The sequence below is a fragment of the Thauera butanivorans genome (assembly GCF_048398245.1).
Lineage (GTDB): Bacteria > Pseudomonadota > Gammaproteobacteria > Burkholderiales > Rhodocyclaceae > Thauera > Thauera butanivorans.
Genome location: NZ_CP183038.1, coordinates 1 through 57,671 on the forward strand (window position 1 = coordinate 1; position 57,671 = coordinate 57,671).

General features: G+C 65.3%; 45 protein-coding genes (1 of these 45 running past the window's edge). 22 read left to right on the forward strand and 23 right to left on the reverse strand.

From position 1 onward, the window contains the following. The first annotated feature begins 36 nt into the window (after window positions 1-36). The 3 genes from dnaA to gyrB all read left to right on the forward strand — a co-directional run bounded on the left by dnaA (window position 37) and on the right by gyrB (window position 5,454). Window positions 37-1,503, forward strand: coding sequence for a chromosomal replication initiator protein DnaA (gene dnaA / locus ACNQFN_RS00005; RefSeq protein WP_418647638.1), 1,467 nt, complete (start codon window positions 37-39; stop codon window positions 1,501-1,503). Between the two features lie 50 nt (window positions 1,504-1,553). Continuing rightward, window positions 1,554-2,663, forward strand: coding sequence for a DNA polymerase III subunit beta (dnaN, locus tag ACNQFN_RS00010; RefSeq protein WP_068635678.1), 1,110 nt, complete (start codon window positions 1,554-1,556; stop codon window positions 2,661-2,663). Window positions 2,664-2,958: 295 nt separating this feature from the next. Beyond that, complete coding sequence (gyrB, locus tag ACNQFN_RS00015) at window positions 2,959-5,454, forward strand: DNA topoisomerase (ATP-hydrolyzing) subunit B (protein WP_068635726.1); 2,496 nt, start codon at window positions 2,959-2,961, stop codon at window positions 5,452-5,454. A gap of 246 nt (window positions 5,455-5,700) precedes the next feature. Here gyrB and ACNQFN_RS00020 read toward each other — a convergent pair whose 3' ends face one another. Further along, window positions 5,701-5,910, reverse strand: a complete 210-nt coding sequence (locus ACNQFN_RS00020) for a hypothetical protein (protein ID WP_157659100.1) — start codon at window positions 5,908-5,910, stop codon at window positions 5,701-5,703. A gap of 32 nt (window positions 5,911-5,942) precedes the next feature. Next, on the reverse strand, window positions 5,943-6,593 hold the full coding sequence (locus ACNQFN_RS00025; protein WP_068635677.1) for an ACP phosphodiesterase: 651 nt from the start codon (window positions 6,591-6,593) through the stop codon (window positions 5,943-5,945). A gap of 169 nt (window positions 6,594-6,762) precedes the next feature. On the opposite strand from ACNQFN_RS00025, the gene ACNQFN_RS00030 reads away from it, so the two are divergent. Then, a complete protein-coding gene (locus ACNQFN_RS00030) occupies window positions 6,763-7,290 on the forward strand; it encodes a DUF3016 domain-containing protein (RefSeq protein WP_068635676.1) in 528 nt (175 codons plus the stop codon). 57 nt (window positions 7,291-7,347) lie between these two features. On the opposite strand, the gene ACNQFN_RS00035 is transcribed toward ACNQFN_RS00030, so the two are convergent. Then, on the reverse strand, window positions 7,348-8,625 hold the full coding sequence (locus ACNQFN_RS00035) for an MFS transporter (protein ID WP_418647639.1): 1,278 nt from the start codon (window positions 8,623-8,625) through the stop codon (window positions 7,348-7,350). A 71-nt stretch (window positions 8,626-8,696) separates the two neighbouring features. Here ACNQFN_RS00035 and ACNQFN_RS00040 point away from each other — a divergent pair, with 71 nt between their 5' ends. Continuing rightward, entirely contained in the window at window positions 8,697-9,698 is a 1,002-nt protein-coding gene (locus ACNQFN_RS00040) for a DUF72 domain-containing protein (RefSeq protein WP_068635674.1), read from the forward strand. A 21-nt stretch (window positions 9,699-9,719) separates the two neighbouring features. Here ACNQFN_RS00040 and ACNQFN_RS00045 read toward each other — a convergent pair whose 3' ends face one another. From ACNQFN_RS00045 to ACNQFN_RS00075, 7 genes are all read right to left on the reverse strand, one after another. Next, complete coding sequence (locus ACNQFN_RS00045) at window positions 9,720-10,937, reverse strand: diguanylate cyclase domain-containing protein (protein ID WP_418647640.1); 1,218 nt, start codon at window positions 10,935-10,937, stop codon at window positions 9,720-9,722. After that, window positions 10,934-11,806 (reverse strand): amino acid ABC transporter substrate-binding protein, encoded by an 873-nt coding sequence (locus ACNQFN_RS00050; protein ID WP_245650856.1) that lies wholly within the window; start codon window positions 11,804-11,806, stop codon window positions 10,934-10,936. Before ACNQFN_RS00050 ends, ACNQFN_RS00045 begins: the two co-directional genes overlap by 4 nt. A 2-nt stretch (window positions 11,807-11,808) precedes the next feature. After that, window positions 11,809-12,192, reverse strand: a complete 384-nt coding sequence (locus ACNQFN_RS00055) for a hypothetical protein (RefSeq protein WP_068635672.1) — start codon at window positions 12,190-12,192, stop codon at window positions 11,809-11,811. 49 nt (window positions 12,193-12,241) lie between these two features. Next, window positions 12,242-13,105: an SPFH domain-containing protein gene (locus ACNQFN_RS00060; protein WP_068635671.1), complete on the reverse strand. Its 864-nt coding sequence runs from the start codon at window positions 13,103-13,105 to the stop codon at window positions 12,242-12,244. A 27-nt stretch (window positions 13,106-13,132) separates the two neighbouring features. Continuing rightward, the gene (locus ACNQFN_RS00065) at window positions 13,133-13,588 is read right to left on the reverse strand and encodes an NfeD family protein (protein ID WP_068635670.1); all 456 of its coding nucleotides are present in this window, start codon (window positions 13,586-13,588) and stop codon (window positions 13,133-13,135) included. 392 nt (window positions 13,589-13,980) lie between these two features. Then, window positions 13,981-14,973 carry a recombination-associated protein RdgC gene (locus ACNQFN_RS00070; RefSeq protein WP_418647641.1) on the reverse strand — a complete coding sequence of 331 codons (993 nt, stop codon included), beginning with the start codon at window positions 14,971-14,973 and terminating at the stop codon, window positions 13,981-13,983. A gap of 69 nt (window positions 14,974-15,042) precedes the next feature. Then, entirely contained in the window at window positions 15,043-15,516 is a 474-nt protein-coding gene (locus ACNQFN_RS00075; protein WP_068635724.1) for an SRPBCC family protein, read from the reverse strand. Window positions 15,517-15,577: 61 nt separating this feature from the next. On the opposite strand from ACNQFN_RS00075, the gene ACNQFN_RS00080 reads away from it, so the two are divergent. Further along, window positions 15,578-16,312: a 16S rRNA pseudouridine(516) synthase gene (locus tag ACNQFN_RS00080; RefSeq protein WP_068635668.1), complete on the forward strand. Its 735-nt coding sequence runs from the start codon at window positions 15,578-15,580 to the stop codon at window positions 16,310-16,312. Between the two features lie 36 nt (window positions 16,313-16,348). Here the strand turns inward: ACNQFN_RS00080 and ACNQFN_RS00085 are convergent, their stop codons facing one another. Then, the gene (locus ACNQFN_RS00085) at window positions 16,349-17,596 is read right to left on the reverse strand and encodes a hypothetical protein (RefSeq protein WP_418647642.1); all 1,248 of its coding nucleotides are present in this window, start codon (window positions 17,594-17,596) and stop codon (window positions 16,349-16,351) included. A 75-nt stretch (window positions 17,597-17,671) separates the two neighbouring features. Between ACNQFN_RS00085 and earP the strand changes: the two genes are divergently transcribed. Then, window positions 17,672-18,847: an elongation factor P maturation arginine rhamnosyltransferase EarP gene (earP, locus tag ACNQFN_RS00090; protein WP_418647643.1), complete on the forward strand. Its 1,176-nt coding sequence runs from the start codon at window positions 17,672-17,674 to the stop codon at window positions 18,845-18,847. 67 nt (window positions 18,848-18,914) lie between these two features. Then, window positions 18,915-19,472 (forward strand): elongation factor P, encoded by a 558-nt coding sequence (gene efp, locus ACNQFN_RS00095; protein ID WP_068635665.1) that lies wholly within the window; start codon window positions 18,915-18,917, stop codon window positions 19,470-19,472. A gap of 387 nt (window positions 19,473-19,859) precedes the next feature. On the opposite strand, the gene ACNQFN_RS00100 is transcribed toward efp, so the two are convergent. After that, the gene (locus tag ACNQFN_RS00100) at window positions 19,860-21,542 is read right to left on the reverse strand and encodes a hypothetical protein (RefSeq protein ID WP_418647644.1); all 1,683 of its coding nucleotides are present in this window, start codon (window positions 21,540-21,542) and stop codon (window positions 19,860-19,862) included. Between the two features lie 157 nt (window positions 21,543-21,699). On the opposite strand from ACNQFN_RS00100, the gene uvrA reads away from it, so the two are divergent. Further along, window positions 21,700-27,393: an excinuclease ABC subunit UvrA gene (gene uvrA / locus ACNQFN_RS00105; protein WP_418647645.1), complete on the forward strand. Its 5,694-nt coding sequence runs from the start codon at window positions 21,700-21,702 to the stop codon at window positions 27,391-27,393. A gap of 71 nt (window positions 27,394-27,464) precedes the next feature. Here uvrA and ACNQFN_RS00110 read toward each other — a convergent pair whose 3' ends face one another. Then, window positions 27,465-28,442, reverse strand: coding sequence for an SdiA-regulated domain-containing protein (locus ACNQFN_RS00110; RefSeq protein ID WP_418647646.1), 978 nt, complete (start codon window positions 28,440-28,442; stop codon window positions 27,465-27,467). Between the two features lie 189 nt (window positions 28,443-28,631). Here ACNQFN_RS00110 and ACNQFN_RS00115 point away from each other — a divergent pair, with 189 nt between their 5' ends. Further along, window positions 28,632-29,330 carry a cytochrome b/b6 domain-containing protein gene (locus ACNQFN_RS00115; RefSeq protein ID WP_418647647.1) on the forward strand — a complete coding sequence of 233 codons (699 nt, stop codon included), beginning with the start codon at window positions 28,632-28,634 and terminating at the stop codon, window positions 29,328-29,330. Window positions 29,331-29,436: 106 nt separating this feature from the next. Here ACNQFN_RS00115 and ACNQFN_RS00120 read toward each other — a convergent pair whose 3' ends face one another. Next, entirely contained in the window at window positions 29,437-29,889 is a 453-nt protein-coding gene (locus tag ACNQFN_RS00120; RefSeq protein WP_068635660.1) for a c-type cytochrome, read from the reverse strand. Window positions 29,890-30,160: 271 nt separating this feature from the next. Here ACNQFN_RS00120 and ACNQFN_RS00125 point away from each other — a divergent pair, with 271 nt between their 5' ends. Beyond that, window positions 30,161-31,783 (forward strand): methyl-accepting chemotaxis protein, encoded by a 1,623-nt coding sequence (locus ACNQFN_RS00125; protein WP_174524509.1) that lies wholly within the window; start codon window positions 30,161-30,163, stop codon window positions 31,781-31,783. Window positions 31,784-31,841: 58 nt separating this feature from the next. Here the strand turns inward: ACNQFN_RS00125 and ACNQFN_RS00130 are convergent, their stop codons facing one another. After that, window positions 31,842-33,308 carry a DegQ family serine endoprotease gene (locus ACNQFN_RS00130; RefSeq protein ID WP_068635658.1) on the reverse strand — a complete coding sequence of 489 codons (1,467 nt, stop codon included), beginning with the start codon at window positions 33,306-33,308 and terminating at the stop codon, window positions 31,842-31,844. A gap of 153 nt (window positions 33,309-33,461) precedes the next feature. Then, window positions 33,462-35,564 (reverse strand): TonB-dependent receptor plug domain-containing protein, encoded by a 2,103-nt coding sequence (locus ACNQFN_RS00135; RefSeq protein WP_068635657.1) that lies wholly within the window; start codon window positions 35,562-35,564, stop codon window positions 33,462-33,464. Between the two features lie 132 nt (window positions 35,565-35,696). Between ACNQFN_RS00135 and ACNQFN_RS00140 the strand changes: the two genes are divergently transcribed. After that, window positions 35,697-36,635, forward strand: coding sequence for a hydrogen peroxide-inducible genes activator (locus ACNQFN_RS00140; RefSeq protein ID WP_068635656.1), 939 nt, complete (start codon window positions 35,697-35,699; stop codon window positions 36,633-36,635). A gap of 104 nt (window positions 36,636-36,739) precedes the next feature. Here ACNQFN_RS00140 and ACNQFN_RS00145 read toward each other — a convergent pair whose 3' ends face one another. The 4 genes from ACNQFN_RS00145 to ACNQFN_RS00160 form a co-directional block, all read right to left on the reverse strand. After that, window positions 36,740-39,337: a DNA topoisomerase III gene (locus ACNQFN_RS00145; protein WP_418647648.1), complete on the reverse strand. Its 2,598-nt coding sequence runs from the start codon at window positions 39,335-39,337 to the stop codon at window positions 36,740-36,742. Window positions 39,338-39,456: 119 nt separating this feature from the next. Next, window positions 39,457-39,927 (reverse strand): DUF494 family protein, encoded by a 471-nt coding sequence (locus ACNQFN_RS00150; RefSeq protein ID WP_068635654.1) that lies wholly within the window; start codon window positions 39,925-39,927, stop codon window positions 39,457-39,459. Between the two features lie 86 nt (window positions 39,928-40,013). Continuing rightward, the gene (dprA, locus tag ACNQFN_RS00155) at window positions 40,014-41,138 is read right to left on the reverse strand and encodes a DNA-processing protein DprA (protein ID WP_068635653.1); all 1,125 of its coding nucleotides are present in this window, start codon (window positions 41,136-41,138) and stop codon (window positions 40,014-40,016) included. A 17-nt stretch (window positions 41,139-41,155) separates the two neighbouring features. Beyond that, window positions 41,156-42,184 (reverse strand): LysM peptidoglycan-binding domain-containing protein, encoded by a 1,029-nt coding sequence (locus ACNQFN_RS00160; protein WP_418647649.1) that lies wholly within the window; start codon window positions 42,182-42,184, stop codon window positions 41,156-41,158. A 191-nt stretch (window positions 42,185-42,375) separates the two neighbouring features. On the opposite strand from ACNQFN_RS00160, the gene def reads away from it, so the two are divergent. From def to ACNQFN_RS00200, 8 genes are all read left to right on the forward strand, one after another. Further along, entirely contained in the window at window positions 42,376-42,879 is a 504-nt protein-coding gene (gene def, locus ACNQFN_RS00165) for a peptide deformylase (RefSeq protein ID WP_068635651.1), read from the forward strand. Further along, window positions 42,879-43,829, forward strand: a complete 951-nt coding sequence (fmt, locus tag ACNQFN_RS00170; RefSeq protein WP_418647650.1) for a methionyl-tRNA formyltransferase — start codon at window positions 42,879-42,881, stop codon at window positions 43,827-43,829. Before def ends, fmt begins: the two co-directional genes overlap by 1 nt. 60 nt (window positions 43,830-43,889) lie before the next feature. Next, entirely contained in the window at window positions 43,890-44,735 is an 846-nt protein-coding gene (gene htpX / locus ACNQFN_RS00175) for a zinc metalloprotease HtpX (RefSeq protein WP_068635649.1), read from the forward strand. 200 nt (window positions 44,736-44,935) lie between these two features. Then, window positions 44,936-45,436, forward strand: a complete 501-nt coding sequence (locus ACNQFN_RS00180) for a sigma-70 family RNA polymerase sigma factor (protein ID WP_068635648.1) — start codon at window positions 44,936-44,938, stop codon at window positions 45,434-45,436. Window positions 45,437-45,443: 7 nt separating this feature from the next. Then, window positions 45,444-46,412 carry a FecR domain-containing protein gene (locus tag ACNQFN_RS00185; RefSeq protein ID WP_068635647.1) on the forward strand — a complete coding sequence of 323 codons (969 nt, stop codon included), beginning with the start codon at window positions 45,444-45,446 and terminating at the stop codon, window positions 46,410-46,412. Window positions 46,413-46,510: 98 nt separating this feature from the next. Then, window positions 46,511-48,994: a TonB-dependent siderophore receptor gene (locus ACNQFN_RS00190; protein WP_418647651.1), complete on the forward strand. Its 2,484-nt coding sequence runs from the start codon at window positions 46,511-46,513 to the stop codon at window positions 48,992-48,994. A gap of 109 nt (window positions 48,995-49,103) precedes the next feature. Further along, complete coding sequence (locus ACNQFN_RS00195; RefSeq protein WP_083953477.1) at window positions 49,104-49,640, forward strand: TerB family tellurite resistance protein; 537 nt, start codon at window positions 49,104-49,106, stop codon at window positions 49,638-49,640. Window positions 49,641-49,977: 337 nt separating this feature from the next. Next, entirely contained in the window at window positions 49,978-52,221 is a 2,244-nt protein-coding gene (locus ACNQFN_RS00200; protein ID WP_068635645.1) for an OsmC domain/YcaO domain-containing protein, read from the forward strand. Between the two features lie 97 nt (window positions 52,222-52,318). Here ACNQFN_RS00200 and ACNQFN_RS00205 read toward each other — a convergent pair whose 3' ends face one another. Next, complete coding sequence (locus tag ACNQFN_RS00205) at window positions 52,319-53,200, reverse strand: LysR family transcriptional regulator (protein ID WP_068635644.1); 882 nt, start codon at window positions 53,198-53,200, stop codon at window positions 52,319-52,321. A 104-nt stretch (window positions 53,201-53,304) separates the two neighbouring features. Between ACNQFN_RS00205 and ACNQFN_RS00210 the strand changes: the two genes are divergently transcribed. Beyond that, window positions 53,305-54,513 carry a YbfB/YjiJ family MFS transporter gene (locus ACNQFN_RS00210; RefSeq protein ID WP_068635643.1) on the forward strand — a complete coding sequence of 403 codons (1,209 nt, stop codon included), beginning with the start codon at window positions 53,305-53,307 and terminating at the stop codon, window positions 54,511-54,513. A 193-nt stretch (window positions 54,514-54,706) separates the two neighbouring features. Then, entirely contained in the window at window positions 54,707-56,944 is a 2,238-nt protein-coding gene (locus ACNQFN_RS00215) for an NADP-dependent isocitrate dehydrogenase (RefSeq protein WP_418647652.1), read from the forward strand. Window positions 56,945-57,051: 107 nt separating this feature from the next. Here ACNQFN_RS00215 and ACNQFN_RS00220 read toward each other — a convergent pair whose 3' ends face one another. Both ACNQFN_RS00220 and gpmI read right to left on the reverse strand, forming a co-directional pair. Further along, complete coding sequence (locus tag ACNQFN_RS00220) at window positions 57,052-57,435, reverse strand: hypothetical protein (protein WP_418647653.1); 384 nt, start codon at window positions 57,433-57,435, stop codon at window positions 57,052-57,054. Then, window positions 57,432-57,671, reverse strand: partial view of a 2,3-bisphosphoglycerate-independent phosphoglycerate mutase gene (gene gpmI, locus ACNQFN_RS00225; protein WP_418647654.1) — the end only. 1,410 nt of this gene lie beyond the right edge of the window; 240 of the gene's 1,650 nt are visible here — the last part of the coding sequence; its start codon lies off the right edge, out of view; it ends in the stop codon at window positions 57,432-57,434. The genes ACNQFN_RS00220 and gpmI overlap by 4 nt, the downstream gene beginning before the upstream one ends.

Sequence of the window (57,671 nt, forward strand, 5' to 3'; positions counted from 1 at the left end):
ATAAACGAACCGTCCGCGAACACCCAAGAACCCGCCGTGACCGAAGAATTCTGGCCTTTCTGCCTGTCGCGCCTTGAACAGGAGTTGCCGCAGCAGCAGTTCAACACCTGGATCAAGACCCTGCGGGCCGAATCCGGCGAGGACGGCGTATTCAAGCTGATCGCACCCAACCGCTTTGTGCTGCAATGGGTGCGCGAGCGCTACCTGCGCCGCATCCACGAACTGGGCGAGGAACTCGGCGGCAGCCCGCTGCAGGTCGAACTCCAGTTGCCGCCGGTCGGTGCCGCGCGTGCCAGCCGCCCGACCGCTGCCGCTGCACCAGCCCGCACCGCCGCGGCTGAACCGGCAGCCGATACCGCCCCGGCACCGGTTGCGGCCGAAGCTGCACCTGCCCGCGCCACGCGCGCACCGGCCGCTGCCAGCCGCGACAAGGACGCCGCCGCTGCGCCGGCTGCATCGTCCGGCCTCGAGCTGGCCTATGAGAAGACCCGCCTCAACCCGGACTTCACTTTCGACACCCTGGTCACCGGCCGCGCCAACGACCTGGCCCGCGCCGCTGCGATGCAGGTGTCGCAGAACCCGGGCACCTCGTACAACCCGCTGTTCGTCTACGGCGGCGTCGGCCTCGGCAAGACCCACCTGGTGCACGCCATCGGCAACGCGGTGTTCAGGCACAACCCGCGCGCGGTGATCCGCTACGTGCACGTCGAGGATTACTACGCCGACGTCGTGCGCGCCTACCAGCAGAAGAGCTTCGACGCCTTCAAGCGCTACTACCGCTCGCTGGACATGCTGATCATCGACGACATCCAGTTCTTCAACAACAAGAACCGGACGCAGGAAGAATTCTTCCACGCCTTCAACGCCCTCACCGAAGCGCGCAAGCAGATCGTCATCACCTGCGACACCTATCCCAAGGACATCCAAGGCCTGGAAGACCGCCTGATCTCCCGCTTCGACTGGGGCCTGACGGTGCAGATCGAGCCGCCCGAGCTGGAAATGCGCGTCGCCATCCTGAAGAAGAAGGCCGAGGCGCTGCGCGTGGCGGTGGACGACGACGTCGCCTTCCTGATCGCCAAGAACCTGCGCTCCAACGTGCGCGAACTGGAAGGCGCGCTCAACAAGGTCGTCGCCTACGCCCGCTTCCACGGCCGCCAGATCGGCCTCGAAGTGGCCAAGGAAGCGCTGAAAGACCTGCTGCACGCACACAACCGCCAGCTTTCCATCGAGCACATCCAGAAGACCGTCGCCGACTACTACAAGATCAAGGTCGCCGACATGCATTCCAAGAAGCGCACCCGCGTCATCGCCCGGCCGCGCCAGGTGGCGATGTGGCTGGCCAAGGAACTGACGCCGATGAGCCTGCCGGCGATCGGCGAAGCCTTCGGCGGCCGCGACCACACGACGGTGCTGCACGCCTGCCGTACCATTGCCGAGCTGCGCCTCGGCGACCACCAGCTCAACCACGACGTCCACGTGCTCACCCAGGTGCTGCGCGGCTGAACCCGAACACTCGATTCCTTCCGATCAACCCAACGACCCGATCTGACGCCATGCTCCTGCTCACCACCACCCGCGATGCGCTCCTGGCCCCGCTGCAGTCGGTTGCCGGCATCGTCGAAAAGCGCCACACGCTCCCGATCCTGTCCAACGTGCTGATCGAGAAGCGCGGCGACCAGCTCACGATGCTGGCCACCGACATCGAAATCCAGATCCGCACCACCACCGCCGGCCACATCGGCGGCGAAGACGCCGCGATCACCGTCGGCGCGCGCAAGCTGCAGGACATCCTGCGCGCGCTGCCCGACGGCGTCGACATCAACCTGACCCTCGACGACAAGCGCCTCACCGTCAAGGCCGGCCGCAGCCGCTTCCAGCTCCAGACCCTGCCCGCCGCCGACTACCCGCGCCTGTCGCCGCCGGACGAAGCCGCCGCGCGCATCACCATCAGCCAGCGCAGCTTCAAGCGCCTGCTCGCCCAGGTGTCGTACTCGATGGCGCAGCAGGACATCCGCTACTACCTCAACGGCCTGCTCATCATTGCCGACGGCGGCGAACTGCGCATGGTCGCCACTGACGGCCATCGCCTGGCCTATGCCGCCGCCGACCTCGACGCGCCGGTGGAGCAGCGCACCGAAGCCATCCTGCCGCGCAAGACCGTGCTCGAACTCGCCCGCCAGCTCGCCGACAGCGACGACCCGCTGGAAATCGTCCTCGCCGGCAACCAGGCGGTGTTCCGCTTCGGCCCGATCGAGCTCGTCACCAAGCTGATCGACGGCAAGTTCCCCGACTACGAGCGCGTGATCCCGCAGGCCCACCCCAAGCTGATCAACTTCGCCCGCCAGCCGCTGCTGGCCGCGCTGCAGCGCGCTGCGATCCTGACCAACGAAAAATTCCGCGGCGTGCGCATGGTGCTCGAGGACGGCCTGCTCAAGATCGTGTCGACCAACGCCGAGCAGGAAGAGGCGATGGAAGAGCTCGAAACCGACTACCAGGGCGACAAGCTCGACATCGGCTTCAACGTCACCTACCTGCTCGACGTACTCAACAACCTGTCGTCCGAGACGGTCGACTGGCGCTTCAACGACGGCAATTCCAGCGCCCTGATCACCCTGCCCGGCAACGACAAGTTCAAATACGTCGTGATGCCGATGCGCATCTAGTGGAGAGCGAAGAAACCATTACTGCGCGGCCCTGCGCCGCTGCGATGCTCGCCATACGGCAGTATGGCTGTGTTTCTCGCACCGGCGCAGGCCCACTCGCCACGGCTTCTTCGCTCTCCACTGTGGCAATTTTGTTTCTTAGGCAGGTAGGATGGGTAGAGCGTAGCGAAACCCATCATTCGCCGTGCGACACCCCACCGATGCTGGTGGGTTTCGCCTACGGCTCTACCCATCCTACGCGTAAGCAGCAGTTTTGTTTTCAAGCAGCAGCGTTCTTTGAATCACCGAGATGACCATGTCCGAACCGCAAAACACGCCGGCCCCGCAAGGGGGCAACGACTACGACGAATCCAGCATCCAGCAGCTCGAAGGGCTGGAAGCCGTGCGCAAGCGCCCCGGCATGTACATCGGCGACACCTCCGACGGCACCGGCCTGCACCACATGGTGTTCGAAGTCGTGGACAACTCCATCGACGAGGCCCTGGCCGGCCACTGTGACGACATCGTCATCACCATCCACGCCGACAACTCGATCTCGGTGACCGACAACGGCCGCGGCATCCCGGTCGGCGTCAAGATGGACGACAAGCACGAGCCCAAGCGCTCGGCGGCCGAAATCGTCATGTGCGTGCTGCACGCCGGCGGCAAGTTCAACCAGAACAGCTACAAGGTCTCCGGCGGCCTGCACGGCGTGGGCGTGTCCTGCGTCAATGCGCTGTCGAAGTGGATGCAGGTCACCGTCTCGCGCGACGGCAAGAAGCACCAGCTCGAATTCGAGCGCGGCAAGCCTCAGAACCGCGTCATCGAAGTCGTCGACGGCGTCGAGATCAGCCCCGCGCGCATCGTCGGCGACACCAGCAAGCGCGGCACCAAGGTGCACTATCTGGCCGACGACGAAATCTTCGGCACCGTCGAATACCACTACGACATCCTCGCCAAGCGCCTGCGCGAACTGTCCTTCCTCAACAACGGCGTCAAGATCCGCCTCGTCGACCAGCGCACCGGCAAGGAAGAGGACTTCGCCTTCGCCGGCGGCGTCAAGGGTTTCGTCGAATACATCAACCGCGCCAAGTCGGTGCTGCACCCCAACGTCTTCTACGCCACCGGCACCACCCGCATCCCCACCGGCCAGGGCCACGATGCCGAACTGGCGGTCGAAGTCGCCATGCAATGGAACGACAGCTACCAGGAACAGGTGCTGTGCTACACCAACAACATCCCGCAGGCCGACGGCGGCACCCACCTCACCGGCCTGCGCGCGGCAATGACCCGCGTCATCAACAAGTACATCGAAGAAAACGAGATCGCCAAGAAGGCCAAGGTCGACATCACCGGTGACGACATGCGCGAAGGCCTCGCCTGCGTGCTGTCGGTCAAGATGCCCGACCCCAAGTTCGCCAGCCAGACCAAGATGAAGCTGGTGTCCAGCGAGGCCCGTCCGGCGGTGGAAGAAGTCGTCGCCAGCAAGCTCGCCGACTTCCTGCTCGAAAACCCGATCGACGCCAAGACCATCTGCAACAAGATCGTCGAAGCCGCGCGCGCCCGCGACGCCGCCCGCAAGGCGCGCGAAATGACCCGCCGCAAGGGCGTGCTCGACGGCGTCGGCCTGCCCGGCAAGCTCGCCGACTGCCAGGAAAAAGACCCCGCGCTGTGCGAACTCTACCTGGTCGAGGGCGACTCCGCCGGCGGCTCGGCCAAGCAGGGCCGCGATCGCAAGTTCCAGGCCATCCTGCCGCTCAAGGGCAAGATCCTCAACGTCGAGAAGGCCCGCTTCGACAAGCTGCTGCAAAGCCAGGAAATCGCCACGCTGATCACCGCGCTCGGCACCAGCATCGGCAAGGACGACTACAAGCCCGAAAAGCTGCGCTACCACCGCATCATCCTGATGACCGACGCCGACGTCGACGGCGCCCACATCCGTACCCTGCTGCTCACCTTCTTCTACCGCCAGATGCCTGAACTGGTCGAGCGCGGCCACATCTACATCGCCCAGCCGCCGCTGTACAAGATCAAGCACGGCAAGACCGAGATCTACATCAAGGACGATCACGAACTCAACGGCCACCTGCTCAAGCTCGCCCTCGACGGCGCCAGCCTGACCCCACGCGAAGGCGCCACCCCCATCGTCGACGAAGCCCTCGGCGGCCTCGCCCGCAGCTACCTGCTGGCCGAAGCCGTCATCAAGCGCCTGGCCAACTACATCGACCCCGAAGTCCTGCAAGTCATGCTCGCGCACGACCTGCAGGTCAACCTCGACGACGAAGCCGCCGCCCGCAGCTCGGCCGAACGCATCCAGGCCCACCTCCCCGAAGGCCTCAGCATCTACCCCGAGTACCACGACGAAACCGAAGCCTGGCGCCTCGTCATCGAGCGCCTGCACCACGGCAACCTCAAGTACGGCTGGGTCGAGCAGGACTTCCTCGTCTCCGGCGACTACCGCAGCATCCGCAACGCCGCCGAAGCCATCGCCGGCCTGATCGGCCCCGGCGCCGAAATCCGCCGCGGCGAAAAGCGCCAGCCCGTCACCCGCTTCGCCGAATCCATCGGCTGGCTGCTGCGCGAAGTCGAGCGCGGCCTCACCAAGCAGCGCTACAAGGGCTTGGGCGAGATGAACCCCGAGCAACTGTGGGAAACCACCATGGACCCCGCCGTCCGCCGCCTGTTGCGCGTACAGATCGACGACGCCATCGCCGCGGACGAGATCTTCACCACGCTGATGGGCGACAACGTGGAGCCGAGAAGGGCGTTCATCGAGGGGAATGCGCTGTATGCGCAGAATATTGATGTGTGAGTTTTGCGCTACCGAAGCTTTTCCGCTCTGTCTGTAACCAGCTTCAAGCATTCCCATGGCGAGAGGCTTCTTTCAAAGCCTTTCGCTCATGTCACTCAAGGCACAAGAGATCCCTGCCTCTCTTCGCCATGCTCATCCAATATCTTTCTGATGTCTTTCGCCTCGCACCAGCCGAGAAAATAGCGAAAGCAAGCAATCAGGAACAATAACGACACTGCAATGAGAATGCCGTACAGCCAGCGCTGTTCACGTACGGACTTCTTCGCCAAAGCCGGAAGCTGGGCCTCTCGCGTCGGCTTCGCAGAGAAGCGCGAGATCCGCCTGCGATATGCGCTCGAAAATGGTGTTCATCGAACCTGCCCACCACAGATAGAACACGCAAAGAAAAACGAGTGCAGCCACAGACGCCAGTTTCAGCACGAGAGGACTCCCGGCCAGGGCAGCAATATCGTTCACATGCCTCTCCAATCGAACGTCACACTGATGAGTTATGCATCTGTAGCCCGATTTCCGACACCGGCGTTTTCTTCACGCCCCCGCTGCACCGACCCCGCAAACGCCAGCGCATCCGGCAGGAACGCCATGAAATCCTCTTCGAAACCCGCGTAATTCTCCAGCAGCTCCTCCCCCGCGCCTTTCAACTGGTTGGGCTGGCGCAGGCGGTATTCGCCGATGCGGTCGAGCGCCAGGGCCACTGAAGCCGGATCGCGGTAGCTGACCAGCCAGTCCTGTGCGGCCATGCGGGTGAACACCTCACGGAACGCCGGCGGCAAGGGCTCTGAATGCGTGGCGATGAGCCGATAGGTGTTGGCCGTGAAGCATTCCAGCTCGCTTTCCCCAGACAAATCCTTCGCCAGCTCCGTCCAATGCACGGCGAGGAAATGGTCGTAGAACAGGTCGACCATGATGCCGCCGACGCGGCGGCGTCGGGCGCTGACCCGGGCGCGGCTACGCTGGAAAGCGGGGTGGGTGTCGGCGTAGGCGTCGATGCGGCGGTGCAGGACGAGGCCGGCGCCAAGCAGGGGGCCGATGCCGGGCGGCAGCGGGTCGAGCGGGCCTCTGACGAAATCGCCGGCAATGCCGCCGACGCGGTCCGAGGACAAGGGGCCGGCCAGGAAGGCGTGGGCTAGGTAGTTCATGGCGCTGGAGCCGGGAAGTGGAAAGATGTGCAAGCGTCGCGCATACCGTCCTTGCACGCATCGGATTCTTCATTGCGGGCGGAAGCTGAAACACCCATCGGCACCGCCGCGCCTGCACTTTTCCCGCCGCAGCCTTGTCGAAGGATTATATGGGCAACGGAGAACAGCCATGCTCCGCAAACACCTTCTCGCCACGGCAGCCATCCTGCTGGCCTTCCCGGTCGCAGCCATGGCAGAGCTTCCGCCCCAGGTCACGGTGGAATTCGTCGAGCCGGAAGGCTACATCGACATCGGCCGCTACGGCTACGACCGGGAACGCAACTTGAAGGCGCTGGAACGTCATTTTGCTACCGAAGCCAGACGTTGCCTGAAATCGGACGAACGCCTCGAAGTACGGATTCTCGACGTCGACCTTGCCGGGCGCCAGGAATGGTGGCACCACGGCAACGACAACCTGCGGGTGATGACCGACATCACATGGCCACGGCTGGAGTTCGAATTCACCAGGCACGCGGCCGATGGCACCGTGCTGGAGAGCGGCCACGAACGGCTGAGGGACATGGACTATCTGCGTCGCAGCGCCTGGGTGCGCCACGACAGCAAGCCACTGCCCTACGAACACGCCATTCTGCGCGACTGGTTCGACAAGCGCTTCTGCCGTCCCCAAAGCGACAACCTGGCGTCACACCGTTCGTAATAATCTGGGAGACGCCAACTGATCGGCCACAAAGAGTGTGATCCGACAGTTCCCCGCCTACGGTGCTCCGTTCTTGCGCTCCCCGGCCTCCGCCGCCAGCAGATGCGGGAACACGTCCATCCTCGCCAGCACCGGAAACAGCTTCATCCATCCGCCGGCCACCGCGAGCGTCGCCGCACCGCCGAACACGACCGCCGGCACCAGCCCGAGCAGGCGTGCGGCGACACCGGATTCGAAGTCACCGAGCTGGTTCGAGGCACCGATGAACACCGAATTGACCGCACTGACACGGCCGCGGATTTCGTCCGGCGTCTCGTGCTGCACCAGGATCTGGCGCACATAGACGCTGACCATGTCACCCGCGCCGCTCAGCGCCAGCGCGATGACGGACAGCAGCAGGCTGGTGGACAGGCCGAACACCACCATCGAGGCGCCGAACAGGGCTACGCCGCCGAACATCCAGGGTCCGACATTACGGCGGATGGGCCGCCATACCAGCATCGCCGCGGCCAGCGCGGCACCGACCGCCGTTGCTGCGCGCAGCAAACCGAGCCCGGCGGCATCGGTGTGCAGCACGTCGGTCGCCATGGCCGGCAGCAGCGCCACGGCACCGCCGAACAGCACCGCGAACAGGTCGAGCGATACCGCACCCAGCACCACCGGGCGCGAGAAGACGAAGCGCAAGCCCTCGAACACCGCACCGGCACCACGATCACCTTCCTGCGCGGCGACGTGGCGCAGGCCGCTGCGTACCCGGCTCATCAGCAGCACTGCGCAGAAGAACAGCGTGGTCGAAGCGATATAAACCGCATGCGGCCCGCCGAGATAGACCACGCCACCCAGCACCGGGCCGACGATCACCGCAACGTGGAAGGACGAGGAATGCAGCGCCACCGCCTGCGCGAAGCGCGGCGCCGACACCAGGTTGATCAGCACCGCCTGGCTGGCCGGCATCATGAACGCCCGCGCGCAGCCGAGCAGCACCAGCACCGCGTAGATCAAGCCGACCTCGCGCCAGCCCGACAGCGTAATCGCCAGCAGCGCCGCCGATGCCAGCCCTTGCAGCGCGAAGCACACGGCGATGATGCGGCTGCGCTCCTTGCGATCCGCCACCTGGCCAGCAGGCAGGATCAGCACCACGAACGGCAGGAACTGCGCCAGCCCGACCAGGCCGAGCGCGAGCAGGTCGCCGGTCAGTTCATAGACCTGCATGCCGACCGCGACACTGACCATTTCGGCGGCCAGCGTGACCAGGATCTTTGCGCTCAGGAAGAAGACGAAATCCCGCTCCTGCAGTACTTCCAGCCGCTCGCGCATGCTCAATTTCGTCTCCACGGGTGTTTCGAGCGGGCGATTATGGCGCATCGGCTTAGAATTCCGCTCATTGCGCCTGCCTCTCACCAGCCATGCAGAACTCGCTTTTCGCCGATGACGGCGCCGGCCTGCCGCCGGTGGTCGAAGCCGCAGCGCCCGATCCGGCGCTGGTCGAGCTGGCCGCCGCGCTGCCGTCCCGGCTGCGCTTCGGCACCTCGTCGTGGAACTATCCCGGTTGGGTCGGGATGGTGTGGAAGCGCGATTACCCGGATGCGGTGCTGTCCAGCCACGGCCTGCCGGCCTATGCGCAGCATCCGCTGTTTCGCACGGTCGGGCTCGATCGCAGCTTCTACCGGCCATTGAGTGCAGCTCAGTACGCCGACTATGCGGCACAGGTGCCGGAGGATTTCCGCTTCGTGGTCAAGGCGCCGGGTGCGGTGACCGACGCCTGGCTGCGCGACTCGTCCGGCCGCGGGCGGCAGCCGAATCCCGATTTCCTCGCCGCCGGGCCGGCGCTGCGCGATTTCATCGAGCCCGTGCTGACCGGCCTGGGAGCGAAGGCCGGCGCGCTGGTGTTCCAGATCAGCCCGCTGCCGACCGACTGGCTGACTCGGATACCGGAATTGATCGCACGCCTGCATGCGATGCTGGCTGCCATCCCCGATCTACGCGCCACCGCAGCCGACGCCGTGGTGGCGGTGGAAGTGCGCGATCCGCAGTGGCTGGTGCCGGCTTTCACCCAGGCGCTGCGCGACACCGGCGCGACCTATTGCATGGGCCTGCATGCCAAGATGCCGCGCATCGCCGAGCAGATTCCGATCCTGCGTGCATTGTGGCCGGGGCCGCTGGTATGCCGCTGGAACCTCAACCCGCTGCACGGCGCCTTCGGCTACGAGGAGGCGCGCCGCGTGTATGCGCACTACGACAAGCTGGTCGATCCGGACCTGGACACCCGCGCCATGTTGGCACGGGTCATCGCCGGCACGGTCGGCGCTGGCCAGAACGCTTATGTCACGCTCAGCAACAAGGCCGAAGGCAGTTCGCCGCTGTCGGTGAGGGCCCTGGCCGAAACCGTCCACGCACTGCAGCGCTGAACGCGCAGGCCAAGCCGCCTTTCATTGCTCGCGCTTCTTGTTGGCGTACATGGCGTGGTCTGCGTGGGCGAGCAGGGTCACGCTGTTCGTGCCGTCAGCGGGGAAACAGGCCGCACCGATGCTGGCGCCGACCCTGAAAACATGCCCGTCGTACTCCAGCGGCGCAGAAATGGCCCTGTACAGCTTATCGATCAGGACCTGGGGTTCGTAGGGCCGCTGCAGGTTCTCGGCAATGACGACGAATTCGTCGCCGCCGAGGCGGACAACGGTGTCGGAGCGGCGCACGCTGCTCGACAGGCGGCGTGCCGTTTCCTTCAGTACGGCGTCCCCCGCCGCGTGTCCATAGGTGTCGTTGATCGGCTTGAAACGATTCAGGTCGATCAGCATCACGCAGCCGATCGTCTGCTGCCGCTCGGCGCGCGCCACCGCGCCCGACAGCTCTTCTTCCAGCACCAACCGGTTGCCGAGCTTGGTCAGCGGGTCGAGGCGGGCGATCTCCATCAGCGCCCGTTCGTTGTCGCGCAGCCTGTCGATCACGCTGGCAAGCTCGACCATCAATTCATCATAGGCGCGCATGACGTCGCCAAGCTCGTCGTTGTGCTTGCGGATCTCGTCGTCGAGTCGGGGCAGATCGTCGCCGCCAAAGCCCACGCCGGTGCGGATCGCTGCCTGGAAGCGCGCCAGCGGCTGGCTGATGGTGCGTCTGAAGACCAGGATCGCGCCCACCATCATCACGCCGAGCATGACGAAGAACAGCACCAGATAGCGCCACATCATGTCGAGTGCGGCATTGGCGATGGAAGCCGGATGGAAGTCCACCGTCAGCTCGCCGACGGTGTACTGCCGCCCCTGCTGGTCGACGTAGATCACATGCTGGCTGTATTGCTGCTGCTCCGTCTGTACGGAGGCGCCCTCACCCGCCTTCAGCGACAGGTTGTTGCACAAATCCTGCACCTGGGCGCCCGATACCGTCGGCAGCGAGGCCAGCGCATCGACCACGCCCTGCGAAGTCATGCTGTCGCAATCCCACAGCGGCTTCACCAGGGCATGCGAGAAGACGCGGACGAGCTCCTGCCGATGCGAGACCTGTGCCGCGAGTTCGACCCGATAGCCGATGAACACCGTGCCGGCGGCGGCCAGCAGGAAGGCGATGACCAGCGGCACGAACAACTGGCCGATGAACTGGCGATACAGCGGCCGGCGGGGCCGGGTGTCGCTCCACGGGGGTTCAGCCGTCACCTTGCCCCGTCCTCGAAAAGAAGATGGCGGTATTTCGGCGGCACCAGGTCGTAGCCGTAGAACGGATTGGGAATGTCGATCACGACGCGGCCGGCGAACACCCCGCGCGGCGGCGGCTTGCGGTACTGCCGCCAGATCCGCAGGAAGCGGCCGTTGGCGACCATCTTGTCGAAGCCGCGCTGCAGCGCATCGAAGACCTCGTCGGCCTCCGGCTTCGGTGACACCCACACGAAACGGAACCAGGGATAGCGTACGATCACGTGCGGATCGATGGTCAATTGCGGATACTTTCCGCGGAAATGCGGCAGGAAATGGGTGAGCGTCTCTTCCAGCCCGAGCGGAAAGAGGTCAAGGAAGCCGGCCTCCATCTGCAACGCAAACTCGCCGTCGGCCCAATCCTTGATTTCCTTGGTCGGAATGCCGGCCGCACGGTAGATCTCGACGTCCATCCAGCCGACGTTCTGCCCCAGGCTGAAGGCCCGCAGGTCTTCCGCGGTCCGGACGCCGGCAAGCATGTCGCGCCGGCTCTCCAGCAGCAGATTGACCCGGTATCCCAGCAGGCCGCGATCGAGCGGAATCGGGATCATCCTCAGCTTGCCGTTGCGTACCAGCTCGAGACGGGTGGGCGTGGCCGGCATCATGTCGATGTGGGTCAGCCCCTCGCTGATCAAGGCCACATTGCGCCGCTCGTTGGCCTTCGGCGAATCGACCATGTCGACCGCCAGCCCGCCGACGCGCAGAGCCTCCTGCACCAAGGCGCGGGCCTGCGCGAGATGGGGTTCGTTCTGCACCGTCAGCGTCATCGCACCGGCGCCGGCGGCCACGAACAGGCCGCAGACAAGCAGGCAGAAACGGATCGGCAGGGCCATGCTCACCTGCTGGTCAGGATGCCTTCCGAAACCTTCTTGCCCTTGGAATACAACGCGATCTGGCCGTCCTCGAATTCGACTTCCATGCAGCCGGAGTTGCCCTTGAGCTTGCCGTCCAGCCATTCACGGCAGTAGCGCCCTTGGTCATCCACCCACCAGCGGCCGTTGGCGCCGGTGGCGTCGGTCAGTTTGCCGTCGGTGCCGAAACTGAGCGTATAGGCGGACTCGGTGCGCAGATAGACGCCGATGAAGGTCGCGCCGCTCAGCATCTTCTCGACTTCGGTCTTGTCGGTGATGAAATTCTGCGCCATCGCGCCGCCTGCAGCGGCAGACAGGGCCGTGGCGGCCAGCAATACGCGTCCTGCATTGTGGATTTCGAGTTTCATGGTTCCCTTCCTGTTGCCTGGTTTGGTCGGATTCATGCAGCCGCGGCTTTCAGCCGCGCACCCCCAGCCTGCCGACGAGACCGCGCAGGGTTTCCTGCAGATCGGCCGGCATCACCACCACCTTGGAGCCGCTGCCTTCACCCAGCTTCTCCAGCGCGGCGATGTACTTCTCGCCCAGCAGATAGAGCATCGGCGTGGTCTGGTCGCCGATGCTCGCCGTCACGCGACGGATGGATTCGGCCGAAGCCTCGGCCAGCATCACCTGGGCATTGGCGTCGCGCTTGGCCGCTTCCAGCCGCGCCTCGGCTTCGAGGATCGCGGCCTGCTTGGCGCCTTCGGCCTTGGTCACCGCGGCCTTGCGCTCGCGTTCGGCGGCAGCCTGCAATTCCATCGCCTTCTGCATCGACGGCGACGGCTTGATGTCCTGGATCTCGACCGACTTCACCGTCAGGCCCCAATCCACCGCTTCGTCGGCAATGCTCTCGCGCAGCCTGGCCTTGATCTTGTCGCGCGACGAAAGTGCCTCATCCAGCTCCATTTCGCCGACGATCGAGCGCAATGTCGTCATGATCAGGTTGCGGATCGCTTCGGAGAAATCGGTCACGCCATACACGGCCTTGACCGGATCGGTCACTTTCACGAAGGCGATGGCGTTGGTCAGGATCACCGCGTTGTCGCGGGTGATCACTTCCTGCTCCTGCACGTCGAGGATGATGTCCTTGGTCACCAGCTTGTAGGCGACCCTGTCGAGATAGGGAATCAGGATGTTGAGGCCGGGGCGCAGCGTGGCATGGTACTTGCCGAGCCGTTCCACCACCCATTCCTCGCCCTGGGAAACGAGCCGCACGCCCTTGGCGATGGTGACGACGATGAAGATCAGGACGGCGAGCGCAATGGCGAGGCCTTCGGTCATGAACGTATTTTCCGTGTATTGAAGCGATCAGGCTTTCGCCACCTTGACGAAGCTGCCTTCGACGCTGACGACGCGCACCCGCTCGCCGGCCGCGATCGGACTTTCGGCCATGCAGGCCCATTCCTCCGCACCCAGCACCGGGCGCTGGAAGCGCACCTTGCCGCGCTCGAATGGCGCCACCGCGCTGACCAGCAGCCCCACTTCACCGATGACTTCACCCGCCGCGGTGCCAATCAGGGTCTTGTGCTGCGAGCGCTTGAACACCCGGAACCACAGCACCGCCATCGCCACCGACGCCACCGTCCAGGCGGCGATCTGCGTGGGCAGGGACAGCTCCGGCATCGCCAGCAGCAGCAAGCCGACCAGCAGCGCGCCGAGGCCGAACCAGATGACGAAAAAGGCCGGAATCACCAACTCGAGCAGCACCAGCCCGACGCCGACGATTTCCCAATGCCACCATTCGATGAGCGATGTGTAGTCCATGGCGCGACTTTAGCGCAGCTCGACGGCAGCGGGTTCGATCTTGCAGCATTCCCGAGTATACGGCGCAGTGGAAAAATTGTGACCAGGAAGGGGAAGAAACTGTGGACAAGACAGGCTGCGCGACGCACGGCGTTTTTCATCAACAAAGCATCCAGTGCTTCTAGGGGAATCATGCACGCCTTTATACAGGCCGCAAGTTGCTGTTTTAAAAATTCTAAAACGGCTTATCCACAGAAATGGGCGATACATGATGTTTACAGTCTTTTAAATATATAAAACCTGTGTACACCCAAAAGAAACAGCCTTCGGCTGCATGAGCACCTGTTTTTCCCCTCCCCCTCACGGGGGAAGGGAGAAGCCCGGTCAGAGGTTTCCAGGAAAAGACATCTGCATCAGAACGGCGGATCGTCCGCCACCACGCTGGCCGCTGCTTCGGAAGGCGCTGTTTTCACTGCAGGTCCGGTTTCCGCTTTTGCCTCGGCCGGTGCCGCCACGACTTCGCCGCCCAGCGCCTGCACCACCGCCGGCAGCAACTGCGCCAATTCGCCGGTCATCAACGCAAACTCGGCATTGAACAGCGCCTCGGCATCGTCTTTCTCGCCGTCGATCTGGTCGCGCACCACATCGAGGAAGTCCAGGCGCTTGATCTCCAGCTTCTCGGTCAGCACGAAGCTGATGCGATCGTCGAAGGTCAGCGCCAGCCGCGTCGGCAGCTTGCCGGCTTCCAGATGGCCTTTCACCTCGTCACCTTCCAGCGTATGGCGCACGTAGCGCACCGCCGCCTTGTCCTCGCCGATCGAGCGCAGTTCGCAGTCCTGGTCGATCGTGAAGCCGTCCGGCGCCTCGCCGCCAGCCAGCCAGTCGGCCATCGCCGACACCGGCGAGCGCTCGGTGCGCAGCAGCGTCAGCGGGAAGCTGTCGAGCGTGTGGCGCAGGTGTTCGAGCACGTCCTCGGCCTTGCTCTGGCTGGCCGCATCGATCACCAGCCAGCCGTTGACCGGATCGATCCAGGCGAACATGCGCCGGCGGCGGGTGAAGGCGCGCGGCAGCAGTTCCTGCGTGACCTGCTCGCGCAGCTCCTTCATCTGCTTGCGGCCCAGCTTGTAACCCTGCTGCTCGGCCATTTCCTCGGCACGCTCGTCGGCCTCCTGCTTGACCACGGCCGAAGGCAGCAGGCGGTGCTCGAAGCCCAGCGACACCAGCCACTGGCCGCCGACCGCATGCACCAGCACCTCGTTGTTCAGCGGCGACAGCCAGCCGCGGCTTTCCATGTCCTGGCTGCCGCAGGGGTGGAAGGGCTTCTTCGCCAGTTGCTCTTCGAGGCGCTCGGCACTCATGTCCCAGTTGGCGGGCAGGCGGTAGATCTGCAGATTCTTGAACCACATAAGTGTGTTTTCCTTGTCGTGAACGAAAGCACGCCCGCCGCGATCGCGACGGGCGCGATGTTGGATGGCTTACTGCTGCAAGCCGCCGGATGCGGCAATCATGCGGATGACGCGGACGGTATCGACATCGGACTGGTGATAGGCCGAGCGCACGAACTCGGCATAGCGGCCGTCTTCGCTGCCGGCGCCTTCCGGCAGCGTGGTGCGATAGCGGAAGCGCAGGAACAGCGAGCCGGCCTCCGGCTCCTCGATGCTGATCGTCAGACTGCCGCCGGCGTGTTCGTCGTTGGCTTCGGATTCGAAGCAGACCCACTCCATCGCCTTGAAGCTCACGCGGTCGCGGACGATCGCATGACCGAAGTGCAGGTCGCGCACCAGCTCGCCATCCCTGCGCTCGACGATGTTGCAGGCTTCCAGCCCCGGCAGGAAGGCACGTGCGTCTTCCGCCCTGCACAGCAGGCCGAACCACAGTTCCTCGCGTGTCAGCACGTCCTGCTGCGGATCGGCGAAGTCATTGACTTCGACCAGGTGTTCGAAATTCACGGGCATCTCCTGAACGGCGAGCGCCACAGTTTACCCCGAGGCCTGCCATGGCCGGGATAACATGCGCCCCATGCAGATCGAACGACTCCTCCATTCCCAGGGATTCGGCAGCCGCAAGGAATGCCGCGCCCTGATCCGTGCCGGCCATGTCAGCGTCGCCGGCGTTCCGTGTGACGACCCTTTCGCCGATTTCGACCCCGGCAGCAGCGACGGCTCGGCCGGCCTCGAATTCAGCGTCGGCGACGAACGCTGGCGCTACCGGGCCAAGGCCTACCTGATGCTGCACAAGCCTGCCGGCTACGAGTGCTCGCACAAACCGACCTTCCACCCCTCCGTATTCACCCTGCTGCCGCAGCAGATGCTGCTGCGCGGCGTGCAGTGCGTCGGCCGGCTGGACCAGGACACCACCGGATTGCTGCTGCTGTCGGACGACGGCCAGTTCATCCACCAATGGAGTTCCGGCAAGAAGCGCACACCGAAAGTGTATGAGGTGGCGCTGAAGCATCCGGTGGATGAAAGCTTCACCGCCCGCCTGCTTGCCGGGGTCGAATTGCACGACGAACCGGCACCGATCGCTGCAGCCGCCTGTGCGCTGACATCGCCGACGCAATTGCAACTGACCATCTGTGAAGGCAAGTACCACCAGGTCAAGCGCATGATCGGTGCCGCCGGCAACCGGGTGGAAACCCTGCAGCGCAGCCGGATCGGCGGTTTGACGCTCGATCCCGCGCTCGCGCCGGGACAATGGCGCTGGCTGGAAGTTGCCGATCTGGCGGCGCTGGCCGATCATTCCTGAACCGGAATTTCGCTTCCTGCGGCCGCGCGCCGCATCTCAGAAGCGCATTTCCAGCCCCGCGCCGACCGCCCAGCTCCGTCCGCGGTCGGCACTGTCCTCGTCCCGGGGCCAGAAATGGCCCACGATCAATTCGGCCAGCAGCCATTCGCGGTAGACCGGCTGTTCCCACTTCATGCGAATGCCGTATTCGCCGACTTCGGCGTCCGCCCCTGTCTCGCCACTGGCCAGGGCTTCGAGTGACAGCAGCCTGCTGTCGCCAAAGGCCTTGAATGCACCCACACTGCTCGACCAGGCGAAGCCGTCGGTTTCCTTGGTGACGGTCGCGGCGTTCTGCCATCTGAACGACAACGAGGGCGAACGGACATGCTCCAGGTTGAGCACCGTGGTCGAGCCGAAGCCGTCGCTGATGCGCCAGAACACCGTCTCCCTGAATTCGAGCCGGTTCGCCGCCGACAGCGCCCATTCACGTTGGTAGCGAGCCTGCACATAGGGCTTGAGACCACCCCTCACGCCGGCACGCAGGTCGATGTGGTCGCGCAGGTTGAAGCCCAGGCCGAGAAAGCCGGTCTGGTCGCTCTTGCGGCTTTCTGCCAGAAGCTGCTCACGCGAAAAGGTTTCGGGCTGGTCGGACACCAGCTCCCTTTCGTTTTCCTGACCGAAGAAGATGTAGGCCTTGTCTTCGAGGTTGGGCAACTTGAAACGCGCCCGAAAGCGCACGCTGGTGCTGCTGCTTTCGTCTTCCTGCCAGCGCGTGCGTACGCTCAGGCGACCGCGCGACACTTTGCCGCCTTCCGAGAAAGGCTTGTCGCCGAACCAGTCGTTGACCTCTTCCCCCAGCCAGTGGGCGAAGCCGCGCACCTTGCGCCGTGCCGTATCCATGAATCCGTCGTGGGCGGCCTCCTTGACGAGGGGAGTGCCGCTGGCCTGCGGCTCCGGCGCCCCGTTTTCAGGATCGGATACGGAAGTGCCCGAAGTGCTCGCACATCCCGCAAGCACCAGAACCACGGCACATTGGACTGAAAGCAATCGGTGCATGGCCGCTTCTCCCTGTGAGTGTCCGACGCAAACCATTCTACGTACTTGGTCTGGATCTCTGCTTGGCCAAGTGTGAGTGAAAAAGACCGAGGTTTGTTTGTTCTGTTTTTCTTTTAATTTAAAAGATAAAGATGTAAACAGCAGGGCGAAAACTGTGGATAAGCCTCCAAAGCTCTTTGCAGCTAATGCTTCCAGCACTGGAAAACTGAGGGGACAAGGACAGGCGATAGCTGTGTGCAGATTGTCCATGGTTTTTGCGTGTGGCCGTTTTTTCGCCTTTGTTCACAAGCTTTCCGCCCTTTTTACGCAGAGATATCCACATCGATGACTTCCACCAGCTCAACGTCTACGCCCACATGGGAGATCTTCTGCCTGATTGTGGATAATTTTGGGGATATCGGCGTGTGCTGGCGGCTGGCGCGCGATCTGGCCGCGCGCACGGGTGCGGGCGTCCGCCTGTGGGTGGATGACTGGGCGGTGCTGCTGCGCATCTGTCCGGCAGCCGGAGGCATCGATCCGGTCGCGGGTGGCGTCATTGCAGGCGTGGAACTGCGGCAGTGGGCCGAGCCCTTTCCTGCAGTCGAACCGGCCGCTGTCGTCATCGAGGCCTTCGCCTGCGAGATTCCGGAAACGCATCTGCAGGCCATGGCGCGGCGGCAGCCGGCGCCGGTGTGGATCAACCTCGAATATCTGTCGGCCGAGGATTGGGTGGCGGGCTGCCACGGCATGGCTTCTCCGCATCCGCGTCTGCCGCTGACCAAGCATTTCTTCTTTCCGGGGCTCGGCGGTGGAACGGGGGGCCTGCTGCGCGAGCCGGGGCTGCTGGCGCGCCGCGACGCCTTCCTGGGCGACCGGCGCGGACGTGGGGAATGGCTTGCGCGCAGAGGTGTGCGGCTCGGGACGGACGAAACATGCGTGTCCTTGTTCGCCTACGAACAGCCTTCCCTGCCTGCTCTGCTGCAGGCCTGGATGCAGGGCCCGCGGCGGATGCATCTGTTCGTTCCCGAAGGGCGGGTGCTGGCGGACGTGGCGCGCGCCTTCGGACGCGGCGGGCTCGGCGTGGGCGATGCCGTGCGCAACGGGGCGCTGGAGCTGCATGTGCTGCCCTTCACCGACCAGGATGGCTACGACGAACTGCTGTGGGCCTGCGATCTGAACTTCGTCCGCGGCGAGGACTCCTTCGTCCGCGCCCAGTGGGCCGGCCGGCCTTTCGCCTGGCACATCTATCCGCAGCAGGACGAGGCCCACTTCGACAAGCTCGAAGCCTTCATCGCGCGCTACACCGCCGGCCTGCCGGTGCCGGAGAAGACTGCACTGAGCGCTTTCTGGCGGGCCTGGAACGGCCGTGGAGATCCGGCTGCGGCCTGGCCGGCATTCGCCGCCGTACTGCCGGCGCTGGGCCGCCATGCGGCCGAATGGAGCGTTTCGCACGCCGCACAACCGGACCTGGCGACGCGCCTGGTGGAATTCTGCTCGCACAGCAGGGCGTCGGCGGGTTAGAATCCCGCGGCTAGATTTTTCAAGGACATGCGGCAGCTGCGCCGCATCGACTCAATCAGGATACAGCATGAAAACCGCTCAGGAACTCCGCTCGGGCAACGTCATCATGGTCGGCAGCGACCCGCTGGTGGTGCAGAAGACCGAATACAACAAGTCCGGCCGCAATGCCGCGGTCGTGAAGATGAAGCTCAAGAACCTGCTCACCGGCGCGCCGTCCGAGTCGGTTTACAAGGCCGACGACAAGTTCGAAGTCGTGGTGCTCGACCGCAAGGAAGTCACCTACTCCTACTTCGCCGATCCGATGTACGTGTTCATGGACGCCGACTACGAGCAGTACGAAGTCGAAGCCGAGAACATGACCGACGCGCTGAAGTACCTCGAAGACGGCCTGCAGTGCGAAGTCGTGTTCTACAACGGCAAGGCGATCTCGGTCGAACTGCCCAACAGCGTCGTGCGCGAAGTGGTCTATACCGAGCCGGCCGTCAAGGGCGACACCTCGGGCAAGGTCATGAAGCCGGCCCGTATCGGCACCGGTTTCGAGCTGCCGGTTCCGGCCTTCGTCGAGATCGGCGACAAGATCGAAATCGACACCCGTACCGACGAGTACAAGAACCGCGTCAAGTAATTCCGCGCTTCAAGGTACGACGAAAGGCCCTGCGGGGCTTTTTGTCGTTTACGCGCTCTGCCAGGGCGCGTTACGTCATGTGCCCGCAGGCGATGGCGGAGCCAGCCCCGGGCAGTTGATCAATCGCGCCATAATCGCGCCACCTGCCCGCGTGTCATCCGTCGACGAACTCATCGGACTCATCCGCGCCGCCCCTGACGGCATCTCGATCACCGCCCTCCTGGAACGGCGTCCCAAGCTTGCCCGTCGCACCGTTCAGCGCTGGATCAACGAACTGGTGGCGCAAGGAAGGGGATGGATTGCGACCTTCCGAGTTTGTCGAATGGCAGTCGAGACAATGGGCCAGATGATGATCGGTGCGTTCGAAGTCGTGAAGATTTTTCCGCTTCACTCGCGCCCAGGCCGCCATACCGCGGTGAAGGCCTTGAACTTGTTCCAGGCCGACAAGCGTTCGTCCGACACTGCATCGAGGAAATCCGACAGGCGCTTCGATTTCACCATCGTGTAGATCGTCAGCCCACCGAAGACGGCGACAGTCACTACGAAAAAGAGCAGCCGCCGGGACAGCGGCGAATTCGCTTCCGCCAGCAGGTTCATGCCGAGAAAGCCGGTGGTCATCGAGCCGATCAGGCCGAAGATCGTCACCACCGTCAATCGCACCACCGTGTTGGCCTGGCGGCGCAGGCCGTCGGCGTCGAGGTAGCTGTTCATGTCGGCGGTGCGCTCCTTGACTTCGGCGTACAGCGAATCGGTCTGCAGGTGCTCGGTGGTCATGCGGAACAGCGCGCGCGTCTGCGCCTGCTCGGCGATGTCGTGGAACCAGTAGCGGTGCGTGAAACGCAGGAAGCGCTCGAAGCTGGCGCGGATCGCGCGCTTGAAGCGGCGCACGCTCGCCGGGTCGCTGACCCGCAGCGGCTTCAGGGCTTCCACCAGGCATTCGGAGAAGGTCAGCAAGGCCGCTTTCTGGAAGTGGGCGATCAGGAACAGCAGGAAATGCTGGTGGCGGAACTGTGCCAGCACGCCGCGCTGGCGGTCGGTGAAGAAGGCCGAGCGGGCATCGCCCACCACGATCAGCGCATGGCCGCTGCACAGGTAGCGGGTATGGGGCGCGGCGCCGCCGGCGCTCCAGAAGCGGTCGTAGCAGTAGCGGCGCTCGAAGTCCGCGAGATGGAGTTCGGCATAGGGCGGCGCGGCAGCGTCACCATCGGTGGCGGATGCGGTTGAAGGCTTGCGCGGCCCGGCGCCGGTCACCAGACCGAGGCGGATGAAGTCGTTGCGTGTCAGCGCACTCGGATCGTCGAGTGCCAGATAGGCGGCCAGCGGCATGCGGTGGTATTCGATCTGGCGGTAGCGTAGCGCGCCTTCCTCGTCGGCATGGGCGCTGACCAGCGGACGCATCAGGAAAGCCCAGTTCGCCGCGATGCGCGGCGAGCGGTGGCGGCTGACGTGGGTCAGGAAAGCCTGCTTGTCGTGGGCGTCGGAGCGTGCCAGCACCGTGCCGTCGGCGGCCAGCCATTCGGATTGCGCCAGGCCGTGCAGCGCCTTGCCGTGCTCGTCCCAGCCCGACGGATAAGCGCGGCCGATGCGGTACATCAGGTCCTGCACCTGCGGCAGCGGCATGTCCTCGCCCTTGACCTCGACGTTGAGGATCACCACATCGACGTCGAAGAAGAAATACAGATGCACATGCACGACGTCCAGCGTCACCGGTTCGTCGTGTTCGTGCGCGGCGAGGCGCATCCTGGTCACGTCGCGGCGCTTGAAGACCCGCATCGGCGCGCCTGCGCCGGGTTCGCCGCCAGCCGCCGAGCGGCCTTCGCCGTACAGGAACTGCTGCACGTAGGGCAGGAAGGTGACGAACTCGCTGTAGTGGCGTTCCTCGAAAAAGCCGCCTTCGCGCTCGATGTCGTGCTCCACTTCGCGCCACGGCGAGGCTTCGCCCATGTCGCGCAGCACCTCCCAGGGTCGCAGCTGCGCTTCCGCCATGCCGGGCGCCGGCAACAGGCGCAGCGGCCACAGCAGGGCCAGGCGGAATTGGGACACCCTCGGTGCGGCGGCGGATTCGTCCATCGCCCGTCTCCTGTCGATCGTTTTTTTTATGCAGCGGGGCCTTCGCAGTGCAGTTTAGCGGTCTCGCAGCTTCACTGCTGGCCCGCGGCTGGTAAGGGATTCGGTCCGGCGCGGGCCAAGCCTTAGAATGTCGCCTTGTGCGACTTTCCCGCGAGCCATGTCCGCCGCCGACCACGATCCCGCCGCCATCCGCATCCGCGGCGCGCGCCAGAACAACCTGCGCAACCTCTCGCTCGACCTGCCGCTGAACCGCCTGACCGTCGTTACCGGCGTGTCCGGCTCGGGCAAATCCTCGCTGGTGTTCGACACCTTGTACGCCGAGGGCCAGCGCCGCTACGTCGAGACCTTCTCGCCCTACGCGCGCCAGTTCCTCGACCGCATGGACAAGCCGCAGGTCGACCGCATCGAAGGCGTGCCGCCGGCGATCGCGATCGACCAGACCAACCCGGTGCGCACCTCGCGCTCGACGGTCGGCACCATGACCGAGCTGGCCGACCACTTCAAGCTGCTGTACGCGCGCGCGGCGCATCTGCACTGCCGCTGCTGCGGCAAGCCGGTGCGGCGCGATTCGGCCGCCAGCATCGCCGCCGACCTCAGGGCGCGCGCCGAGGCAGAGGGTGATCCGCGCCTGGTGGTGTGCTTCCCGGTGCCGGTGCCGGCCAACTTCAGCGAGGAAGAAGTCGCCGGCCTGCTCAATGCGCAGGGCTACACCCGCATCCAGCAACGCATCGCCGGCAAGGGCGGCGAGGGCGACATGCTGATGGTGGTGCAGGATCGCTTCCGTGCCTCGAACGCCGATGAAGCCCGTCTGGCCGAAGCGCTGGAAACCGCGCTGCTGCGCGGCAATGGCCGCATGTCGGTTCATGCCTCGGGCGAGGGCGTGAAGCCGGATTCCGCTTCGGCGGACGGCGAGGCCGTATGGCGCTACTCCTCCGGCCTGCACTGCGCCGAATGCGACATCCACTATGCCGAGGCCACCCCCGGCCTGTTCTCGTTCAACTCGCCGATCGGCGCCTGCGAGACCTGCCGCGGCTTCGGCCGCGTGATCGGTGTCGATTACAGCCTGGTGGTGCCGGATGAGTCGAAGACGCTTGCCGAGGGCGCGGTCAAGCCCTGGCAGACCGAAAGCTTCCGCGAATGCCAGGACGACCTGGCGAAGATGGCGAAGAAGTACGGCGTGGCGATGAACATCCCGGTGCGCGACCTGCCGCCCGAGCATCGCCAGTGGCTGTTCGAAGGCGATCCGAAGTGGAAGAGCTGGGACAGCTCCTGGCCGCGCCTGTGGTACGGCGTGCGCCACTTCTTCGACTGGCTGGAGAGCAAGGCCTACAAGATGCACATCCGCGTGCTGCTGTCGCGTTACCGCAGCTACACGGAATGCCCGGCCTGCCACGGCGCGCGGCTGAAGCCGGATGCCTTGCTGTGGCGCCTGCCGGTCAAGGTCGAAGGCGCCGGCGATGCGCGCGGGTTGGCGATCCACGAGTTGATGGCGCTGCCGGTCGATCGCGTGCGCGACGCGGTGGCGGCGCTCGGCCTGCCCGGCGCCGCCGACGAGGCCACCGAACTGGTGCTGGGCGAGATCCGCAGCCGGATGGACTATCTTGCCGACGTCGGTCTGGGCTACCTGACGCTGGACCGCCAGTCGCGCACGCTGTCGGGCGGCGAGGTGCAGCGCATCAACCTGACGACCGCGCTCGGCACCTCGCTGGTCAATACCCTGTTCGTGCTCGACGAGCCGTCGATCGGCCTGCACCCGCGCGACATCGGCCGCATCCTCGGCGTGATGACGCGCCTGCGCGATGCCGGCAACACGCTGGTGGTGGTGGAGCACGACCCGCAGGTGATGGTCGCTGCCGACGAACTGCTCGAGATCGGTCCCGGCCCCGGCGAACGCGGCGGCAACATCGTCGCGCGCGGCACGCCGGCCGAGATCGCCGCCGATCCCGGTTCGGTGACCGGCCCCTGGCTGGCCGGCCGCAAGCGCATCGACATCGACCGCCCGCCGCGTCCTGTCGATGCCGCCACGCCGCGGCTGAAGCTGATGGGCGCCCGGCAGCACAACCTGCGCAACATCGACGTCGCCTTCCCGCTAGGCCGGCTGAGCTGCCTGACCGGCGTGTCCGGCTCGGGCAAATCCACGCTGATCCAGGATGTGCTGTACCCGGCGCTGGCCAAGCATTTCGGCGAGTCGATCAGCGAAGCGCCGGGCGATTTCGATCGCCTGGAAAATGTGGATAACTTGCGCGGCGTGGTCATGGTCGACCAGTCGCCGATCGGCAAGAGCTCGCGCTCCAACCCGGTCAGCTACATCGGCGCCTGGGACCCCATCCGGGCCTTGTTCGCCACCCTGCCGGAGGCCAGGCAGCGCGGCTACACCCCGGGAACCTTCAGCTTCAATGCTGGCCACGGCCGCTGCCCGACCTGTACCGGTTCGGGTTTCGAGCACGTCGAAATGCAGTTCCTGTCCGACGTCTGGCTGCGCTGCCCGGACTGCGATGGCAAGCGATACCGGCCGGAAGTGCTTGAATTGAAATGGAATGGCCTGTCGGTCGCGGACGTGCTCGAACTCACCGTGCATGAGGCGTTGGACGTCTTCCGCGAGCATCCCAAGGCGCTCGCCGCGCTGGCGCCGCTGGCCGACGTCGGCCTCGACTACCTGCGCCTCGGCCAGCCGGTGCCGACGCTGTCCGGCGGCGAAGCCCAGCGCCTGAAGCTCGCCGGCCATCTTGCCGGGGCGGCGCAGAAGAAGACTGTACGCAAAGCCAGGCCTGTGGATAACTTTGGGGAAAAAACAGGGGACAGCGCCAGACCCGGAACCGAACCCGGCCTGCTCTTCCTGTTCGACGAACCCACCACCGGCCTGCATTTCGAGGATGTCGCCAAGCTGCTAGGCGCCTTCGACAAGCTGCTGCAGGCCGGCCATTCGCTGATCGTCATCGAGCACAACCTGGACGTGATCGCTGCTGCCGACTGGATCATCGACCTCGGCCCCGAAGGTGGCGAGGGCGGCGGCATGATCGTGGCCGAAGGCCCGCCGAACGTGGTGCGTGGCCACGAAACCTCCCATACCGGCGCTGCGTTGCGCGAATACGCTGAAGCGCTCGAGCGCACGCGCAGCGAAGCGGCCGGCCAGGCTTCCGGTAAGGCGCTGCTGGCTGCCGAACCGGCGGTGCGCTACCGCGCGATCGCGGCGCCGGCGATCGAGATCCGCCATGCGCGCGAACACAACCTGAAGAACGTCAGCCTGAGCATTCCGCGCGACCGCTTCAGCGTCATCACCGGCTTGTCGGGCTCGGGCAAATCGACGCTGGCCTTCGACATCGTCTTCGGCGAAGGCCAGCGCCGCTACCTGGAATCGCTCAACGCCTATGCGCGCCAGTTCGTGCAGCCGGCGAGCCGGCCCGATGTCGATGGCCTGTTCGGCATTCCGCCGACGGTGGCGATCGAGCAGCGCACCAGCCGCGGCGGGCGCAAGAGCACGGTGGCGACGCTGACCGAGATCCACCCCTTCCTGCGCCTGATGTACGTGAAGCTGGGCACCCAGTTCTGCCCGGACTGCAATGTGCCGGTGACGCCGCAGAGCTTCGAGGCCATCGTCGCGCAGATCCAGCGCGAGTTGCGCGGCGCTTCGGTCGAAGTGCTGGCGCCGCTGGTGGTCAATCGCAAGGGCTTGTACACCGACCTCGCCAAATGGGCGCGCAGCAAGGGCCACACGCAGCTGCGCGTCGATGGCGAATACCTGCCGACGGCGAAGTGGCCGCGGCTCGACCGCTACAAGGAACACAACATCGAGCTGCCCACCGGCATGGTGGTGGTCGAACCGGAGCACGAAGCCACGCTGCGCGAGTTCGTCCGGCAGGCCCTGGAGATCGGCAAGGGCGTGATCAAGGTGCTCGCGCTCGGCAAGCTGGGCGCGGAACCGATCACCTTCTCCACGCTGCGCGCCTGCCCGAGCTGCGGCACCGGCTTCCCCGAGCCCGATCCGCGCCTGTTCTCGTACAACGCCAAGCACGGCTGGTGTCCGAAGTGCTTCGGCACCGGGCTGAAGACCGCGCCGCGCATCGAAGACCCGGATGCGCTCGATCTCGGCGATGCCGAAGGCGTCATCGTCAGCGACGAGCCCTGCCCGGCCTGCCACGGCGCGCGGCTGAATCCGGTGGCGCGGGCGGTGCGCTTCCGTGAGCTCGGCCTGCACCAGCTCGCGGCCTGGCCGGTGGATAAAGCTGCCGTCTTCTTCGGCGATCTGACGCTGAACGAGCGCGAAACCGACATCGCGCGCGACCTCGTCGCCGAAATCCGCGGCCGCCTGGCCTTCCTGCAGCACGTCGGCCTGGGCTACCTCGCGCTCGACCGCGCCGCGCCCACGCTGTCGGGCGGCGAGGCGCAGCGCATCCGGCTGGCGGCGCAGCTCGGTTCCAACCTGCGCGGCGTCTGCTACATCCTCGACGAACCGACGATCGGCCTGCATCCGCGCGACAACCGCCTGCTGCTCGATACCCTGGAAGCCCTGCGCGACCGCGGCAACACGCTGCTGGTGGTCGAGCACGACGAGGACACCATCCGCCGCGCCGACCACGTCATCGACCTCGGCCCCGGCGCCGGTGTGCGCGGCGGCCAGGTGGTGGCCGAAGGCGGCATCGCCGATCTGCTCGCCGCACCCGCGTCGGCGACCGGCGAGTGCTTTCGCCATCCGCTGCAGCACCCGCTGCGGCCGCGCCGGCCGGTGCTCAAGGATCATCCTTCGATCCGCGTCGAAGGTGCAAGGCTGCACAACCTGCAGGACGTCTCGGTGCGCATTCCGCTCGCCCGCCTGAGCGTGGTCACCGGCGTGTCCGGCTCGGGCAAGTCCAGCCTGGCGCGCGACGTCATCCACGCCAACCTGCGCGCCCGCCTCGGCGATCCCGAAGCCACCCGCGCCCGCCGCCGCGGCCAGGCCCAGCCGGCCGAAGTGAATCAGCCGCTGGTCGGCTGCAAGGCCATGCACGGCTGGCAGCAGGTCGGCCGCGTGCTGGAAGTCGACCAGACCCCGATCGGCAAGACACCGCGTTCCTGCCCGGCGACCTACGTCGGCTTCTGGGACGCGATCCGCAAGCTGTTCGCCGACACCTTCGAGGCCCGCACGCGCGGCTGGAGCGCATCGCGCTTCTCCTTCAACACCGGCGCCGGCCGCTGCCCGGTATGCGACGGCGCCGGCCAGACCACGGTCGAGATGAACTTCCTGCCCGACGTGAAGACGCCGTGCGAGGGCTGCGGCGGCGCCCGCTTCAACCCCGAGACGCTAGCGGTGCGCTGGAAGGAGCGGACGGTGGCCGAAGTGCTGGCGATGCCGGTGGACGAAGCGGTCGATTTCTTCGCCGCCCATCCGACCATCGCCCATCCGCTGCAACTGTTGCAGGACGTCGGCCTCGGCTACCTGACCCTGGGCCAGCCCAGCCCGACGCTGTCCGGCGGCGAATCCCAGCGCATCAAGCTGGTCACCGAGCTGGCCAAGGTGCGCCGCCGCCCCGGCGATGCCGAGGACACCGGCGGCGTGCCGCTGCCGGCCGACAAGCACAGCCTGTACGTACTCGACGAGCCGACCGTGGGCCTGCACATGGCCGACGTCGACAAGCTGATCCGCGTGTTGCACCGCCTCGCCGATGCCGGCCATACCGTGCTGGTGATCGAACACGATCTGGACGTGATGGCCGAAGCCGACTGGCTGATCGATCTCGGCCCGGAAGGCGGCGACGGCGGCGGCCGGGTGGTGGCTGAAGGCCCGCCGGAAACGGCGATGGCGACGGAGGGCTCGCACACCGGCCGCTATCTGTGGGAATTCCTCGCCAGCCGCGCAAAGGGCGCAAGCCAGTAGCAGGGTGGGTCGGGCCACGTAGGCAGAGCGAAGCGAGACCCGCCCGTCAAGCCTCGGGCGAAATCCACCCATCATCGAGATCGGTGGGTTTCGCCTGAGGTTCTACCCACTCTGCGGGCTGATCCTTCGGCCCACTGCGGCCGTGGTTCCCGCTCGAAGCGGTAGAACAGGTTGGGTTCCGACAGTACGTAGATGGCGCCGTCCGGCCCGGTCGTGAGCCCTTCGGCCTGCGGCACCATCGATGACAGGCCGTGCCAGCCTTTCCACATCGGCAGCATGCTGACCGGGCTGCCGTCCGGCGCGTATTCGACGATCAGCGCCGATTCGTCGCTCAGCAGCAACATGTTGCCGGTCGGTTCGTGAACGGTCAGCGAGGACAGGTCGGTCATGAACAGCGCGGATGCTTTCGACGACGTCCATTCGCTGATCTGCAGGTCGAAGGCGCTGCCCTTCAGCAGTCCGGGCAGACCGGCGATGGCGAACACCCGCAGCGGTGCCTTTTCCTTGACGACGAACAGGCGCTGGGTGGTGGAATCCCACGACACGCCCTCGAATCCGCGATTCTTGTACAGATCGATCGCCAGCCCCAGGCGCGGCACGCCGCGCAGGTCGATGCTGTCGGTGCCGGCGCCGATGATGACGCGGTAGAGTTGCTGGTCCGGCTCGTCGGCGATGACGAAGACGTCGCCGTCGATGTGGGCGATACCTTCCGGATCCTGGCCGCCGTGGATCGGAATCCGCCGCAGCAGGCGGCCCTCGGTATCGAGTTCGATCACTTCCTGCGGCGCATTGGTGACGGAGAACAGCGTGCCGGTCGCGGGGTTGAAGGTCAGCCCCGAGGCATTGCGTTCGATGCCCTCGATCGGCCGGGCCTCGACCGCGACACGGTAGAAGGGCAGCCAGACGCCCTTCTCCTGCCACTCGGCCGAGTGGCTCTTCATCGTCATCCAGTAATATGCGAACGGAACGACCTTGAAATGCCAGATGCCGAACGCCAGGATGGCGAGCAGGGCGGTCAGGCAGAAAATGCGTCTTTTTTTCTTGGTCATCGCGGGGGTTTGCGCAGGAGGGTGGGGTGGCCGGGAAGCCGATTCTAGCGGTCCTCGCCGACGAGCGGCGACCGGCCTTTGCTACAGTCTGTACTGCCGCTTGCGATGCTGCGCTGCGGAACTCTGGCCGGCCGGATTTGTCGTTCTCCAGATCACCGAGCATTCCGGACCATCCAACAGGAACAATCCATGAACATCCGCAAGATACTTGTGTGGGATATCCCCACGCGCATTTTCCACTGGACGCTGGTGCTGCTCGTCGTCGCGGCCTACTGTACGGCACTGATCGGCGGCAACCTGATCGTCTGGCATGGCTGGCTGGGCATTGCGATCGGCGGGCTGCTGGTCTTCCGCCTGATGTGGGGCGTGATCGGCTCGACCTACGCGCGTTTCGCCAACTTCGTGCCGGGGCCGGGCGGCATCGTCGCCTATCTGCGCGGGCAATGGCGCGGCGTCGGGCATAACCCGCTCGGCGCGCTGTCGGTGCTGGTGCTGCTGGCGATCCTGGGCTTCCAGGTGGTCAGTGGCTTGGTGGCGAACGACGACATCGCTTTCGAGGGGCCGCTCTACGCGCTGGTGAGCAAGGACACCAGCGACTGGCTCAGTGGCCTGCACCGGCAGAATTTCTGGATCACCATCGCGCTGGTTGCGCTGCACGTGCTGGCGGTTCTTTTCTACGCGCACGTGAAGAAGGACAACCTGGTGAAGCCGATGATCACCGGCTTCAAGGAAGTGTCCGATCCCGAGCTGAAATCGGCGCAAGGTGGCGGCACGGTCGCTTTCATCCTGGCACTGGCAGTGGCAGGTTTCGCGGTGTGGGCGGCAATGGGCGGGCTGCTGCCACCGCCGCCGCCGCCGCCTCCGGCCCAGGCCGTTCCCGCCTGGTGATCGCGGGCGGCAAGCCTGCCGCATGGGTGCCCGTCTGCGGGCGGGCGTACGAAAATGAAAAAAGCCGCGAATCTGCGGCTTTTTTCATGTCGGTCACGGGTGTGTTTCAGTCCGCGCGATACTTGTCGTGGCAGGCCTTACAGGTGCCGCCGGTGTCGCCGAAGGCCTTCTGCACCGCAGCCTTGTCGCCGGTGGCGGCGGCGGCAACCAGATTGTTCGAGGCGGTATTCAGGTCGGTGGCGAGCTTGGCGACATCGTCCATGTTCTGGAAGAACTCGGGCTTCACGCGCGTCCTGACGTTGCCGATGTCCTTTTCGGTGCCGGGGCCGAACAGCGCGCCCATGCCCGAGCCGGAGATGGCGGCGATGGCGTTGGCGGCGGCCTGGACCTGCTGGGCGTTGAATTCGCCTTCGAGGTTGGCCTTGATCTTGCCCATGTTCCAGGACATGAAGCTGTAGCCGGCCTGGCGGTACTTGATCTGGTCTTCGGGCTTCACCTGGGCGGATGCGGTGCCGGCGACGGAAAGGGCAAGGATGCCGAGTGCGATGATCTTCTTCATTGTTACCTCGTTGCTGCTTTGGAGCGTGGTTGAAAAAATGACGCCAAGGAGGGCGACGGGTTCGTCCTGGAACCGGACCGCCCTGCGACAGCGTGGCTTCCGCGTTGGTTCAATGCATCTTATATCAGCGCATAATGATATTCTGTTTGCACGGTAGCGATCAAACCCCGCGATGCCGGCTCAAGAATGCGGGCTTTCCGGCCGTTGATGGGAGACGGGCCCGCCGATGGAGTGTTTGGGCCCGCCATCGTAGTTGTGGAGAGAGGGAATGATGCGCCGCTTTGCGGATACTCCGATCTGGTTCAGGTTGACCGCCGCGATCTGGCTGATGCTGGTGCTTGCCTGGGGAAGCATGATCGTGTGGGAAACGCGCGTGACCCGCGACATGGCGATCGGGCAGGCGAGGGATTTCGCCGCCACGGTCAACGAAATGACCATGGCCGGGCTGACCGGCATGATGATCACCGGCACCGTGGCCCAGCGCGACGTGTTTCTCGACCAGATCAAGGAATTGTCGGTGGTGCGCGACCTGAAGGTGATCCGCGGCGAGGAGACCAGCCGGATTTTCGGCCCGGGCGAGGCCGGCGAAGTTCCGCTCGACGAGGCCGAGCGCCGGGCGCTGGCCGACGGCCGGACCCACATGGCGGTGGAGCACGGCGCGGAACATGGCGAGCATCTGCGCGTGGTCATACCGGCGCTGGCGTCGAAGGACTGGCTGGGCAAGGACTGCATCACCTGCCATCAGGTTGCCGAAGGGGTGCCGCTGGGTGCGGTCAGCATGCGCGTCTCGCTCGACCGGGCGGAGGCGGCAGTGACCGAGTTTCGCAACAAGAGCATCGTCTTCGCCGCGCTGGCGTCGCTGCCGCTGCTGGGCTTCGTGTTCTTCTTCATCCGCCGCTTCGTTGCCCGCCCCCTGTCCGGTCTGGCTGCCGGCCTCGCCGAAATCGCGCAAGGCGGCGGCGACCTGACGCGCCGTCTCGAACGGGCCGGCAAGGACGAGATCGGCCGTACCGCGGATTCATTCAACGACATGATGGCCGTCATCGCGGTGCTCGTGCGCGAGGTCGGCGCGGCGGCCGACGAAGTGGCACGGGCGGCGCGGCATCTGGCGGAGGGCGCCGATGATCTCGGCCAGCGCTCGCACCGGCAGAACGAACGTTCGGCAACGGCCAGCGCCGCAGTCGAGCAGATGAGCGGCAGCATCACGCACATTGCCGACAATGCGGCCGAGGTACGCGAACGTTCGCATGCCAGCCTGGCGCATTCGCGCGAAGGCGAGCAGAGCGTGCGGCAACTGATCGGCGAGATGGAGCAGGTCGAGTCGGCAGTGCGCCAGATGGCGGGCACGGTCGGTGATTTCATCGAATCGACGCAAGCCATTTCACGCATGACGCAGGAGATGCGCGAGATTGCCGAGCAGACCAACCTGCTGGCGCTGAATGCCGCGATCGAAGCGGCACGCGCCGGCGAGCAGGGGCGCGGCTTTGCGGTGGTTGCCGACGAAGTGCGCAAGCTGGCCGAGAAGTCGGCGCGCTCGGCGGGCGAGATCGACGGCATCACGCACGAGATCGGGCAGCGTTCGGATTCGGTGAGAGGGGCGATCGAGAGCGGCCTGGCCCACCTCGAATCGAGCCGAGTGGTGGCGGATGGTGTTTCGCAGGTGCTGGGTGCGGCAAACCTGCTGGTCGCCGAAGTAGGCGAAGGGCTGGACCGCATTGCCACCGCAACGGCCGAGCAGCGCCGCTCCAGCGCATCGGTGGCATCCGGCATCGACGACATCGCCGGCATGGCGAGCGAGAACGATCTCGCCATCGGGCAGACGGTGCAGGCGGCGCGCGAGCTGGAACGGCTGGCGGCACGGCTGCAGGAATCGGTCGGGCGCTTCCGGGTGTGAGGTGCCGGGCCTGAACGGATTCGTGGGGGGCCGGGGCGGGGCCGGCCCCCGTCTTGCGTCACTCCAGCCGCAGCGGCACGTAGATGCGCGATTCACCGCGCTGGATCAGCAGTGCGAAGCGTTTGCCGGCCGCCCGGACCAGCTTGCGGAAGTCGGCGACGTTGGTGACGGCATTGTTGTTGAGCGCGATGATGACGTCGCCGTTGCGCAGGCCGGCGCGTGCGGCGGCACCATCCACGCTTTCCACCACCAGGCCGCCGCGCAACTGCAGCTGGGCCGCCTCCTGCGAAGTCAGTGTCCGCACGCTGAGGCCGAGACCGGCATCGATGTTTTCGACCTGGCTCGGCACCGGGGCGGCGGCGATGTTGTCGTTCGTCATTTCGTCCAGCGTCGCCACCACGTCGCGGCTGCGGCCGTCGCGCCAGATTTCCATGCGGATGCGGGTGCCGGGGCGCTTCTCGCCGACTGCGCGCGGCAGGTCGGCCATGTCGTCGATGCGCTTGCCGTCCAGGCTCAGCACCACGTCACCGGCCTGGATGCCGGCCTTGTCGGCGGCGCTGCCCGGCTCCACGCTGGCCACCAGGGCGCCGCGCGCGTCAGGCAGGCCGAAGGACTGGGCGAGATCCTTGTCGACGCTCTGGATGCCGATGCCGAGGCGGCCGCGCTGCACGCGGCCATGGGTGGCGAGCTGATCCTTGACGTTCATGGCGACGTCGATCGGGATCGCGAACGAAATGCCCATGAAGCCGCCCGAGCGCGAATAGATCTGCGAGTTGATGCCGATGACCTCGCCGGCGAGGTTGAACAGCGGCCCGCCCGAGTTGCCGGGGTTGATTGCGACGTCGGTCTGGATGAAGGGTACGTAGGTCTCGTCCGGCAGGCGGCGCGCCTTGGCCGAGATGATGCCGGCGGTGACGGTGTTGTCGAAGCCGAAGGGCGAGCCCATCGCCACCACCCATTCGCCGACGCGGGCTTCGTCGGCCTTGCCGATCTTCACCACCGGCAGGTCCCTGGCCTCGATCTTCAGCAGCGCGACGTCGGTGCGGCGGTCGATGCCGACGACCTTGGCCTTGAACTCGCGCTTGTCGATCAGCGTCACGGTGACTTCGGACAGCGCCGCGTCGCCATCCTCGCCGGCGACGACGTGGGCATTGGTCAGCACGTAGCCGTCGTGGCTGACGATGAAGCCCGAACCGATGCCCTGCCGGGCGCGCGGCCCCATGCCGGGCTGGCCGGGGAAACCCGGCATCGGTACGCCGAAGCGGCGCAGGAAGTCGTAGAAAGGATCGTTGGCGAACGGATTCTGGCCGCCCGCCGTCTGTTGCTGCTGCACGACGCTGATATTCACCACCGCCGGGCCGACCTGTTCGACCAGATCGCCGAAGTCCGGCAGGCCGTAGCGGTTCGGCGACACCAGCGAGGCCGCTGGCGCGGCCTGGGCATGGACGGCGGGAATCAGGGCCGTGCCGGGCAGCGCGGCAGCGATGGAGAGAGCGAGAACAGTGGTCACAAGATGTTTGCGCATGATCGATTCCGTAGTTGGTCAGTGCCGACGACAGCAGTGGACGTCGATTCGCCGAGACTGTTCCACTGCACACATCTGATTGCAAATTTGGGATGAAGCAGGCCGGGATCAAGCCTTCCGGACGATTTTTCCGCCGCAGGATCCCGGCTTGCCTCAGAGAGGCATGCTCACGGTCAGGAAGACCTGCCTATCCGCCTTGTTGGGTTCGCGATGCCGGTGCTGCGGCATCGACTGCAGCGGCTTGTGCGCCAGTTCCTGGTGCCTGCCGAGGAGGTTGATGGCCGTCAGGCGCACATCCATCGAACGGTCGCCGATGCGCAGGCCGCGGGCGATGCTCCAGTCCAGGCTGGTGTAGGAGGACACGGTGTAATGCAGGCCGGGAACGTCGCCGGTCGTGGCCGCGAGCGGCCCCATGCGCAGCAGGCTCATCGTCGATCGCCAGTTGCCGAGCCGCTCCACCCAGGTCAGCGTCGCCGTGTAGGGCGGGACGCTGCCCCGCACGGCCTTGTCGTCGGCCCGGCGCTGGATGAGGGTATGGGTGAACGACAGCGTCGTGGCTGCCCGCGGCTGTAGTGAAAGCTGGTATTCCAGGCCGCGGAGGCGAATGCTGCCGGGTGCATTGGACCACTGCGTGGAACCCATGATGCGATGGATCAGGAAGGGGTCGCCATCGGTTGCATCCTTCAGGGTTTCGCTCGGGTCGAAAGGGTGCGGGAGCCTGACGGGCCTGCGCTGGATGTAGTCCCTGACGTGTTCGTCGAATGCGCGGACATCGAGCAGGCCGCCCCACGGGGTGCTGCCGAGGTAGCCGATTTCCCAGGTATCCAGCCGTTGCGGACGAAGATGGGGGTTGGGGGTGTAGCGTTGGTTGACCACGCCGAGCCCATCGACCGATATCCGCACGTTGGTCCACAGCTCGTGCAGCGTGGGCTGGCGCCAGGCGCGCGAATAGCCCACGCGCCACGTCATGTCGTCCCGCGGCTGCCAGTTCAGGAATACGCGCGGTGCGAAGCGGACGCGGTCGCCTTCGACCTGCTCGGCCATGGCGCCGAGGTTCCACAGCCATTCGGATGCGGAGCGCCATTCGGCATTGCCGAACAGCCGCCATTCTTCCCGTGTGCGGCGGCGGCTGTCATAGAGGAAATCCGAATCGATGCGGTCGTAGCGCCATTCGCTACCCCACAGCAGGCGCAGCGCGTCCGTTGCGGCGAAGCGATGCTGCAGCGAGACGTTGTCGCGCAGGGTGTCGCGGTTGTTATTGACGTTGCCGCGATAGCGCGGCATTTGCAGCAGCCTCGAGCAGAGGTGTCCCACGCGGACGTCGTGGACGGGGCAGTTGGCCCAGGAGTCGACCCACCAGTCGTCCCGGGTGTGTTCACGGTTGCGGTACCACGATACGGTCCATTCTTCATCGGATGAGGGCAGATGCCGCCAGCTTGCGTGGATCGTGTAGTCCTGCTGCCTGAGCTTGCGGATGCCGCTGCCGTCGAACAAGGTGTCCGGATAACCTTCGTCCTGCGTGGCCGTGGCGTAGCTGGCGGAGAACTCCAGCGTGTCGGTGGTTCCGAGGTCCAGATCGCCGCGGAGGTTGAACGAACGCAGGTGCTGGCCGTCGTGCAGCCCGGACCAGCCGTCGTCGCGCTGCTCCTGCGCGCTCAGCCGCAGGCCGAGCGCGCCGCTGCGCAACAGCGCCCGTCCGCTGACGTCGGCGATGCCGCGGCTGCCGATGCGCGCGCTGACGGAATGGCCGGCTTCGGCGCCGGTATGGCGGGTGACCAGATTGACCACGCCGAGAAAGGCGTTCGAGCCGTAGCTCGCGGAATTGGAGCCGCGCACGATCTCGATGCGCTCGATGTCCTCGAGCACGACCGGAAGGGCGCGCCAGTTGGCGCCGCCGGAGTAGTGGGGAGAATAGACCGAGCGGCCGTCGATCAGCACCTGCATCTGGTTCGGATGGTCTGCGCTGAGACCATGGTAGGTCACCCACTGCTGGTTGCCGCGTTCCTGTGCGACCATCATGCCGGGCACGAGCCGGAACAGCCGGGCGAGTTCGCGGTAGCCGGTGGCTGCGATCATGTCGGCGTCGATGACGGTGACGGCACCGGGTGTATCCTGCAGGGGCTGCGGCAGGCGCGATGCGCTCAGCACCACCGGCAGCGGCTGGAAGAAGGCATCCTCGGCAACGGCATCGCCTGCCAGCGTGAAGGCGAGCAGAGGCGGCATCATCGCGCTGGCATGGTGCAGGCGGAGCGGCATGCGTGTCCGTCGAATGATTCCAGAACGTCGAAGTATAAGCGGGCGGCCATCGAAGCACGCAGGGGCGTGATGGGCAAGGTAACATCGACAGCCCATCCGGAGGGTTAAAACCATTTCAAGCGGGAGCAGACCATGACCTTGACCGATCTGCGCTATCTCGTCGCGCTCGCCCATGAGCGCCATTTCGGCCGCGCTGCGGAGAAATGCCACGTCTCCCAGCCGACCTTGTCGGTGGCAGTGAAGAAGGTCGAGGAAGAACTCGGCATCCAGCTCTTCGAGCGCAGCGCGACCGAAGTCAAGATCACCGAAACCGGCCGCCGCATCGTCGCCCAGGCCGAGAAGGTGCTGATGGAGGCGAGCCAGATCCAGGAGATCGCCGCCGCGGGCAAGGACCCGCTGGCCGGCCCGCTGCGCCTCGGTGTGATCTACACGATCGGCCCCTACCTGCTGCCGCGGCTGATTCCGCGCATGCATCAACTGGCACCGCGGATGCCGCTGATCATCCAGGAAAACTACACCGCCCGGCTGGCCGAAGCGCTCAAGCGCGGCGAACTGGACGTCATCATCATCAGCCTGCCGTTCGAGGAGGCCGGCATCGTCGCCCAGCCGGTGTATGACGAACCTTTCCGCATCCTGATGCCGGCCGATCATGAATGGACGCAGGAGGCGGCGGTCGATGCCCGCCTGCTGGCCGAGGACCAGTTGCTGCTGCTCGGTGCGGGCAACTGCTTCCGCGACCAGGTGCTGGAAGTCTGTCCGAGCTGCCGCAACGTCGGCGGCCTGCAGCGCACGCTGGAGGGCAGTTCGCTGGAAACGATCCGCCACATGGTCGCCACCGGCCTCGGCGTCACCGTGCTGCCGAGTTCCGCGGCGGACGATGCGACGATGCAGTATCCGCTGGTGGCGGTGCGTCCGTTCTCGCAGCCCGAGCCGGCGCGCCGGGTTGCGCTGGCGTGGCGCGTCACCTATCCGCGCAGCGGCGCGATCGACATCCTGCGTACCGCGATCCTCGAGAGCGGCTTGCCCGGCGTGCGCCCGGTCGGCCGGGTGCCGGTGAAAGAGCCCGTCTGAGCGGCAGCGGCGATCGTCCCGGACCGAAAACGGCAGGCCGCCGCTCGCGCGCGGCGGCCGACGCTGCCAGGCCGGTCTGAGGCGGTATCGAGGGTCGGGCCGGCTCAGCCGGTCTTGTGGGTCGTGCGCTTCCTGGCGGGGGCTTCGGGCTTGGCAGCCGGGGCTTCCTCGTCGGTATTCACCGCGGTCTTCCCGGCTTTTGCCCCGGCGGCCTTGGCGCCGGCTTTCGGCGTCTTGGCCTCGAACTCGAAGCCGACCTTGCCGTCCTTGCCGCGCACCAGGAAGGCCGAGAACTTGCGCCGCGTGCGGGCCGAGACGAAGCCCTTCAGCAGTTCGGTCCTGCCTTCGGCCAGCAGCCTGGCCATCTGTTCGCGCTCGATCGGCTGCTGCAGGATGATCTTGCCGGAACGGAAGTCGCAGCTCTTGCCCGGGCCGACCGATTTCTCGCAGACGTAGGCCATGCCGTGCTCGAACACCCGGCTGCTGCACTTCGGGCAGGCGCCGACGCTCTGCTGGCCGGAGAAATCGACCGCTTCGGCTTCCTCGCCTTCCTTCGGCTGGCCGAAGTCGAAGGCGGGCTGCTTGTCCTCGTTGAGCACGATCTCGGCGTTGAACAGGCGGCCCATCTTGTTGCGGAAGCCGAGCAGCGGGCCGACCTTGCCTTCGCGCAACAGGGTTTCGATCTCGTCGTATTCGAACTGGCGGCCGGCGACGATCTTCCAGGTGCTCCAGTCGCAGCGCTGGCAGGCGAACTTCTTGTAGTTCTCCTTCACCACGCCGCCGCACTTCGGGCAGGGCGTCTTCAGCGTGACGAAGTCGCCCGGCACGGTGTCGGATTCGTAGCGCTTGGCGCGTTCCACCACTTCGCGCGCCATGTCGGCGATTTCCTGCATGAAGGCTTCGCGGCTCAGTTCTCCCCGCTCCATGCGCGACAGCTTGTATTCCCAGCCGCCGGTCAGCTCGGGCGAAGTCAGCGCGTTCACACCCAGGCCCTTCAGCAGCGTGATCAGCGAGAAGGCCTTGGCGCTGGGGATCAGTTCGCGGCCTTCGCGGTGGATGTACTGCTCGGTGATCAGCCCTTCGATGATCTGCGCGCGCGTGGCCGGCGTGCCGAGGCCGCGTTCGGCCATCGCCGCGCGCAGTTCCTCATCGTCCACCATCTTGCCCGCGCCTTCCATCGCCGACAGCAGCGTGGCTTCGTTGAAGCGCGCCGGCGGCTTGGTCTGCAGCGACTTGAGCAGGATGTCCTCGGTGGCCACCGTCTCGCCCTGCTTCACCGGCACCAGCTGCGGGCCGCCGTCCTTGCCGTCGCCTGCCTTGCCATCCTTGTCGTCGCTGGCGGCTTCCTTGCCGTAGATCGCCAGCCAGCCCGGATTGACCAGCACCTTGCCCTCGGTCTTGAAGGCTTCGCCTTCGACGCGGGTGATGCGGGTGGTGATCTGGTATTCGGCCGCCGGATAGAACACCGCCAGGAAGCGCTTGGTGACCAGGTCGTAGATCTTGTGCTCGGCCTCGGACAGGCTCTTGGGCAGCGTGCCGGTCGGGATGATGGCGAAGTGGTCGGAAATCTTGGCGTTGTTGAAGATGCGCTTGTTCGGCTTCACCCAGCCTTGCCTGGCGATCTCGGCAGCGAAGGGAGCGTACTGCTCGGGCAGGTTGCGCATGACTTCGCCGACCGTGCCGAGGTAGTCCTCGGGCAGCGCGCGCGAATCGGTACGCGGGTAGGTCAGCACCTTGTGCTTTTCGTACAGCGCCTGTGCCAGCTGCAGCGTGACGCGGGCGGAGAAGCCGAAGCGGCCATTGGCTTCGCGCTGCAGGCTGGTGAGGTCGAACAGCAGCGGCGACAACTGCGTGGAGGGCTTGGATTCCTCGCTGACCACGCCCGGTTTGCCGTCGCACTTGGCGCGGATGGCCTCGGCCCGGGCCTTGTCCCAGATGCGGTAGGCGGTGGCGTGCTCGTCGCCTTCCGGCTTCTTGAACTTCTCGTCGAACCAGCGCCCGGGGTAATGCCCGGCCGCAGCGGCGAAGTCGGCTTCCAGCTCCCAGTAGTCGCGCGGCTTGAACTTGCGGATCTTTTCCTCGCGCTCCACCACCAGCGCCAGCGTCGGCGTCTGCACGCGGCCGACGGTGGTGAGATGGAAGCCGCCGGTCTTGGAGTTGAACGCAGTCATCGCCCGCGTGCCGTTGATACCGATCAGCCAGTCGGATTCGGCGCGGCAGATCGCGGCATTGCGCAGGCCTTCGACTTCCTGCGCGGCGCGCAGGTGGGCAAAGCCGTCGCGGATCGCCTGCGCCGTCATCGACTGCAGCCACAGGCGCTGCATCGGCTTTTTGGTGCCGGCGTGCTGGGCGATGAAATTGAAGATCAACTCGCCTTCGCGCCCCGCGTCACAGGCGTTGATCAGGCCGGTGACGTCCTTGCGCTTGATCAGCCGGGTCAACAGCTTCAGGCGGTCCTCGGTCTTCTCGATCGGCTTGACCGCGAAGTGAGGCGGGATGACCGGCAGGTGGGCGAAGGTCCATTTGCCGCGCTTGACCTCGAATTCCTCCGGCACCGCGAGTTCGAGCAGGTGGCCGACGGCCGAGGACAGCACGTATTCGTCGGACTCGTAGTAGTCCTTTTCCTTGGTGAAGCCGCCGAGCGCACGGGCGATGTCCTGTGCGACGGAAGGTTTTTCCGCGATGATCAGTTGCTTGCTCATGCTCTCTGGCTGTCGGGCGGGCCGGCATATGCCGGCTTGGGGGGGTCGGGAGGCTGGAGCCGCGGATGATAAAGAGGCCGCGCCGCGCCTTGCAAGCAGTCGGGACTGCCGTATTTTGCCTAATGTATCGTGGGACTGTAATCCCAGTCTTCATCGACACTCAGCAGTTCATCGACCATCAGCGTGTCGATCGGTTGCTCCTGCTGCCACAGCACCATCAGCACGATGACCTTCAGGCGGTCGAGCGTGATGTCGACACTCTCCAGCGCGAGCGCGCGTTCGATGATCAGTTCGCGATGCACGCCGTCCAGCACGCCGGCGCTTTCCATCAGCGCCAGGAAGCCGCGACAGTCGGCATTCAGGTGAAGCTGTTCGTCCTCGGTGTAGATGCGGACCGAGCGCTCGTCGGGCGCACCGGCCGGATGGGTTTCGCGCGCCACGTGCTGCAGCCCGGCCAGCCATTCCAGCGCGCTGGCGATTTCTGTTTCCTCGAAGCCGGCAGCGGACAGCTTGCGCGCAAGCTGGTCGGATTCCGGGCAGGCGTCGGCGTGGATGTAGCTTTCGTAGAGATAGACGAGGATGTCGAACAAAACGGTCTCTCAATGGAACGGCAAGGGGAGCGGCGGTGACGCGGGCAAGGCTGTCGTGGCGCGGGTGAAAGGGAGAACGATGTGGTTCAGCGCCCGACTCTCTGGATGCGGCCGCCGGGAAGGCTGGCGACCTGCCCGTCCAGCTCGAGCGGCAGCAGGATGGCGTACAGGGCATCGACCGTCAAGCTGCAGCGTTGCGCGAGCGTGTCGAGGGCGACGGTATCGTGGCCGATCGCCTCCATCACTCGGGCGGCATCGCCGTCGAGTGCCAGGCTGGCCTGCGGTGCGGCGACGCGTTTCGCCGCGTGCGCCGGCAGCCGCGTGCCGAGCCGGCCGCGCAGCTCCTCGACCACGTCCTCGGCGGTTTCCACCAGCTTGGCGCCGTCGCGGATCAGGCGGTGGCAGCCGCGCGACAGCGGCGAATGGATGGAGCCGGGGATGGCGAAAACCTCGCGTCCGCTTTCGGCTGCCAGCCGCGCGGTGATCAGCGAGCCGCTGTTGAGTGCCGCCTCGACCACCAGCACGCCCTGCGCCAGGCCGGCGATGACCCGGTTGCGGCGCGGGAAGTTGTGCTGCAGCGGCGGCGTGCCGAGCGGAAACTCGCTGACGATGGCGCCGCAGGCGGCAATTTCCCTTGCCAGCGCCGCATTGCGGGCCGGGTAGATGCGGTCGATGCCGGTGCCGACGACGGCCACCGTGCCGGCGCCTGCCGCACCCGCCGCCAGGGCGCCGCGGTGGGCGGCGGTGTCGATGCCTGCCGCCAGGCCGCTGACGATGGTGAAGCCCCGGGCGGCCAGATGGCGGGCGAAGGCTTCGGCGTTCGAGCCGCCCTGCGGCGTGGCGCTGCGGGCGCCGACGATGGCGAGCGCCGGTCGCTGCAGCAGCGCCGGATCGCCCTTGACGTAGAGCAGCACCGGCGGATCGGCGATGTCGAGCAGGGTGCGCGGATAGGCTTCGTCGGCCAGGGTCAGGATGTGGCTGCCGTCCTCGGCAGCCCATGCCCGGGCGCGTTCGATCCAGTCCTGCCGGGGTTCGGCGAGCAAGGCATCGGCCGCGGCACTGCCGACGACGCTTGTGATGGCGCTGCGCCCGGCGGCGAAGATGTGCCGCGGCAGGCCGAAGGCGGCGAGCAGGCTGCGTTGCCGGTCGGCACCCAGTCCGGGCGTGGCGGCCAGCCGCAGCCAGTCGATGAGGTCGTCGTCCTCGGTCAATGGTGGCAGCGGGCGCGTCAGGGTTTGCGGACGGCGTCGCCGACCGTCACCGGCCCGTCGGTTTCCATCACCAGCGCGTAGGACACGCGATCGAACACGCGGAACACGAACAGCAGGCCGTAGCGCTTTTCCGGCAGAACGAAGGTTTCCTTGCCGTTGTCGCCGCGATAGACGGCGGTGCCGCGGTTGCGGAACAGGCTCAGCACGTGGCCCGGCTCGACGCCGTCGCGGGCACCGGTGTCGAGGGCGACGACGTGCAGGCGGCCGGTTTCCTGCACGCCGCGATGGATCGACACCACATGGCCGTCGACGGCGTGCTCGGGCGCATGGGGCACGTAGGAGAATACCTTGGGCGCTTCGCTGGGCAGCAGCAGGTCGCCGGCGCCCACTTCCTCGATCGCCGACAGGATCTCGAGCGTTGCCGGCTCGCCATGCGCGGTGACGCGGGCGCTGCCCAGGTTGTCGGCCTCGTAGGCGATCAGTTCGCCAGTCAGCGGGTGCTTCAGCGGGCGGGCCGGGCGCATGATCTGCCAGACTTCGATGGCGGGATCGAGGTTCTTGGCGAACACGGTGTCGCCGGCGCCGGTCATCACGCGGCTGGTTTCGGTGGCGACGATGGTCGCCGCGCCTTCGAGATTGGCCTGGTCGATGACCAGCGGTTTGTTCAGGAACGGCTCGATGACATGCACCGGGATGCTCGGCACGGCGTTTTCGAGCGTTTCCTCATACACCTTCGGCTGCAGCTTGCCGCTGCCGCCGATGCGACGGCCGATGCTCAGCCAGGGCCCGCTGCGGTCGAGCAGCACGACCTGGCCGGGGTAGATCAGGTGCGGGTTGCGGATCTGGTCGCGGTTCATGCGCCAGACTGCCGGCCAGCGCCAGGGCTCGCTCAGGAAGCGGCCCGAGATGTCCCACAGCGTGTCGCCCTTGACGACGGTGTAGCTGTCGGGCGCGTTGTCGGCAAGCCGGACGTTGGACTGGGCGATCGAGGCGCTGCTGAACAGCGCCGAGATGCCGACGAGGAGAGGGAATATAATTCGGATCATCGATCGCTTCCGGTTGGGTGGGGCACTTCGGTCAAAGGCCGGAACGCCCGCGGCCTGGCTGGGTCGAATCACGGTGGGCGCAGGGTGCCGAAACGCCCGCGTGACCGCCCCGGGATCATCGTGCATTACGTGTGCATATGCGCGAAATCACTTGAAATTCTGCACTCAAAGGTTTATTGCGGCAAGCATTCATGGCTTTACTACCTATCCTCCGCTATCCCGATCCCCGGCTCCACACCATTGCGCAGCCGGTCGAGTCGGTCGACGACGAAATCCGCCAACTGGTCGCCGACATGGCCGAAACCATGTACGAAGCGCCCGGCATCGGACTGGCCGCGACCCAGGTCAATGTCCATGAGCGCGTCGTCGTCATCGACGTGTCCGAGGACAGGACCGACCTGATCGCGCTGATCAACCCCGAGATCCTCGAACGCTCCGGCGAACAGGTGTGCGAGGAAGGCTGCCTGTCCGTACCCGGAATCTACGAGAAAGTGACCCGTGCCGAGCGTGTGAAGGTTCGCGCTCAGGACGAAAAAGGCCAATGGCGCGAGATCGAGGCCGACGGCCTGCTCGCGGTCTGCATTCAGCACGAGATCGATCACCTGGACGGCAAGGTCTTCGTCGAATACCTGTCTTCGCTCAAGCTCAGCCGCATCAAGAGCAAGCTGGCCAAGAAGGCCCGGATCACCGCCTGATGGCCGCCCCGCTCCGCGTGGCGTTCGCCGGCACGCCCGAATTCGCCGCCTGCGCGCTCGACGCCATCCTGGCCGCCAGCCACGAGGTGGCGCTGGTGCTGACCCAGCCCGACCGCCCGGCCGGCCGCGGCATGAAGCTCACGCCCAGCCCGGTCAAGCAGCTTGCACTGGCGCGCGGCATCGCGGTCGACCAGCCCGAGCGGCTGCGCACCGACGAACAGCGCGCCCGCCTCGCCGCCTGTGCGCCCGACGTGCTGGTGGTGGCCGCTTACGGGCTGATCCTGCCCAGGGCGGTGCTCGAGCTGCCCCGACGCGGCTGCATCAACATCCACGCCTCGCTGCTGCCGCGCTGGCGCGGCGCGGCGCCGATCCACCGCGCGATCGAGGCCGGCGACGCCGAGACAGGCATCACCATCATGCAGATGGACGAAGGCCTGGATACCGGCGCGATGCTGCTCAAGCGCAGCCTGCCGATCCTGCCCACCGACACCACCGCGACGCTGCACGACCGCCTGGCGGTGCTGGGCGGCGAATGCATCGTCGCCGCGCTGGCCGGGCTGGATGAACTGAAGCCGGTGCCGCAGCCTGCCGAAGGCGTCAGCTATGCCGCCAAGATCGGCCGTGCCGAGGCCACCGTCGACTGGCGCCGGCCGGCGGCCGAGCTGGAACGCGCGATGCGTGCCTTCGACCCCTTCCCCGGCCTCGCCTCCACGTTGCGCGATACGGTGGTCAAGTTCTGGTCGGCCGAAGTGATCGATGCCGCAGGCGAACCCGGCACGGTGCTGGCCGCCGACGAGGCCGGCGTCGTCATCGCCTGCGGCCGGGGTGCGCTGCGTTGCACGGTGTTGCAGCGCCCGGGCAGCCGGCGCCTGCCTGCCGGGGAATTCCTGCGCGGCTTTGCGGTCTCTGTCGGCGAACGCTTCGCTTCCGGCGAAGCCGATCCGGCTTGATGCAGGGCGGCTCCGCCCCCATCTACCGCATCGAAGCGAATCTTTACGAAGGAACCCACAATGCTTGGAAACTGGATCAAGACTTCCATCCTGATGGCCGGCATCGTCGCCCTGTTCGGCGCGATGGGCGCGGCCATCGGCGGCCGTGAAGGCATGATGATGGCGCTGGTGCTCGGCGGCGCGATGAATTTCTGGGCCTACTGGTTCTCCGACAAGGCCGTGCTGAAGATGTACAAGGCACGCCAGGTCGATGCCAGCACTTCGCCCTACCTGTACAACATGGTCAGCGAACTGGCGCAACGGGCCCAGTTGCCGATGCCCAAGGTCTACATCATCGACGAGGACCAGCCCAACGCCTTCGCCACCGGCCGCAACCCGGAGAACGCCGCGGTGGCCGCCACCACCGGCATCATGCGCATGCTGTCCGAGCGCGAACTGCGCGGCGTGATGGCGCACGAGCTGGCCCACGTCAAGAACCGCGACATCCTGATCTCGACGATCTCGGCGACGGTCGCCGGCGCGATCTCGATGCTGGCCAACTTCGGCATGTTCTTCGGCGGCCGCGACGGCGAGAGCCGCCCCAATCCGATCGTGTCGATCGCGATGATGATCCTCGCGCCGATGGCCGGCATGATCATCCAGATGGCGATCAGCCGCACGCGCGAGTTCGGTGCCGACCGCGGCGGCGCCGAGATCTCCGGCGACCCTGAGGCGCTCGCCAGCGCGCTGGCCAAGATCGACGCCTACGCCCGCGGCATCCCGATGCACACTGCCGAGCAGCACCCGGAGACGGCGCAGATGATGATCATGAACCCGCTGTCCGGCGGCGGCCTGCGCGGCCTGTTCTCGACCCACCCGTCGACCCAGGAGCGCATCGCCCGCCTGCGCGAGATGGTCGGGCGCTGAGCTGCCGGACGCGCCGGCTTCAGTTTTGCTCCGAGCCGCCCCGCCACCGCTGACAGGTGGCGGGGCGGTTTCTTTTTGGCGTCGTGCGCAATGCCGATTTGACGCTACGTATCAAATCCACAAAAATATGAACGATTCTCAATAACAGGCGCACGCAGTCTTGCCCGCAGTGGCCGGCGGTGCTTTCCCCGGAGATTTGCGTGAGCAGCGCGGCGACCCCCGAATCGATTTCCACGCTCTACCAGGAACACCACGGCTGGCTGTGCGCCTGGCTGCGGCGCAAGACCGGTTGCTCGCAGCAGGCTGCTGATCTTGCCCAGGACACTTTCCTGCGCTTGCTGAGCGTTCGCGAACAGGAGGCCTTCCGCGTGCCGCGCGCCTATCTGCGCACGGTCGCCCACGGCCTGATGGTCGACCAGATCCGCCGCCGCACGCTGGAACACGCCTATCTCGAGGCCCTCGCCATGCAGCCCGAGCCGCTGGCGCCTTCGCCGGAGGAACGCCTGCTCGTCATCGAGGCGCTCCTTCGCATCGACACCCTGCTCGATGCCTTGCCCGACAAAACCCGGCGGGTGTTCCTGCTGTCGCAGATCGAGGGCCTTGCCTACGCCGACATCGGCGATCGCCTCGGCCTCTCGCTGCGCACGGTCAAGCGCCACATGCACACCGCTTTCGCCCAATGCCTGCGGGCGCTGATGTGAGCCGGCAATGAGCGCAGCCCCGTATTCCGTCGATGAGGTCGCGGACCAGGCCGCCGTCTGGCTGGTGCGTCTGCACGCCGGAGAGCTCGACGCTGCTGGACGCAAGGCGCTGAATGCCTGGCGCGTCCAGCACCCCGAACACGAACGGGCCTGGCAGGCTGCCGAAACCCTGGCCGGCACCCTTGGTGCCATCCCCGCCGGCATCGGCATGGAGGCGCTCGGCCGCAGTCGCCAGGCCCAGCGCCGGCGAGCCGCCAAAACCATCGCCGTGCTGCTGGCCGCGCCTGCTGCCGGCTGGCTGGGCTGGCGCCGGTGGGGCGGCGAACTCGCCGCGGACCATCGCACGGCCACCGGCGAGCGCCGCGAACTGCAACTGGCCGACGGCAGCCATCTCCACCTCAACACCGCCAGCGCGGCAGACGTTCGTTTCGACGCCATGCAGCGCCGCATCGTACTGCAAGCCGGCGAGATTCTCGTCCAGACTGTGCCGGACACCATCCAGCCGCCTCGTCCCTTTCTGGTGCAGACCGAACACGGCAGCATCCGCGCGCTCGGCACCCGCTTCATCGTCCATCGGCAAGACAGTCGCCATACCCGCATCACCGTGCTCGAACGCGCAGTGGAAATCCGCCCTGTCTCCGGCGATGCCGTGCTGAGGCTGGACGCCGGCCGGAGCGCCCGATTCTCGGCCCGGGACATCGGCCCGATCCTGGCTGCACCGGCCGGCAGCGACGGCTGGCACCAGGGCAGCCTGGTTGCCGACAAGCAGCGCCTGGAAGACTTTCTCGCCGAACTCTCCCGCTACCGCCCCGGCATCCTGCGCTGCGCGCCGGAAGTGGCCGATCTGCGCATCTCCGGCGTATTCCAACTCGACGACACCGACCGCATCCTTGCCGTCCTTCAGGAGAACCTTCCCATCGCCGTGCACCGCCATACGCGCTACTGGGTGAATGTGCACCCCAGGGAAGCAGGCTGAAGTGCGGCCGGAAAGCGGCATCGGAAGAAATCTGGCCCCTTTTGCCGTGTCGTTCGACAAGTCAGGAGAACACCTTCTGATTGTCGCAAGGAGCCACCGTGCATACCCCGTCGTTTTCCGCCCTTCCGTTTTCCGCTGAAACGCCCCGGCTGCGGCCCCTGGCCACGCATCTGCGCATCGCCTTGCTTGGTCTGGCTTGCTTCGCATGTCTACCAGCCGATCCGGCCAGCGCAGCAGGGACCGCCACGACAGTCAGCGCTACGCAGCATTACGCTCTGCCCGCCGGCCCGCTGAGCATGACCCTCTACCGTTTCGCTGCCCAGGCCGGCATCACGCTGACCTTCGATGCCGCGCTCACCGACGGCCGGCGCTCTGCCGGCCTCAACGGTAGCTATGGTGCGGAGACCGGCCTGAGCAAGCTGCTCGCCGGCAGCGGCCTGGAAGCGGTACGGGGAGAGAATGGCGGCTACAGGCTGCGCAGACTGCCGGCAGCGAATATGGGCGAGGCACGGCTTGCGCCGGTTACGGTGTCTGCCTCGGCCGCTCGTGACGGAACAACCGAAGGTAGCGGCAGCTATGCCCCTGGTCCAAGCACGACAGCTGCCGGGTTGAACATGAGCCTGCGCGAAACCCCTCAATCCGTCAGTGTCGTGACGCGTCAGCAGATCGAAGATCAGAATCTGAACGATGTTACTGAAGTGCTGGAACAGACGGCAGGTATCGTCATCAACTCGATGGGACCCGCGGGCAGCGACAGCAACCAGATTTATGTTCGCGGTTTCAATGTAAGGAACAGCATCCAAGTCGACGGAACGAATCGCTCCAGAGATTATGGTTTTGGCGATGATTTGGCAGACATGGTGACCTATGACCGGGTCGAGGTAGTACGCGGTGCGACAGGTCTGATGTCCGGCATGGGCGACCCAGGTGCGACGATCAATATGATCCGTAAAAAGCCGACCCGTGAAACGCAGCGTTCGTTTACCTTGAAAGCAGGCTCATGGGATAACTATCGCTCCGAGCTGGATGTGTCCGGCAGTCTGTCGGAAAGCGGCCATGTGCGCGGCCGTTTTGTCGCCGCCTGGCAGGACGGTCAGAGCCACATAGACCGTCAGACGATGGAAAGGAAAGTGGCCTACGGCATCATTGAATGGGACATTACCGCTCAGACCATGCTGACCCTGGGGGCCGAGTACCAGGATATGGACAACGAGGCGGCAGGCAACCATGGTTTTCCGTTGTTCAACGCGGATGGCAGTCATTTCAAGCCTTCACGCTCGTTCAATTCTGCGGCTGACTGGAGCTACCACAAGCGTGATGTCAGCACCGTGTTCGGCAGTCTGGAGCATGCTTTCGATGACGGCTGGCTGCTGAAATTCAATGCCGAGCATAGCCGCCGTTCCTATGATGACGCGTTCGCCACGGCAGCCAGCGGTACCGTCAACCCGGATGGCAGCGGAATTTCCACCTGGACCGGGCGATGGGCCGGGGAACCAAGGCAAAGCTCATTTGATTTGTCGGCCTCGGGAAAGATCAATGTGTCCGGCAGAGAACATGATCTGTATCTGGGCGCAAGCCATTACAAGGCCTATTACCGCAGTAATGGCTATCCGCTGTGGACGATACAGTCCATTGAAAATATCTTCACATGGGACGGCTCATTGCCTGTTCCGGGCGCGATTCATGCCAAATCCAGCGAATCCGCGTTTGATGAAAGACAAACGGCGGTTTTCGCGTCTGCCAGATGGAATGTATCGGATGTCGTTTCGTTGATTACCGGGGCTCGTGTCATCGATTGGCAGCGTGACAAGACGTCGCGCAGTTTCGCATCGGGTAAAGTGACCCGCAACAGTCGTGAAGAGAATGGCGTGATCACACCATATCTCGGGTTGGTGTATGACCTTGCCGACAATTGGTCCGCTTATGCCAGCTATACCACGATATTCAATCCTCAAGACAGGATGGATGTGAATGGCAGTTATCTGGATCCTGAAGAAGGTGAGAACTACGAACTCGGGATTAAAAGTGAGTTCTGGGACCAGCGCTTGACTGCTGCCTTCAGCGTCTTCGAGGTTCACCAGGATAATCTGGCTGTGTTGGATGGTGATCAATACGCACCGGATGGTACGCGGGCGTATCGGGCAGAGTCCGGTACCAGAACACGCGGCTTTGAAGTCGAAGTGGCAGGTGAAGTGTTGCCCGACTGGCAGCTTGCAGCAAGCTATACCTATTCCGAAATCAAGGACTCTGACGATGAACGCATGCTCACGGAGGTTCCGCGTGATACGTTCAAACTGTTTACCAGTTACCGTGTTCCTTCGCTTGGCGGCATGAAAGTGGGTGGCAGTATTCGCTGGCAGGGTTCGGAGTATTACAGGGACTCAGGTCCCAATGGCGAAACTTTCAGACAGGGAAACTACACCATCGTGGATCTGATGGCGCAGTACAACTTGACGCCTGATCTGACTGTCGCTTTGAACCTGAACAATTTGTTTGATGAGCATTACTATACGGCGATCGGCATGCGTGGATGGTATGGCACACCGCGTAATGCCACAGTAACGCTGAAATACGATTTTTAGCCGGTCCGCGAAGGGGAGCCAGGGGTGGAATCCATCATCCGGGGCGGAACTTTTCCGCCCCGGCGCCGATCATCCGATACTCGTGCTTTGCCGTACAGCTCCGCTCATCATGCTCCGTACCCTCAAGGAACTCTTTGGCTTTCTTGCCGAACCCGTGCCCGCCGGCCAGCCGGGTGATGCCGAACATCGCCTGCAACTGGCGACCGCCGTATTGCTGGTGGAGGTCATGCGTGCCGATGACGAAGCCGGCGAGGCCGAGCGCGAAGCCATTCTGGCATCGCTGCGCACCCAGTTCGATCTCCATGCCGACGAACTGGAGCGCTTGTACGAACTGGCCCACGCCGCCTCGCGCGATGCGCCCGATCTGTACGGCTTCACGTCGCAGCTCAACAAGGGCTACAGCGCGGCGGAGAAGGCCCGCATCGTCGAATACCTGTGGCGGGTGGCCTACGCCGACGGCTGCCTGAGTCACTACGAGAACCATCTGATGCTCAAGCTCGGCGACCTGCTGTACATCCCGCGCGGTGATTTCGTCGCCGCCAAGCAGCGCGCCCGCGAGGCTGCCCCTCGGGTGGCGGAGCGGCTTTCTTCTTTTGTCGACGGCCAGTTGCCGGCTCGGCGCCACGGTAGCGAGAAAGGCTCCTAGTCGGGGGGTACTCCGGCTGGAAGCGCGCATAGGCTTGGCCGTCCTGGCCGAACGAATTCCGTGTCGGGTCCGCGTCTACCGCGATCCACCGGCTCTCCTGCGGATGCCCTGCCCGAGGGGGCGGTGATCGGGGCCGGGACAACGCATGGCGGGTGGCAACGCAGGTTGTGCCGCGCGCAAGGCAGCGAGTGTCTGCCGGGTGGCCAGCGTTGGCAATGGATCGTGTTACGCTCGTCCATATTCGATTGCTCGTAGATTCTTTCCACGCATATACCTTTTCTGGATAAAGGTATTGCATTTCAGTCCGGTGTCTGCCGCGCTGTTTCAGGATTCCCGTATGGAAATCAAGGTCAATTTCCTCGACAAGCTTCGCCTCGAGGCCAAGTTCGATGACTTCACGGTGGTGGCCGATCAGCCCATCCGCTACAAGGGCGACGGCTCGGCGCCCGGTCCGTTCGACTATTTTCTGGCGTCATCGGCGTTGTGCGCGGCTTACTTCGTGAAGCTGTACTGCGAAACGCGCAGCATCCCCACCGATAACATCCGCCTGTCGCAGAACAACATCGTCGATCCCGAAAACCGCTACAAGCAGATTTTCAAGATCCAGGTCGAATTGCCGGCGGATATTTCCGCGGCGGACCGGCAAGGCATCTTGCGTTCCATCGAGCGCTGCACGGTGAAGAAGGTGGTGCAGACCGGGCCCGAGTTCGTGATCGAGGAAGTGGAGAATCTGGATGCCGATGCGCAGGCCTTGCTGACGCTGAATCCGGATGCCGGGGCAAGCACCTACATCACGGGAAAGGATCTGCCGCTGGAGCAGACCATCGCCAACATGTCGGGGGTTCTGGCGGACCTGGGCATCAAGATCGAAATCGCGTCATGGCGCAACCTGGTGCCCAACGTCTGGTCGCTGCACATCCGCGACGCGCACTCGCCGATGTGCTTCACCAACGGCAAGGGCGCGACCAAGGAGAGCGCCCTGGCGTCGGCGCTGGGCGAATTCATCGAGCGGATGAATTGCAATCATTTCTACAACGACCAGTTCTGGGGACAGGACATTGCCGGCGCGGCGTTCGTGCATTACCCGGACGAGCGCTGGTTCAAGCCCGGCCCTGGAGATGCGCTGCCGGCTGAAATACTCGATGAATACTGCCTGCGGATCTACGACGCCGATGGCGAGCTGCGCGGCTCGCATCTGTACGACACCAATTCAGGCAATGTGCAGCGTGGCATCTGTTCGCTGCCCTACGTGCGCCAGTCGGACGGCGAGGTGGTGTATTTTCCCTCCAACCTGATCGACAATCTGTTTCTCAGCAATGGCATGAGCGCCGGCAATACGCTGGCCGAAGCGCAGGTGCAATGCCTGTCGGAAATCTTCGAGCGGGCGGTGAAACGCGAAATCCTGGAAGGTGAAATCGCACTGCCCGACGTGCCGCACGAAGTGCTGGCGAAGTACCCCGGCATTCTGGCCGGCATCGATGCGCTGGAAAAACAGGGTTTTCCCGTGCTGGTGAAGGATGCGTCGCTGGGCGGGGCGTTTCCCGTCATGTGCGTCACCCTGATGAACCCGCGCACTGGCGGCGTGTATGCGTCGTTCGGGGCGCATCCGAGCCTGGAGGTGGCGCTGGAGCGCAGTCTCACCGAGCTGCTGCAGGGGCGCAGTTTCGAAGGCCTGAACGATCTGCCGCGGCCGACCTTCGAAAGCAAGGCCGTGACCGAGCCGAACAACTACGTCGAACATTTCATCGATTCCAGCGGCGTGGTGTCGTGGCGCTTCTTCAGTGCCAAGGCCGGTTTCGATTTCGTCGAGTGGGATTTTTCCGGTCAGGGTGAAAACTCCAATGCCGACGAAGCCGCAGCCTTGTTCGGCATTCTCGAGGGCATGGGCAAGGAAGTGTACATGGCGGTGTACGACCAACTCGGCGCAACGGCCTGCCGCATCCTGGTGCCGGGTTATTCGGAAGTCTATCCGGTGGAAGACCTGATCTGGGACAACACCAACAAGGCACTGTCGTTCCGCACCGATATCCTGAACCTGCATCGCCTCGACGATGCCAGCCTGGAGGCGCTGCTTGAACGCCTGGAGGACAGCGAGCTCGATGATTACACCGACATCATCACGCTGATCGGTATCGAGTTCGACGAAAACACGGCCTGGGGTCAGTTGACGATTCTGGAGTTGAAGCTGCTGATCAATCTCGCCTTGCACCAACTCGAAGCGGCGCACGAACGGGTGAAGGCTTTCCTGCAGTACAACGAGAACACGCTCGAACGCGGATTGTTCTACCAGGCCCTGGATGTGGTGCTGGAAGTCGTGCTGGATGACAGCCTGGAACTGGACGATTACGAGGCCAACTTCCGCCGCATGTTCGGCAATCCGCGGATGGATGCGGCGATGGGGTCGGTGGACGGCAGCGTGCGCTTCTTCGGCTTGACGCCGACGAGCATGGCGCTGGAAGGGCTCGACAGGCACCAGCGTCTGATCGACAGCCTCAGGAAACTGCACATGGCGCGGGCCAGGGTGGCGGCTTCATCCAGCCAGGGGGCCCGTTCCAGCTGCTTGCGCGAGGTATCGAGCTGATACCGGCTGTTCTCGGCATCCGTGAGACGGGCGAGGGCTTGCCGCAGGCCTTGCCGGGCCGCGATGTCGCGAGTGTCCGGCGCGGGAACTGCAGTTTTTAGCCGTGTGCCGGGCGATCCGGCAGCGCGGTGCCGCCGGCGATGCGGGCGACGGCCTGCGCCAGCGTGTCGCGCAGCCGCGGCGGCATGTCGGCTTTCCGATAGACCATGCCGGTCGGCACCATGCCGATGTCGGTCGGCACTTCACGAAGCGCCAGGCGCTCGGCGTGGGACGACTGCTGCACGATGCGGCGCGGCATCAGCGTCCAGCCGAGGCCGACCGAGACGCAGCCGAGGATGCCTTCGAGCGTGCCGAACTCCATTGCCTCATTGTGCATGTGGCCGAGCGTGCGCTGCAGCGCGAGCGCGCGTGCGCGGTAGGCGCAGCCCTCGCGGAACAGGATCAGCGGGCAGCGCGCCGGGTCGGTGTCGGGGGCGAAGACCTGGACCAGCTCCTCCCTGGTCAACTCGTCGAACTGCAGCGCCGGATGCCGCAGCGGGCCGGCAATGAAGGCGCAGTCCAGTTTGCGGGACAGCACCTTGTCGATCAGCACGGCGCTGGTGTCCGTCCTGATGTGCAATTCCAGCGTGTTGTGGGCGTGGCGCAGGTCGCGCAGTACGGCCGGCAGATAGAGCGCGGTGAAGGTCTCCATGGCGCCGATGCGCAGCTCTCCGGCGTCCTCGCCCGCCTGCCGCACTGCGGCCACGGTCTGGCGTTCGAGGCTCAGCATGCGGCGGGCGTAGTCGAGCAGCACGCGGCCGGCCGGGGCGAGTTCCACGCCCCGGCCGGAGCGGAAGAACAGTTTGGTGCCGAGTTCTTCCTCGAGCCGGCGGATGCGGTTGGTGACGTTGGATTGCACGGTGTTGAGCTTGCGTGAGGCGGCGAGGATGCCGCCTTCGTCGACGACGGCCTCGAAGGTGCGCAGGGCGAGGAGTTCCATTGGCGTATCTCTGAAACAGAACGGTCTATTCTGAAATAATCGCTTGAAGGGATATCTTACGCCGACTATCTTTCCGGCTCCAGCAGGAGACAGGACACAAGAACATGGATTATCAGATCCAGCGGATGAAAGTACTGGGTGCGGGCATCTTCAGCCTGATCCTGGCGATGGGGGTGGCGCGCTTCGCCTATACCCCGCTGCTGCCGGTGATGCAGGCCCAGGCCGGGCTGGGCCTGGCCGAAGGAGGCTGGCTGGCGGCGATCAACTATGCCGGCTACCTCACCGGGGCACTGATCGCGGCGTCGATCAGCGATCTGGTGCTGAAGGACCGGCTGTATCGCGTTGGCATGGTGCTGGCGGTGCTGACCACGGCGATGATGGGGTTGTCGGACAGCCTGGTGGTCTGGGCGGTGTCGCGCTATCTGGCTGGACTGGCGACTTCGGGAGCGATGCTGCTGGGGACCGGCCTGATCCTGAACTGGCTGATCCGCCACGGCCACCGCAGCGAACTGGGCATCCATTTCGGCGGCATCGGTGTCGGCATCGCCGCGTGCTCGATGGCCGTGGCGCTGATGAGCAGCGTGCTGGACTGGCGCGAACAGTGGTTCGTGTTCACCGCCATCGGCTGCCTGCTGCTGGTGCCTGCGCTGGGCTGGCTGCCGGCGCCGGATACCAGTTCCTTGACCAGAAGCGGTGCGCCGATGCACGACAATCCGCCGAGCCCGCTGTTCCTGCGCCTGTTCATGGTCTCGTATTTCTGCGCCGGGATCGGCTACGTCGTCAGCGCCACCTTCATCGTCGCCATCGTCAATGATCTGCCCGGGCTCGAAGGCAAGGGCAACTGGACTTTCTTCGCCATCGGCCTGGCGGCGGCGCCGACCTGCATCGTGTGGGATCTGATCGCCCGCCGTACTGGCGAACTCAATGCCCTGATCCTGGCGGCGCTGCTGCAGATCGTCGGCATCCTGCTGCCGGTGGCGCTGGGAGGCGTGGCCGGCACGGTGGCGGGGGCGTTGCTGTTCGGCGGCACTTTCGTCGGCCTGGTCAGCCTGGTGCTGACGATGGCGGGACGCTACTACCCGACGCGGCCGGCGAAGATGATGGGCAAGATGACGATTTCCTACGGCGTGGCGCAGATCGTCGGCCCGGCGGTGACCGGCTGGCTGGGGGAGAGCTTCGGCAGCTATGCCGGCGGGCTTTATTTCGCCGCCGCCATGATGGCGCAGGGCTGCGTGCTGCTGCTGGTGCTGAAGGCGGTGGAGCGGCGCGACGCCGCCGCGCGCGAAGCCGCCGAGCCCTGCATGCAGGGATGAGGGCCGGACACCCCGCCGGGGGCGGAGCCGCCCCCGGCGAGAATTAGGGGCGCTTTTGATGTTTACGGTCCCCGGGGGCGGCGTTGCGTGGTATTTTCCTGCCGACATGCGCAAGCATGCCCATGCGTCGCGCAAGGCGACCGGGTGCCGCCATCGGCTTGGCGGCGAGAGACTAGAACCATAGGGGAAAAGAATGGCTGAGGGGAAATCCAAGATCATCTACACGCTCACCGACGAAGCGCCGCTGCTGGCCACGTCCGCGTTCCTGCCGATCATCCGTACTTTCACCGGCCCTGCAGGCATCGACATCGAAGAGGCCGACATCTCGGTGTCGGGCCGCGTGCTGGCGGAGTTCCCGGAATTCCTGACCGAAGAGCAGCGCGTGCCGGATACGCTGGCCGAGCTCGGCCGCCTGACCCTGCTGCCTGACACCAACATCATCAAGCTGCCCAACGTCAGCGCTTCGGTGGCGCAGCTGAAGGCATGCATCAAGGAACTGCAGGCCAAGGGCTACGCGGTTCCCGATTATCCCGAAGATCCCAAGACCGACGAGGAAAAGGCCATCCGCACGCGCTACGGCAAGTGCCTGGGCTCGGCGGTCAACCCGGTGCTGCGCGAGGGCAACTCCGACCGCCGCGCGCCGGCCGCGGTCAAGAACTACGCCAAGAAGAACCCGCACTCGATGGGTGAATGGAAGCAGTGGTCGCAGTCCCACGTCTCCCACATGCACCATGGCGATTTCTACCATGGCGAGAAGTCGATGACGCTGGACAAGGCGCGCGACGTCAAGATGGAGCTGATCACCAAGTCCGGCAAGACCATCGTGCTCAAGCCCAAGGTTTCGCTGCTGGACGGCGAGATCATCGACTCGATGTTCATGAGCAAGAAGGCGCTGTGCGAGTTCTACGAGCGCGAGCTGGACGATTGCCGCGAAGCCGGCATCCTGTTCTCGCTGCACGTGAAGGCGACGATGATGAAGGTCTCGCACCCGATCGTGTTCGGCCACTGCGTCAAGATCTATTACAAGGATGCGTTCGAGAAGCACGGCAAGCTGTTCGAGGAGCTGGGCATCAACGTCAACAACGGCATGGTCGATCTGTACGAGAAGATCAAGACCCTGCCCGAATCCAAGCACGACGAGATCATCCGCGACCTGCACGCCTGCCAGGAGCACCGCCCGGCGCTGGCGATGGTCGACTCGGCCAAGGGCATCACCAACTTCCATTCGCCCAACGACATCATCGTCGACGCCTCGATGCCGGCGATGATCCGCCAGGGCGGCAAGATGTGGGGTTCCGACGGCAAGCAGTACGACAGCAAGTGCGTGATGCCGGAATCGACCTTTGCCCGCATCTACCAGGAGATGATCAACTTCTGCAAATGGCACGGCAACTTCGACCCGCGCACGATGGGCACGGTGCCGAACGTCGGCCTGATGGCGCAGAAGGCCGAGGAATACGGTTCGCACGACAAGACCTTCGAGATCACCGAAGCCGGTGTCGCCAACATCACCGACCTCGCCACCGGTGAAGTGCTGCTGACCCAGAACGTGGAAGAAGGCGACATCTGGCGCATGTGCCAGGTCAAGGACGCGCCGATCCGCGACTGGGTGAAGCTGGCCGTGACCCGCGCGCGCAATTCGGGCATGCCGGCGATCTTCTGGCTCGATCCCTATCGCCCGCACGAGAACGAGCTGATCAAGAAGGTGAAGACCTACCTGAAGGACTACGACACCGAGGGTCTGGACATCCAGATCATGTCGCAGGTCCGCGCCATGCGCTACACGCTGGAGCGGGTGATCCGCGGCCTCGACACCATCTCGGTGACCGGCAACATCCTGCGCGACTACCTGACCGACCTGTTCCCGATCATGGAACTGGGCACCAGTGCCAAGATGCTGTCGATCGTGCCGCTGATGAACGGCGGCGGCATGTACGAGACCGGCGCCGGCGGCTCCGCGCCCAAGCACGTTCAGCAACTGACGCAGGAAAACCACCTGCGCTGGGACTCGCTGGGCGAGTTCCTGGCGCTGGCGGTATCGATGGAAGACCTCGGCATCAAGACCGGCAACGCCAGGGCGAAGATTCTCGCCAAGACGCTCGATCTGGCCACCGGCAAGCTGCTTGACGAGAACAAGTCGCCGTCGCCCAAGACCGGCCAGCTCGACAACCGCGGCAGCCAGTACTACCTCGCCACGTTCTGGGCCCAGGCCCTGGCCGAGCAGACCGAGGACGCCGAGCTGGCGCAGCATTTCGCGCCGATCGCCAAGGCCCTGGCGGAGAACGAGCAGAAGATCATCGCCGAGCTCACCGAAGTGCAGGGCAAGCCGGTCGACATCGGTGGCTACTACAAGGTCGATCCGGTCAAGTGCGGTGCGGTGATGCGCCCGAGTTCCACCTTCAACAGCATCCTGGAGACGGCGAACGCCTGATCCCGACGGTCTGGACGGCGCTGCCCTCCAGGCCTGGAGTCGACGCCGGTGCTTCCGCAAGGAAGCCCGGCGTCTTCACGTTGATGGCCGCCGTGCGCCTGCCGGCTTCAGGCTGCCGTGCAGTCGTTGGCGAGCGGTGCGTGAGTGCGCCCGTCGAGCAGCAGCCCCTTCCACGGCAGGTCGATCCAGACCAGGCCGCTGGCCACGTCCTCGAAGCGCGGCAGGCCCGATTCGGAAAAGTCGCGCTCGAGCTGATAGCGGCGCCCCCTCCAGTCCAGCTGCAGGCGGTGGTTGACCTTGCCCTGCATCTCGCGCTGCAGCCCGACCTGTTGGCCCTCGCCGCAGCGGTAGTCACCGCTGGGCAGGGCGAAGTGGAACTGCCCGCTCTGGCTGGAAATGCCGTCGTCCTGTTCGATCACCGGCGGCGGCAGGCCGCAGGCGGAAAGCAGCAGCGCGAGGCTGGCAAGGAGGGCGCGCAGTGTCATGGTCATTTCACCTCCAGCAGGCTGTCGTCCCATTTGTCGTGCTTCTGTAGGCCGAGCAGGTTCGCCACCGTCGCGGCGATGTTGGACAGGCCGGCGGTTTCGCTCTGCTTCAGCCCCAGTCTGCCGCCGCTGACGTTGTCGTACAGGATCAGCGGCACCGGGTTCAGCGTGTGGGCGGTCTTGGCCTTGTAGGAGCCGTCCTTGTTGACTGCCGGCTCCCTGGTCTTCTTGTCGAGTTCGAA

Bases quoted from the DNA above. Each gene is read 5' to 3' on its own strand.
- def (WP_068635651.1), top strand. From the start codon at position 42,376: ATGGCTTTACTACCTATCCTCCGCTATCCCGATCCCCGGCTCCACACC.
- ACNQFN_RS00145 (WP_418647648.1), bottom strand. From the start codon at position 39,337: ATGAGCAAGCAACTGATCATCGCGGAAAAACCTTCCGTCGCACAGGAC.
- ACNQFN_RS00125 (WP_174524509.1), top strand. From the start codon at position 30,161: ATGCGCCGCTTTGCGGATACTCCGATCTGGTTCAGGTTGACCGCCGCG.
- ACNQFN_RS00220 (WP_418647653.1), bottom strand. From the start codon at position 57,435: ATGACCATGACACTGCGCGCCCTCCTTGCCAGCCTCGCGCTGCTGCTT.
- efp (WP_068635665.1), top strand. From the start codon at position 18,915: ATGAAAACCGCTCAGGAACTCCGCTCGGGCAACGTCATCATGGTCGGC.
- ACNQFN_RS00100 (WP_418647644.1), bottom strand. From the start codon at position 21,542: ATGGACGAATCCGCCGCCGCACCGAGGGTGTCCCAATTCCGCCTGGCC.
- ACNQFN_RS00120 (WP_068635660.1), bottom strand. From the start codon at position 29,889: ATGAAGAAGATCATCGCACTCGGCATCCTTGCCCTTTCCGTCGCCGGC.
- ACNQFN_RS00055 (WP_068635672.1), bottom strand. From the start codon at position 12,192: ATGAAACTCGAAATCCACAATGCAGGACGCGTATTGCTGGCCGCCACG.
- ACNQFN_RS00205 (WP_068635644.1), bottom strand. From the start codon at position 53,200: ATGGAACTCCTCGCCCTGCGCACCTTCGAGGCCGTCGTCGACGAAGGC.
- ACNQFN_RS00085 (WP_418647642.1), bottom strand. From the start codon at position 17,596: ATGGACAATCTGCACACAGCTATCGCCTGTCCTTGTCCCCTCAGTTTT.
- ACNQFN_RS00160 (WP_418647649.1), bottom strand. From the start codon at position 42,184: ATGATCCGAATTATATTCCCTCTCCTCGTCGGCATCTCGGCGCTGTTC.
- ACNQFN_RS00040 (WP_068635674.1), top strand. From the start codon at position 8,697: ATGCAGAACTCGCTTTTCGCCGATGACGGCGCCGGCCTGCCGCCGGTG.
- ACNQFN_RS00135 (WP_068635657.1), bottom strand. From the start codon at position 35,564: ATGCCGCTCCGCCTGCACCATGCCAGCGCGATGATGCCGCCTCTGCTC.
- ACNQFN_RS00130 (WP_068635658.1), bottom strand. From the start codon at position 33,308: ATGCGCAAACATCTTGTGACCACTGTTCTCGCTCTCTCCATCGCTGCC.
- ACNQFN_RS00070 (WP_418647641.1), bottom strand. From the start codon at position 14,973: ATGTGGTTCAAGAATCTGCAGATCTACCGCCTGCCCGCCAACTGGGAC.
- ACNQFN_RS00030 (WP_068635676.1), top strand. From the start codon at position 6,763: ATGCTCCGCAAACACCTTCTCGCCACGGCAGCCATCCTGCTGGCCTTC.
- ACNQFN_RS00025 (WP_068635677.1), bottom strand. From the start codon at position 6,593: ATGAACTACCTAGCCCACGCCTTCCTGGCCGGCCCCTTGTCCTCGGAC.
- earP (WP_418647643.1), top strand. From the start codon at position 17,672: ATGACTTCCACCAGCTCAACGTCTACGCCCACATGGGAGATCTTCTGC.
- ACNQFN_RS00200 (WP_068635645.1), top strand. From the start codon at position 49,978: ATGGAAATCAAGGTCAATTTCCTCGACAAGCTTCGCCTCGAGGCCAAG.
- ACNQFN_RS00185 (WP_068635647.1), top strand. From the start codon at position 45,444: ATGAGCGCAGCCCCGTATTCCGTCGATGAGGTCGCGGACCAGGCCGCC.
- ACNQFN_RS00195 (WP_083953477.1), top strand. From the start codon at position 49,104: ATGCTCCGTACCCTCAAGGAACTCTTTGGCTTTCTTGCCGAACCCGTG.
- ACNQFN_RS00115 (WP_418647647.1), top strand. From the start codon at position 28,632: ATGAACATCCGCAAGATACTTGTGTGGGATATCCCCACGCGCATTTTC.
- gyrB (WP_068635726.1), top strand. From the start codon at position 2,959: ATGTCCGAACCGCAAAACACGCCGGCCCCGCAAGGGGGCAACGACTAC.
- htpX (WP_068635649.1), top strand. From the start codon at position 43,890: ATGCTTGGAAACTGGATCAAGACTTCCATCCTGATGGCCGGCATCGTC.
- ACNQFN_RS00080 (WP_068635668.1), top strand. From the start codon at position 15,578: ATGCGCCCCATGCAGATCGAACGACTCCTCCATTCCCAGGGATTCGGC.
- fmt (WP_418647650.1), top strand. From the start codon at position 42,879: ATGGCCGCCCCGCTCCGCGTGGCGTTCGCCGGCACGCCCGAATTCGCC.
- ACNQFN_RS00060 (WP_068635671.1), bottom strand. From the start codon at position 13,105: ATGACCGAAGGCCTCGCCATTGCGCTCGCCGTCCTGATCTTCATCGTC.
- ACNQFN_RS00110 (WP_418647646.1), bottom strand. From the start codon at position 28,442: ATGACCAAGAAAAAAAGACGCATTTTCTGCCTGACCGCCCTGCTCGCC.
- ACNQFN_RS00140 (WP_068635656.1), top strand. From the start codon at position 35,697: ATGACCTTGACCGATCTGCGCTATCTCGTCGCGCTCGCCCATGAGCGC.
- uvrA (WP_418647645.1), top strand. From the start codon at position 21,700: ATGTCCGCCGCCGACCACGATCCCGCCGCCATCCGCATCCGCGGCGCG.
- ACNQFN_RS00065 (WP_068635670.1), bottom strand. From the start codon at position 13,588: ATGGACTACACATCGCTCATCGAATGGTGGCATTGGGAAATCGTCGGC.
- ACNQFN_RS00215 (WP_418647652.1), top strand. From the start codon at position 54,707: ATGGCTGAGGGGAAATCCAAGATCATCTACACGCTCACCGACGAAGCG.
- ACNQFN_RS00210 (WP_068635643.1), top strand. From the start codon at position 53,305: ATGGATTATCAGATCCAGCGGATGAAAGTACTGGGTGCGGGCATCTTC.
- ACNQFN_RS00050 (WP_245650856.1), bottom strand. From the start codon at position 11,806: ATGGCCCTGCCGATCCGTTTCTGCCTGCTTGTCTGCGGCCTGTTCGTG.
- dnaN (WP_068635678.1), top strand. From the start codon at position 1,554: ATGCTCCTGCTCACCACCACCCGCGATGCGCTCCTGGCCCCGCTGCAG.